Annotated in this window: 53 protein-coding genes and 3 riboswitches (1 of these 56 running past the window's edge); of the genes, 25 read left to right on the top strand and 28 right to left on the bottom strand. The window is 50.6% G+C overall.

Annotation, left to right across the window (positions count from 1 at the left end):
- The 12 genes from RDU59_07745 to RDU59_07690 form a co-directional block, all read right to left on the bottom strand.
- Nucleotides 1-423, bottom strand: the 5' portion of a protein-coding gene (locus tag RDU59_07745; GenBank protein ID MDQ7838371.1) for an alpha/beta hydrolase. The gene continues 261 nt to the left of window position 1, outside the view; the window shows 423 of its 684 coding nt (coding positions 1-423); its start codon is at nt 421-423; its stop codon lies off the left edge, out of view.
- An 18-nt stretch (nt 424-441) separates the two neighbouring features.
- A complete protein-coding gene (bioA, locus tag RDU59_07740) occupies nt 442-1,818 on the bottom strand; it encodes an adenosylmethionine--8-amino-7-oxononanoate transaminase (GenBank protein ID MDQ7838370.1) in 1,377 nt (458 codons plus the stop codon).
- Nucleotides 1,808-2,551: a dethiobiotin synthase gene (gene bioD, locus RDU59_07735; protein MDQ7838369.1), complete on the bottom strand. Its 744-nt coding sequence runs from the start codon at nt 2,549-2,551 to the stop codon at nt 1,808-1,810. Before bioD ends, bioA begins: the two co-directional genes overlap by 11 nt.
- On the bottom strand, nt 2,544-3,722 hold the full coding sequence (gene bioF / locus RDU59_07730; protein MDQ7838368.1) for an 8-amino-7-oxononanoate synthase: 1,179 nt from the start codon (nt 3,720-3,722) through the stop codon (nt 2,544-2,546). The genes bioD and bioF overlap by 8 nt, the downstream gene beginning before the upstream one ends.
- A complete protein-coding gene (bioB, locus tag RDU59_07725; protein MDQ7838367.1) occupies nt 3,709-4,710 on the bottom strand; it encodes a biotin synthase BioB in 1,002 nt (333 codons plus the stop codon). The genes bioF and bioB overlap by 14 nt, the downstream gene beginning before the upstream one ends.
- A 301-nt stretch (nt 4,711-5,011) precedes the next feature.
- Complete coding sequence (locus RDU59_07720) at nt 5,012-5,719, bottom strand: response regulator (protein MDQ7838366.1); 708 nt, start codon at nt 5,717-5,719, stop codon at nt 5,012-5,014.
- Between the two features lie 120 nt (nt 5,720-5,839).
- Nucleotides 5,840-8,509, bottom strand: coding sequence for a sensor histidine kinase KdpD (locus RDU59_07715; protein ID MDQ7838365.1), 2,670 nt, complete (start codon nt 8,507-8,509; stop codon nt 5,840-5,842).
- A gap of 119 nt (nt 8,510-8,628) precedes the next feature.
- The gene (gene kdpC / locus RDU59_07710) at nt 8,629-9,198 is read right to left on the bottom strand and encodes a potassium-transporting ATPase subunit KdpC (protein MDQ7838364.1); all 570 of its coding nucleotides are present in this window, start codon (nt 9,196-9,198) and stop codon (nt 8,629-8,631) included.
- Nucleotides 9,199-9,394: 196 nt separating this feature from the next.
- A complete protein-coding gene (gene kdpB, locus RDU59_07705; GenBank protein MDQ7838363.1) occupies nt 9,395-11,464 on the bottom strand; it encodes a potassium-transporting ATPase subunit KdpB in 2,070 nt (689 codons plus the stop codon).
- 1 nt (nt 11,465) lies between these two features.
- Entirely contained in the window at nt 11,466-13,250 is a 1,785-nt protein-coding gene (kdpA, locus tag RDU59_07700) for a potassium-transporting ATPase subunit KdpA (GenBank protein MDQ7838362.1), read from the bottom strand.
- Nucleotides 13,251-13,632: 382 nt separating this feature from the next.
- Nucleotides 13,633-14,427 (bottom strand): hypothetical protein, encoded by a 795-nt coding sequence (locus RDU59_07695; protein MDQ7838361.1) that lies wholly within the window; start codon nt 14,425-14,427, stop codon nt 13,633-13,635.
- Nucleotides 14,428-14,649: 222 nt separating this feature from the next.
- Nucleotides 14,650-16,224 (bottom strand): ASKHA domain-containing protein, encoded by a 1,575-nt coding sequence (locus tag RDU59_07690; protein ID MDQ7838360.1) that lies wholly within the window; start codon nt 16,222-16,224, stop codon nt 14,650-14,652.
- Between the two features lie 242 nt (nt 16,225-16,466).
- Here RDU59_07690 and RDU59_07685 point away from each other — a divergent pair, with 242 nt between their 5' ends.
- Both RDU59_07685 and RDU59_07680 read left to right on the top strand, forming a co-directional pair.
- A complete protein-coding gene (locus RDU59_07685) occupies nt 16,467-16,925 on the top strand; it encodes a DNA-binding protein (protein ID MDQ7838359.1) in 459 nt (152 codons plus the stop codon).
- A gap of 270 nt (nt 16,926-17,195) precedes the next feature.
- Nucleotides 17,196-18,470: an HDOD domain-containing protein gene (locus RDU59_07680; protein MDQ7838358.1), complete on the top strand. Its 1,275-nt coding sequence runs from the start codon at nt 17,196-17,198 to the stop codon at nt 18,468-18,470.
- 11 nt (nt 18,471-18,481) lie between these two features.
- Here RDU59_07680 and RDU59_07675 read toward each other — a convergent pair whose 3' ends face one another.
- Genes RDU59_07675 through RDU59_07665 form a run of 3 tightly spaced genes read right to left on the bottom strand, consistent with a single transcriptional unit; the run spans nt 18,482 to nt 21,807 of the window.
- Entirely contained in the window at nt 18,482-18,847 is a 366-nt protein-coding gene (locus RDU59_07675; GenBank protein MDQ7838357.1) for a response regulator, read from the bottom strand.
- 3 nt (nt 18,848-18,850) lie between these two features.
- Nucleotides 18,851-20,722 carry an ATP-binding protein gene (locus RDU59_07670; GenBank protein MDQ7838356.1) on the bottom strand — a complete coding sequence of 624 codons (1,872 nt, stop codon included), beginning with the start codon at nt 20,720-20,722 and terminating at the stop codon, nt 18,851-18,853.
- Between the two features lie 5 nt (nt 20,723-20,727).
- On the bottom strand, nt 20,728-21,807 hold the full coding sequence (locus RDU59_07665; protein ID MDQ7838355.1) for a spermidine/putrescine ABC transporter substrate-binding protein: 1,080 nt from the start codon (nt 21,805-21,807) through the stop codon (nt 20,728-20,730).
- Nucleotides 21,808-22,141: 334 nt separating this feature from the next.
- A riboswitch (cobalamin riboswitch) is annotated at nt 22,142-22,317 on the top strand.
- Nucleotides 22,318-22,413: 96 nt separating this feature from the next.
- Between RDU59_07665 and cobD the strand changes: the two genes are divergently transcribed.
- From cobD to RDU59_07625, 8 genes are all read left to right on the top strand, one after another.
- Nucleotides 22,414-23,502, top strand: a complete 1,089-nt coding sequence (gene cobD, locus RDU59_07660; protein MDQ7838354.1) for a threonine-phosphate decarboxylase CobD — start codon at nt 22,414-22,416, stop codon at nt 23,500-23,502.
- A complete protein-coding gene (gene cbiB, locus RDU59_07655; GenBank protein MDQ7838353.1) occupies nt 23,492-24,430 on the top strand; it encodes an adenosylcobinamide-phosphate synthase CbiB in 939 nt (312 codons plus the stop codon). The genes cobD and cbiB overlap by 11 nt, the downstream gene beginning before the upstream one ends.
- A 46-nt stretch (nt 24,431-24,476) precedes the next feature.
- On the top strand, nt 24,477-25,403 hold the full coding sequence (locus RDU59_07650) for a cobalamin-binding protein (GenBank protein ID MDQ7838352.1): 927 nt from the start codon (nt 24,477-24,479) through the stop codon (nt 25,401-25,403).
- A gap of 12 nt (nt 25,404-25,415) precedes the next feature.
- Nucleotides 25,416-25,623, top strand: a riboswitch (cobalamin riboswitch).
- Nucleotides 25,624-25,652: 29 nt separating this feature from the next.
- Entirely contained in the window at nt 25,653-27,521 is a 1,869-nt protein-coding gene (locus tag RDU59_07645; GenBank protein ID MDQ7838351.1) for a TonB-dependent receptor, read from the top strand.
- 46 nt (nt 27,522-27,567) lie between these two features.
- Entirely contained in the window at nt 27,568-28,485 is a 918-nt protein-coding gene (locus tag RDU59_07640) for an ABC transporter substrate-binding protein (protein ID MDQ7838350.1), read from the top strand.
- A gap of 3 nt (nt 28,486-28,488) precedes the next feature.
- Entirely contained in the window at nt 28,489-29,493 is a 1,005-nt protein-coding gene (locus tag RDU59_07635) for an iron ABC transporter permease (protein MDQ7838349.1), read from the top strand.
- A gap of 1 nt (nt 29,494) precedes the next feature.
- A complete protein-coding gene (locus tag RDU59_07630; protein ID MDQ7838348.1) occupies nt 29,495-30,292 on the top strand; it encodes an ABC transporter ATP-binding protein in 798 nt (265 codons plus the stop codon).
- The gene (locus RDU59_07625) at nt 30,289-30,981 is read left to right on the top strand and encodes a diphthine--ammonia ligase (GenBank protein MDQ7838347.1); all 693 of its coding nucleotides are present in this window, start codon (nt 30,289-30,291) and stop codon (nt 30,979-30,981) included. Before RDU59_07630 ends, RDU59_07625 begins: the two co-directional genes overlap by 4 nt.
- A 134-nt stretch (nt 30,982-31,115) precedes the next feature.
- Here RDU59_07625 and RDU59_07620 read toward each other — a convergent pair whose 3' ends face one another.
- From RDU59_07620 to RDU59_07610, 3 genes are all read right to left on the bottom strand, one after another.
- Entirely contained in the window at nt 31,116-32,015 is a 900-nt protein-coding gene (locus RDU59_07620; GenBank protein ID MDQ7838346.1) for a hypothetical protein, read from the bottom strand.
- An 85-nt stretch (nt 32,016-32,100) separates the two neighbouring features.
- Complete coding sequence (locus RDU59_07615) at nt 32,101-32,985, bottom strand: hypothetical protein (GenBank protein MDQ7838345.1); 885 nt, start codon at nt 32,983-32,985, stop codon at nt 32,101-32,103.
- 39 nt (nt 32,986-33,024) lie between these two features.
- Nucleotides 33,025-33,396, bottom strand: coding sequence for a nucleotidyltransferase domain-containing protein (locus RDU59_07610; GenBank protein ID MDQ7838344.1), 372 nt, complete (start codon nt 33,394-33,396; stop codon nt 33,025-33,027).
- A 589-nt stretch (nt 33,397-33,985) separates the two neighbouring features.
- Nucleotides 33,986-34,181, top strand: a riboswitch (cobalamin riboswitch).
- A 212-nt stretch (nt 34,182-34,393) separates the two neighbouring features.
- On the opposite strand from RDU59_07610, the gene thiC reads away from it, so the two are divergent.
- The 3 genes from thiC (at nt 34,394) to RDU59_07595 (ending at nt 38,010) form a co-directional block, all read left to right on the top strand.
- The gene (gene thiC / locus RDU59_07605) at nt 34,394-35,704 is read left to right on the top strand and encodes a phosphomethylpyrimidine synthase ThiC (GenBank protein MDQ7838343.1); all 1,311 of its coding nucleotides are present in this window, start codon (nt 34,394-34,396) and stop codon (nt 35,702-35,704) included.
- Between the two features lie 348 nt (nt 35,705-36,052).
- Nucleotides 36,053-37,279: an isocitrate dehydrogenase (NADP(+)) gene (gene icd / locus RDU59_07600; protein MDQ7838342.1), complete on the top strand. Its 1,227-nt coding sequence runs from the start codon at nt 36,053-36,055 to the stop codon at nt 37,277-37,279.
- Nucleotides 37,237-38,010 carry a ComF family protein gene (locus tag RDU59_07595; protein ID MDQ7838341.1) on the top strand — a complete coding sequence of 258 codons (774 nt, stop codon included), beginning with the start codon at nt 37,237-37,239 and terminating at the stop codon, nt 38,008-38,010. The genes icd and RDU59_07595 overlap by 43 nt, the downstream gene beginning before the upstream one ends.
- Before the next feature lie 23 nt (nt 38,011-38,033).
- Here the strand turns inward: RDU59_07595 and RDU59_07590 are convergent, their stop codons facing one another.
- The gene (locus RDU59_07590; protein ID MDQ7838340.1) at nt 38,034-38,174 is read right to left on the bottom strand and encodes a hypothetical protein; all 141 of its coding nucleotides are present in this window, start codon (nt 38,172-38,174) and stop codon (nt 38,034-38,036) included.
- Nucleotides 38,175-38,260: 86 nt separating this feature from the next.
- Between RDU59_07590 and rfaE2 the strand changes: the two genes are divergently transcribed.
- Both rfaE2 and RDU59_07580 read left to right on the top strand, forming a co-directional pair.
- Complete coding sequence (rfaE2, locus tag RDU59_07585) at nt 38,261-39,526, top strand: D-glycero-beta-D-manno-heptose 1-phosphate adenylyltransferase (protein ID MDQ7838339.1); 1,266 nt, start codon at nt 38,261-38,263, stop codon at nt 39,524-39,526.
- A gap of 326 nt (nt 39,527-39,852) precedes the next feature.
- Nucleotides 39,853-40,509 carry a hypothetical protein gene (locus RDU59_07580; GenBank protein ID MDQ7838338.1) on the top strand — a complete coding sequence of 219 codons (657 nt, stop codon included), beginning with the start codon at nt 39,853-39,855 and terminating at the stop codon, nt 40,507-40,509.
- 271 nt (nt 40,510-40,780) lie between these two features.
- On the opposite strand, the gene RDU59_07575 is transcribed toward RDU59_07580, so the two are convergent.
- A complete protein-coding gene (locus RDU59_07575; protein MDQ7838337.1) occupies nt 40,781-41,695 on the bottom strand; it encodes a YkgJ family cysteine cluster protein in 915 nt (304 codons plus the stop codon).
- A gap of 159 nt (nt 41,696-41,854) precedes the next feature.
- Here RDU59_07575 and murI point away from each other — a divergent pair, with 159 nt between their 5' ends.
- Nucleotides 41,855-42,637, top strand: coding sequence for a glutamate racemase (gene murI / locus RDU59_07570; GenBank protein ID MDQ7838336.1), 783 nt, complete (start codon nt 41,855-41,857; stop codon nt 42,635-42,637).
- A 29-nt stretch (nt 42,638-42,666) separates the two neighbouring features.
- Entirely contained in the window at nt 42,667-42,936 is a 270-nt protein-coding gene (locus RDU59_07565) for a hypothetical protein (GenBank protein MDQ7838335.1), read from the top strand.
- Nucleotides 42,937-43,193: 257 nt separating this feature from the next.
- Here RDU59_07565 and RDU59_07560 read toward each other — a convergent pair whose 3' ends face one another.
- From RDU59_07560 to RDU59_07525, 8 genes are all read right to left on the bottom strand, one after another.
- Nucleotides 43,194-43,472, bottom strand: a complete 279-nt coding sequence (locus RDU59_07560; protein MDQ7838334.1) for an acylphosphatase — start codon at nt 43,470-43,472, stop codon at nt 43,194-43,196.
- A 95-nt stretch (nt 43,473-43,567) separates the two neighbouring features.
- A complete protein-coding gene (ligA, locus tag RDU59_07555) occupies nt 43,568-45,580 on the bottom strand; it encodes an NAD-dependent DNA ligase LigA (protein MDQ7838333.1) in 2,013 nt (670 codons plus the stop codon).
- A gap of 47 nt (nt 45,581-45,627) precedes the next feature.
- Nucleotides 45,628-46,302 carry a 7-cyano-7-deazaguanine synthase QueC gene (gene queC, locus RDU59_07550; GenBank protein ID MDQ7838332.1) on the bottom strand — a complete coding sequence of 225 codons (675 nt, stop codon included), beginning with the start codon at nt 46,300-46,302 and terminating at the stop codon, nt 45,628-45,630.
- Nucleotides 46,302-46,943: a radical SAM protein gene (locus tag RDU59_07545; protein ID MDQ7838331.1), complete on the bottom strand. Its 642-nt coding sequence runs from the start codon at nt 46,941-46,943 to the stop codon at nt 46,302-46,304. The genes queC and RDU59_07545 overlap by 1 nt, the downstream gene beginning before the upstream one ends.
- 1 nt (nt 46,944) lies before the next feature.
- Complete coding sequence (gene queD, locus RDU59_07540) at nt 46,945-47,316, bottom strand: 6-carboxytetrahydropterin synthase QueD (protein ID MDQ7838330.1); 372 nt, start codon at nt 47,314-47,316, stop codon at nt 46,945-46,947.
- Nucleotides 47,317-47,328: 12 nt separating this feature from the next.
- Nucleotides 47,329-47,769: a DUF296 domain-containing protein gene (locus RDU59_07535; GenBank protein MDQ7838329.1), complete on the bottom strand. Its 441-nt coding sequence runs from the start codon at nt 47,767-47,769 to the stop codon at nt 47,329-47,331.
- 91 nt (nt 47,770-47,860) lie between these two features.
- Nucleotides 47,861-48,598, bottom strand: coding sequence for a twin-arginine translocase subunit TatC (gene tatC, locus RDU59_07530; protein MDQ7838328.1), 738 nt, complete (start codon nt 48,596-48,598; stop codon nt 47,861-47,863).
- A 401-nt stretch (nt 48,599-48,999) separates the two neighbouring features.
- Nucleotides 49,000-49,170: a hypothetical protein gene (locus RDU59_07525; protein ID MDQ7838327.1), complete on the bottom strand. Its 171-nt coding sequence runs from the start codon at nt 49,168-49,170 to the stop codon at nt 49,000-49,002.
- Nucleotides 49,171-49,546: 376 nt separating this feature from the next.
- On the opposite strand from RDU59_07525, the gene RDU59_07520 reads away from it, so the two are divergent.
- The 8 genes from RDU59_07520 to RDU59_07485 all read left to right on the top strand — a co-directional run bounded on the left by RDU59_07520 (nt 49,547) and on the right by RDU59_07485 (nt 57,546).
- Nucleotides 49,547-50,545 (top strand): PhoH family protein, encoded by a 999-nt coding sequence (locus RDU59_07520; protein ID MDQ7838326.1) that lies wholly within the window; start codon nt 49,547-49,549, stop codon nt 50,543-50,545.
- The gene (locus tag RDU59_07515) at nt 50,520-52,535 is read left to right on the top strand and encodes an HDIG domain-containing protein (protein ID MDQ7838325.1); all 2,016 of its coding nucleotides are present in this window, start codon (nt 50,520-50,522) and stop codon (nt 52,533-52,535) included. The genes RDU59_07520 and RDU59_07515 overlap by 26 nt, the downstream gene beginning before the upstream one ends.
- Complete coding sequence (gene ybeY, locus RDU59_07510) at nt 52,435-52,872, top strand: rRNA maturation RNase YbeY (GenBank protein MDQ7838324.1); 438 nt, start codon at nt 52,435-52,437, stop codon at nt 52,870-52,872. Before RDU59_07515 ends, ybeY begins: the two co-directional genes overlap by 101 nt.
- A 2-nt stretch (nt 52,873-52,874) precedes the next feature.
- Nucleotides 52,875-53,591, top strand: a complete 717-nt coding sequence (locus tag RDU59_07505; GenBank protein ID MDQ7838323.1) for a pyridoxine 5'-phosphate synthase — start codon at nt 52,875-52,877, stop codon at nt 53,589-53,591.
- Nucleotides 53,592-53,644: 53 nt separating this feature from the next.
- Complete coding sequence (gene acpS / locus RDU59_07500; GenBank protein MDQ7838322.1) at nt 53,645-54,031, top strand: holo-ACP synthase; 387 nt, start codon at nt 53,645-53,647, stop codon at nt 54,029-54,031.
- A gap of 33 nt (nt 54,032-54,064) precedes the next feature.
- Nucleotides 54,065-55,663: an NAD(P)H-hydrate dehydratase gene (locus RDU59_07495; protein MDQ7838321.1), complete on the top strand. Its 1,599-nt coding sequence runs from the start codon at nt 54,065-54,067 to the stop codon at nt 55,661-55,663.
- Nucleotides 55,635-56,117, top strand: coding sequence for a tRNA (adenosine(37)-N6)-threonylcarbamoyltransferase complex ATPase subunit type 1 TsaE (tsaE, locus tag RDU59_07490; GenBank protein ID MDQ7838320.1), 483 nt, complete (start codon nt 55,635-55,637; stop codon nt 56,115-56,117). Before RDU59_07495 ends, tsaE begins: the two co-directional genes overlap by 29 nt.
- A gap of 190 nt (nt 56,118-56,307) precedes the next feature.
- Complete coding sequence (locus RDU59_07485) at nt 56,308-57,546, top strand: aspartate kinase (protein MDQ7838319.1); 1,239 nt, start codon at nt 56,308-56,310, stop codon at nt 57,544-57,546.
- Nucleotides 57,547-57,671 lie beyond the last annotated feature (125 nt).

Raw genomic sequence — 57,671 nt, 5'->3', positions numbered from 1 at the left:
GACCCGCCGGGGTCTCAGAACGCGTATCATCTCTTTTTTTCCGCCTGCAAAACCGGCGGAAAGGGGCGGTGATATGAGTATATTCCGCAAAATATCCAGCGACAAGACCAGGCGGCCGCCGATGCTGTGGCCTATGGCCGCAACAAAATTATTTCTCTTTAGTCCCTGCCAGTAAGTCAGACATCTCATCGCGCTCTCATAATCAAACAGACCGCCGCTCTCCCCATGGCCGGGCAAGTCAGCGGCCAGTACGGAAATTCCCTTACCGGCCAGAAAGATAGACAGCGGAAGCATCTCTTCCTTGCAGCCGCCGTAGCCGTGCAGAACGAATAACCACCCCGGTGACGCATTCTCCGGCTCAACCTCTAAACCGGTAAACTCTCCCTCTCTCACCGGCCTGATACGAATTTCAATGTCCTTCATGTAATCGTTCACCACATCCTATTCACCGCCTACTCCCCAGCAGCCTTCTTCCGTAACCTTCTTTATAGACCTATAGGTGATGGAGAGTATGGCATCCATCTCTTCCAGGCTCACCGAAAGGGGCGGCATAAGCACCACCACATCCCCCAGAGGCCGGATTATGAGTCCATGCCTGCGCGCCTCCAGAATTACCCGCCTCCCCATCCGCATGGATACAGGATATGGTCTCTTGGTCGCCTTGTCTTCGACCAGTTCCATACCCACCATAAACCCTTGCTGACGAATCTCGCCGATATGAGATAGTTCATTAAATTCTTTCAGTTTATCTTTTAAGTATTTGATTTTGGGTTGAAGAGATAAAAGGGTCTGGTTGGTCTCAAACAGGCGCAGGCTGGCCAGAGCGGCCGCGCAGGCCAGGGGGTTCCCGGTATAGGTATGTCCATGGAAGAAGGTCTTCTCTTCCTCGTAATCGCCATAAAAGGCGGCAAATATCTCTTCCGTGGTCAAGGTCGCGGCCAAGGGCAGATAACCTCCGGTGATACCTTTGGCCAGGGCCATCAGGTCCGGGCTGACCCCTTCCTGCTCACAGGCGAAAAGGGTCCCGGTGCGGCCGAATCCCGTGGCCACCTCATCGGCAACAAGCAGTATCCCGTATCGCTCTGTAAGCCGGCGCAGACGTCTGAGATAACCTTCCGGCCAGATCAGCATTCCGGCTGCGCCCTGGACACAGGGCTCGATGATAATGGCGGCTAATTCGTGCGCATGTCCGGCTACCGTACTTTCCAGTTCTTTGAAACAGATCAGCTCACAATCCGGATAATCAAGCCCCAGATGACACCGGTAGCAGTAGGCAGCCGGGACGCGCATGGATTTTACCGCCAGCGGTCCGTAAATACGGTGAAAGAGATCGATCCCCCCTACCCCGACTGCGCCTAGGGTGTCGCCGTGATAGGCATTTATAAAGGAAAGAAACCGGGTCTTTTGTCTGCGCCCGGTCTGCTGTGCGTATTGAAAGGCGATCTTTAAGGCCACCTCTACTGCTGTGGAGCCGTTATCTGAATAAAATACCCGCTTAAGCCCGGACGGCGCACGGGTTATAAGCTCCCGGGCCAGCTCAATCGAAGGTACGTTACCTAATCCCAGGAGCGTAGAGTGTGCTATCTGGCCAAGTTGGGCCATAATAGCCCGGTCGATCTCGGGACAGCTATGTCCGTGCACGTTCACCCATAGGGAAGACACACCATCCAGATAACGTCTCCCCTCGGTGTCAATGAGATAACTGCCCTCTCCCGCAGCGATAATCGGCGCTTCTTCTGCTTCATACTCCTTGGCCTGGGTAAAGGGATGCCAGAGGTAACGCAGGTCATCGGCGCGTAAAGATTTATTATTGGACATGCTCTTCCCTCCAGCGAGAAAGCCGTTCCAGCAGTTTAAACTTTTTATCCACGGCCCGGGCTACCCTTTGCATATCCCCTTCTTCTGCCTCTTCCACGGAAAGGCCGGGGATATGCGGTACAATAGCCAGAACCGGCACTCCGGCAAATCTTTCGATGGCGCCGGGATTATCCGTTTCAGCCAGGCCCGGCCTGGCCGGGAAATTATTTATTATTATACCGGCCACTTCAAGACCCCTGGCCTGCGCACAAGATACAGTTAAAAGGGTGTGGTTAATCGTCCCGATCGAAGGCCGGCTGACGATGACGAGAGGAAGCCTGAGCCGGGCCGCCAGGTCGGCCATAAAGGAGTCATCGTTCAGAGGCGCCAGGAGTCCCCCCGCACCCTCTACCAGGACCGCGTCGTACCTTGAACGCACTGCGGCATGATCGGACTCAATCCTCGCCAGATCTATCGTGACACCCGCCCTTGCCGCGGCCAGGTGCGGGGAAACAGCCGGAGTAAAGGCATAGGAATAGACCGGCCCCTCTCCAGTAGAAAGCGCCTTCTGCAGAAAGGCCAGGTCACCTGCCAAGGCCGCATCCCCACCTGCCTTCACACCGGTTATGACCGGCTTTTCCAGACCGACCCTTACGCCCGCCTCCTGGTAGAGCAAGGCCAGAAGGGCGGTGATAACCGTCTTTCCCACGCCGGTATCCGTGCCGGTAACAAACAATGAAGTAAGCTTAAGCAATAATCCCTTCCTTCCTGCCTAATTCAATCAATGACTCGGCCGCATTTTCCAATTCGGCCTGCTGATGAGCCGCGCTGACCGTAAGCCTCAGTCTGGCCTGCCCGGCCGGAACCGTAGGCGGCCGGATGGCGGGTACATATATACCACCTTTTTCCAGTAGGCTTCGACTAATGGCCACGGCCTTTTCCGGGGCGCCGATAAAGATAGGCATAATGGGTGTCTGACTGCCCATGAGATTGAAACCGGCGGATATCAGGATGTCGCGCATATAACGTACGTTGAACCATAGGCGTTCGATAAGGGAAGATTCTGCCTCTATAAGTTTTAGAGCTGCTGTAGCCGCAGCTATGCTTCCCGGTGGCAAGGCCGTCGTATAAATAAAGGAACGGGCCTTGTTTACAAGATAGGCTATCAAATCGCCAGGCCCGGCGACAAATCCCCCTATGGATCCGATAGCCTTACTAAGCGTACCCACATGGATGTCGATGCCCTTACTCACCCCAAGGTAAGCAGCAGCGCCCTGCCCTTTTTCTCCCATAACGCCTGTACCATGGGCATCATCGACTAAAAGGAGACATCCATGTTGAGAAGAGATGTCTGCGAGCTGTTTAAGTGGCGCTATGTCGCCATCCATGGAAAAGACGCCTTCGGTTACGATTAATATTTGGCCTTTCGTCTCCCGGGCATGGAGCAAATCTCCCAGGGAGTTCACATCATTGTGACGAAAGCGATAGGGTTTTGCCCGGCTCAGGATGCAGGCATCGATGAGGCTGGCATGGGCCAGCCGGTCACAGAATATAAGATCATCTCTGCCCATAAGGGCGCTTATGACGCCCATATTAGCGGCATAACCGGAGGAAAAAACCAGGGCCTTTTCCGTGCCCTTATGCCGGGCCAAGGCGTCCTCCAGTTCTTCATAGAGATGGGAATGGCCGCTTATCAGCCTGGAGGCCCCGGCGCCCGTCCCATAACGCTCCGTGGCCTTTATAGAGGCCTCAATTACTTGCGGATGATGTGTCAGGCCGAGATAGTTATTGGTGCAAAACAGCGTTACTTCTCTGCCCTTAAGATAGCCGCGCGTCGGGCTGACCGGAGTAATGGAGACAAGCTCCCGATAGAGCGAGATGTTCTTCAGATCGGTTAGCTCTTGTCTGAGATTAGTTACAGGCACGGACACCCTGCTTAATTATAGATGGTTTCAGATTTAACGAAGCGATCATCTCATGGTCAGCCTGTATTTCGGCTCCCTTTGTCGTCAGGTAGTCACCGATCATGAGTCCATTCACCCCTGCTTTTATGGCTGCCGTCTGTTGATCGCCAAGTACTTTTGCCCTTCCTCCGGCCAGTCTTATAGGAACATCAGGGATTATAATACGGAAAAGGGCGATGGTCATTATGACCTCATCCGGTGTAAGGAGAGGCTGAGTCTCCAATGGAGTCCCGGGGCGGGGATCAAGAAAATTAAGCGGGATGGAATCGGGGTTGAGGTGTTTTATCTCCAACGCGAATTTAATTCGATCCTGAACGGACTCTCCTAGTCCCAGTATTCCCCCAACACAGATGTCCAGACCAGCCTCCCTGGCTATATGAATCGTAGATAAGCGATCTTCATAACTCTGAGTGGTACAGACCCTGGGATAAAAATCGCGGTTCGTTTCCAGATTATGATGGTAGCGCACCAACCCGGCCTCCTTTAATAAAAGGGCTTCATCGAGAGTGATTTTCCCCAGCGAAGCGCAAGGCAAAAGTGTTGTTTTCTGCTTAATCAGGCGAATTGCCTCACAGACTACAAGGAGTTCTCCTTTAGATACCTTGGCTCCGCTCGTCACTATGGAAAAGCGATGCGCCCCGGATTTTTGCGCTGCCTGAGCTGCTTCTAAGAGACCCTTGGGTTGGCGAAGAGGATAGGCCTTAATAGGGCTTCGGTGATGACTCGATTGGGCGCAAAAGGAACAATTATGCGGACAGGCGCCGGATTTGGCATTGACGATGGCACAAAGTTCGATAGCCGGGCCGTGAAATTGTCTTTGTATATCCCTGGCCAGGGAAAGCAGACTTGCGCCCTTACCGCCGACCATAAAATATGCAAGCCGAAGGCCGTCGTCAGGGGTGAGGGGGGTGTTCTCTTCAATCTTTTTCTTAATATCCTTTAGTGCCATCCATCTATCCGGTTGTCTTTATAAAAACATAGATGAGAAACATAGGTAAAAAATTTAAGGTTGTCAATAAAGGGACTGTTAAATTTTAGTACGACGTAAATACGAAATGAAGTGGTAGAGTATTTGTGGATACTTTCGTAAGGATGATTATACTAAGAGCATTATATATTTCAGCGCGACAAAAAAACTCATCTCATCAAAGGAAGTGAGATCCCTCTGACGATTAAACACCAGCTTAAGGTAATCATGGCCATTCTAAAGGGTGCTAATCAGGCAGCCATCCCAAAGATCAAGTAGGCTCTCAAGAATCCACCCGCAGCCGATATCCTACTCCTGGTTCGGTCAGGATATATCGGGGGCGAGACGGGTCCTTTTCAATCTTGTGACGCAGGTTGCTGATATTAACCCTCAGTACGTGAGGTTGCTCAATGTAGGTAACACCCCAGATCTGCCTGAGGATTTGGCGGTGGGTCAGGACCTTCCCCGCATGTACCACCAGCAGGCGCAGCAGTTCGTATTCAGTTGGGGTTAATTGTATTTCCTCACCATATACCAACACCCGCCGGCGTGTCAGGTCAACCTCGAGATCATCAATTCTGAAGACAGGTTCTGGGGCCTGCTGCAAGGAACGTCGCAGAGCAACCCGAATCCGAGCCAGAAGTTCGGCAACTCCAAACGGCTTGGTCAGGTAATCATCCGCGCCGGCATCCAGTGCTTCTACTTTGTCATCCTCCCGTTCCCGCACCGAAAGTACGATGATCGGGACGGGTGACCACTCCCGTATCCGCCTTATCACTTCGACGCCATTGATGTCCGGCAACCCTAAATCAAGGAGAATGATATCCGGCCTGACCGCAGCGACTGCTACCAGCGCAGCATGACCGTTCTCCGCCTGATGCAGGGAGAACTCCCCGGTGTCCAAAACGGTACGCAAAAAACGTTGGATGGCCACCTCGTCATCAACTACAAGGATGCGAGGCAGGTTGGTATTTTGCTTTTCGTTCGGCATAACGTATGTTCACAGTTGTCAGTTCACCGTTGACCGTGTAATCCGTTCACGTTTATCCGTTATCCGCTCCACCGATGACGCGTGGGGCATGACAACCGATTCTTTCCTGTCGGATAACGATCAATGGTTAACGGTTAACGTTATTATTACCCGTAGTCCGCCTTCAGCTCGGTTTTCGGCTCGGATAGTCCCTCCATGCACTTCGACAATTGCTCTGCAAATCGACAGGCCCAGCCCGGTCCCGCGGGCGCCTTCGGGGACGGGAATACGATAGAACTTGTCGAAAATCCTTTTCAGGTCGGAATCCGGAACACCAGGGCCGCGATCGGAGACCTCTATCTTAAGCAGGGGACCATCTACCCTGGCAGCGATCTCAATGCTACTTTCAGGAGGCGAATATTTCAATGCATTATCGAGCAGGTTCACCAGCACCTGTGTCATCAGGGCCATGTCCATTTTGACCAGTGGCAGTCCGGACTGCAGACGCACATCGATTCTTCTACTGCCGAGTTGTTTTTCGAGGGCTGCAAGGGCGCAACCGACAACATCCTGTACGTCGCAGGGTTCCTCCTTCAGCTTGATCGCGCCTGCTTCCAGGCGGGTCATGTCCAGCAGGTTTCCCACAAAGCGATTCAGTCTGGCTGCCTCTTCCCAGGCGGCGTCAAGGAGTTCCTTCCGGGCTTCAGCATTGAGCTGCTCCCCCTTATCCCGGATCGTACCCAGGGCCCCGGTTATGGACACAAGCGGAGTACGCAAATCGTGGGAAACGGAATTGAGAAGCGCCCGCTCCAGACTTTCCCGGGCCTGGAGGATTTCGGACTGTTCGGCCTGCTTGACAAGCCGGACCCGTTCAATGGCAAGGGTGGTCTGGGCGGCAAAGGCCTCCAGAAGCCTTCGACTCTGTGGGGATGCATAGTCTCGGTCATCCTTAAATTCCACCCCTAAAACTCCCAGCATACTGGCTGAGGTCTGTAAGGGCAAACAGAGTAAGCCTGCTGATCTAAGGGTTTCAGTCCCGCGCCCCGCAGCTTGACGGTTCCGAAAAACCCATTCGGCTACTGCCAGCTCTTTCATATCAAGGTGTATGTCCTGATTTGCGGCCCTTATTTTTAACCGCTCGCCCTCTGAGAGAAGGATGGCCACACGGGCATTAAGACTCTCCCCGATATTCTTGATAGCGGCGTCCAGGATAGAGTCGATATCCGCGGCAGCGGCCAGGTCACGGCTCAGGTAGTAGAGACTTGCCGTCTGAGCTTCCCGTTCCCGGATAGTCTCGGCGCGTTCGCGGGCCTTTGCCACAAGGGTACTGATGACCACGCCTACCGCAAAAAGCCCCAAGAAGGTGATCAGATACTCCGTATCGGCAACGCTGAAGGTAAACTTGGGCGGCACGAAAAAGAAATCAAATGCTAAAACGCTCAGAAACGCCGCCATGATCGCCGGTCTAAGCCCAAGGCGAATAGCCGCCAGGACCACTGCAAGTAGGTAGATCATAACCAAATTAGTCGGAGCAAGAAAGCGGCGAACCAGCTCGCATACCAGCGAGGCTGCCGCAACCAGAGCCAAGCTGTTCAGGTATCCGGACCAGAAAACCGGTCTTTTCATCCCTACAATGCCCGCATCGGGACTCTTTTCGGCAGGGGTTATACTGACGACATAGACGTCAATCGTCCCGCTGAGGCGAATAATCTGGTCCACGAGAGGTGGGTGGAGGAATTCCCGCCAGCGTGGTTTGCGCGGTTTGCCGATGACAATTCTTGTAATGTTGTGTCTGACGGCGTAGTCAACGACTGCTTCGGCTACGGTAGTCGCCGTAACTTGCGCCACTTGCGCGCCGAGGCTTTCGGCCAGCCGGAGGTCGTGCCAGACCTGTTCGCGGTTTTCTGTGACTTGTTTGCCGATGCCGGGGGTTTCGATGTAGAGCGCGTGCCAGGGGGCCTTCATTTCGTCCGCCAGACGGCGGGTCGTGCGGATCAGCCGTTCGCTGAAGGGACTCCCGCTGACGCAGACAAGAAGCCGCTCCGCTGCCGGCCAGGGGCCGTGAATGGAGCGTGACTCCATATAGGCCCGCATCTGATCGTCTACGCGGGCGGCCGCACGGCGCAATGAGAGTTCGCGCAGCGCCATGAGGTTGCCCGGCTTGAAAAACTCCTCTGCGGCCAGGGCAGCCTGCTCGGGAATGTAAACCTTTCCTTCTCGCAAGCGCTGGAGTAGATCTTCGGGGGGAATATCAACGAGTCGAATCTCAACCGCCTCATCAAGGAGGCGGTCTGGGACGGTCTCCCGCACCTTTACCCCGGTAATTTGCGCTACGACATCGTTCAGGCTCTCGAAATGCTGGATATTGACCGTGGTATAGACATCGATCCCGGCTACAAGAAGCTCCTCCACGTCCTGCCAGCGCTTTTCGTGACGAGATCCGGGGGCATTAGTATGGGCCAGCTCATCCACAAGTGCGATCTGGGGATGTCTGGCCAGTACTGCGTCAGTATCCATCTCCGGGAGGAGCACCCCCATGTACTCAATCCGAGCCTTGGGAATGACCTCCAGTCCTTCCAGAAGCGCATCAGTTTCGGGACGGCCGTGCGTCTCAAGATATGCCGCCACTACGTCCCGCCCTTCGCGTTTCCGCCTTTGAGCGGCCTCCAGCATGGCATAGGTCTTTCCCACCCCGGCGGCATAGCCGAGAAAGATACTGAGCTTGCCCCGTCCCTTCTCGGCCTCTTCAGCCTGGGCAAGCTTCAGCAGTGCCTCAGGAGAGGGGCGTTTGTCATCATCATTGTTCGTCATGAATGCATGCCGTATCAAAAAAATCTTTTAAATTTATATTATGGCTCCCCAAGGATGCTTTTGCAACGACTATAAGGAGCATATGCCAGGGAAAAGCAACCAAAAGACTCGGTGGCTCGTCATTTCGCCAGCTTATCCAATGCCAGATTCAGCATAACCACATTCACTCGCGGCGCTCCCAGAAAGCCCAACTGGCGGCCTTCGGTATGGGCGGCGACGAGGTTGTTCAGCTCTTCTTCGGTCATCTTGCGCATCCGGGCGACACGGGGAATCTGCATCGTCGCGGACTCCGGCGTGATATGCGGATCGATCCCGCTCGCCGAGGCCATTACCAAGTCCGAAGGGACATCGCCGGAGATTCCCGCCTCACGAAGGGCTCTGACACGATCACCTACCTTCTTGATCAAGTCAGGATTAGTGGGACCGAGATTGGAGCCGCCGGAAGCGGCGGGATTGTAACCGAAGTCACTCGTGGCCGAGGGGCGGGGCCAGAAATATTTCGGGTCGGAAAAAGGTTGCCCGATCAGAGCGGAGCCGACGGCCTGTCCGTTTTGGGCCGTAATAAAACTGCCTCCGGCCTGTTTTGGAAAGACCGCCGAGGCAATGCCGGTGACAACAGCAGGATAGATGCCTCCCAGGAGTATGGTAAGGGCAATTAACAGCAGGATAGCGGATTTAATGTCCTTCATAGTAGTCTACCTCCAAAAAGGGTTTGAAATTCATTATATTCGCTGCTCGCGCCCTTTGGTTGCTAAGGCACAGAATGCACGGGGGTAAGATGTTTTTATATTCATACCACTCTCAGGTGAAAGCGGGAGTTTTCCCTCTCGGTATCCTCTCCGCAAAAAGGAGAAAAGTCTTCTCTGTGCTCTCTGTGGTAAGAAATCATGCAAATAGTCCGATCACAAGATCAAGCGCTTTTATCCCCATGAACGGTGCAATCATCCCGCCGAGGCCGTAGATGAGCAGATTGTAAATCAGGAGCTTTTCGGCCGGCATGGGACGATACCTGGTCCCCTTCAGTGCCAGCGGGATCAGGAGCGGAATGATAACGGCGTTGAAGATGACCGCTGATAAAATGGCGCTGAAGGGGCTGGCCAGCCGCATGATATTCAGCACTCCCAATTGCGGGTAGATCGAGACGAGCGAGGCAGGAATGATGGCAAAATATTTTGCCACATCGTTTGAAATGCTGAAGGTAGTCAAATTGCCGCGCGTCATCAGGATCTGCTTGCCGATCTCCACGATGTCCAAGAGCTTGGTCGGATTGCTGTCGAGATCAATAATATTGGCAGCCTCACGGGCCGGTTGCGTGCCGGTATTCATGGCCACTGCCACATCCGCCTGGGCCAGAGCCGGGGCGTCGTTGGTGCCGTCGCCGGTCATGGCCACCATATAGCCGGCCTGCTGGTTCTCCTGGATCAGGCGCAACTTGTCCTCCGGCTTGGCCTGGGCCAGAAAGTCGTCCACCTGGGCCTCGGCGGCGATGGCGGCAGCAGTCAAAGGATTGTCGCCGGTGATCATCACAGTCTTGATCCCCATGCTGCGCAATCGCTGGAAACGCTCCTGGATGCCTCCCTTCAGGATGTCCTTGAGATTGATGACCCCGAGGATCTCGGTGTTGCAGCAAACCACGAGCGGTGTGGCCCCGGCATGGGCGATCCTGTCGACCGCGGTCTTCAAGTCATTCGGGATCGCCTTTCCACCCAAATTCCGCACAAAGGCGATGACGGAATCGGCCGCCCCCTTGCGATACACCTTGTCCCCGATGTTCACTCCGCTTAAGCGGGTATCGGCGCTGAAAGGAACGGCCTGGCTGCCTGCGGGAAGCGCCTCCAGTCTAAGGCCGTACTTCTGTTTTGCCAATACCACGACGCTGCGTCCTTCCGGGGTTTCGTCGGCCAAAGACGCCATCAGGGCCGCCTCAGCCAGTTTCTGTCCGCTTTGTCCCCCTAACGGCACGAACTCCACCGCTTCCCGGTTTCCGAGCGTGATGGTGCCGGTCTTATCGAGGAGAAGCACATTGACGTCGCCGGCTGCTTCAATGGCACGTCCGGACGTCGCAATGACGTTCTTCTGAAAGAGGCGGTCCATGCCGGCAATGCCGATGGCGGGCAGGAGCGCGGCAATGGTGGTCGGCGCCAGGCAGACAAAGAGAGCCACCAGTACGGTCAGCGAGACCGGGGACCCGTGTCCAGACGCCCTGGCACTATAGATCGAGAGCGGACTCATGTTCGCCACCACCAGCAGAAAGACGAAAGTCAAGGCCACTAGGAGCACCTCGAGGGCTATCTCGTTAGGGGTCTTGCGGCGCTTGGCCCCTTCAATCAGGGAGATCATGCGGTCGAGAAAAGTCTCCCCGGGGTTGGCGGTCACGCGGACGATAATGGAATTGGCGATGACCTTGGTGCCGCCGGTCACGGCGCTCCGGTCTCCTCCGGATTCCCGCACTACCGGAGCCGATTCGCCGGTCACGGCAGCCTCGTTCACCAGTGCGGCGCCGAGGACGACTTCGCCGTCACCGGCAACCAGATCGCCTGCCTCCACGAGAATACAGTCACCTTTCCGCAACTGATTTGCGGGCAGTGTCTCGTACTCGCCGCCGAATTCCGGTTTTTTCAGACGCTTGGCCATGATCTCGGTGCGGGTTTTCCTTAGCGATGCGGCGCGGGCCTTCCCCCGCCCTTCGGCCAGGGCCTCGGCAAAGGTGGCGAAGAGAACCGTCATCCAGAGCCAGAGGGAGACCATGCCGGTGAACCAGACCGGCTCCCTGGTCGCTCCCGTCAACGACATAATAAAGGTAATCAGCGTAATTATGCTGCTCACCTCTACAGCGAACATGACCGGATTGCGCCAAAGGGCACGCGGATCGAGTTTCTTCAAAGAGTCGACCAGGGCCGAGCGCATCAGTGCAGGGTCAAAAACCGAAGTCGGTTGCGTAGTGCGTTTGGTCATCTTACTTACCTCCCAGCATGGTCAGTTGTTCGGCAATCGGTCCCATAGCCAGGGCCGGGAAAAAGGTCAGGGCGCCGACGATCATGATAACCAGCACGAGCCAGAGGACGAACGGGGCCTGATCGGTAGGGAGGGTGCCAAGACTGGGGGGAACATACTTCTTTTCCGCAAGCGAGCCGGCCATGGCCAGGACCGCGACGGCCGGAACAAAACGGCCGAGACACATGGCGACAGCGGTTGTCACATTGTAGAAGACCGTGTTGGCATTCAGTCCGGCAAAGGCGCTGCCGTTGTTATTCGAAGCGGAGGCAAAGGCATAAAGCACCTCTGAAAGCCCGTGGGCGCCGGGGTTGGCCATGGAAGCGACTGCTGAAGGGACGAGGAAAGCCAGGGCCGAGAAGAAAAGCACTGCCAGCCCGGAGGTGAGGACCGTCAGGATCGACATCCACATCTCGCGCACCTCGATCTTTTTACCCAGGTACTCGGGTGTCCGCCCGATCATGAGCCCGGCCACAAAGACCGCGATGACCACGAAGGCAAGCATAGTATAGAGCCCTGAGCCCACTCCGCCAAAGACCACTTCGCTTAGGAGGATGAGCATCATCGGGACCATCCCGCCGACTGGGGTGAGGGAATCGTGCATGGTATTGACCGCGCCGCAGGAAGTACCGGTAGTAGCTGTGGCCCAGAGAACGGAGCCTCCGAGCCCGAACCGGACCTCCTTCCCTTCCATGTTCCCTCCCCGGACCCCTAGCCCGGCCACAAGGGGATTACCGCTATTTTCCGCCCAGTACAGGACGCCGGTAGCCAGAACCAGCATGATCAGCATGGCCGCAAAAAGCGCCCATCCCTGTCTGGGACTTCCGACCATGCTGCCGAAGGTGTAGGTCAGGCCTGCCGGGATAAGGAGGATCAAGAAAATCTCCACGATGTTGGAGAGCGGCGTCGGGTTTTCATACGGGTGGGATGAGTTGGCGTTAAAGAATCCACCGCCGTTGGTCCCAAGCTCCTTTATCGCCTCCTGCGAGGCGACCGGGCCCATGGGGACCGTAACCTCTTTCACCATCACTTTCTCGATGACAGGCTGGCCGGAAACATTCTCCAGAGGATTCCCCTTATCATCCGGCTTCGACTTTTCATAACTAGTCGGCTGTAAAAGCGACACTTTTTTATAAGGGCTGAAGTTCTGGATTACCCCCTGAGATACCAGAAAGACCGCGGCGATAAGGGACAGCGGCAGGAGGATATACAGGGTACCCCGGGTCAGGTCCACCCAGAAATTGCCGAGAGAGGTGGCCTGCCGCCGCGCCAAGCCGCGAATAAGGACGATCACAATCGCCATGCCGGCAGCAGCGGACGCGAAGTTTTGCACCGCGAGTCCCGCCATCTGGGTAAAATAGCTGGCAACCAATTCACCGCTGTATGCCTGCCAGTTGGTATTGGTTACAAAGCTCATCGCGGTATTGAGCGCCAGATGCCAGGAGAATGCCGGGAATTTCTGCGGATTGAGAGGCAAAAATCCATGGAACATCAGTATGCCAAAGAGTGCCGCGAATGAAACAAAGCTAAAAATCAGCATGGCGAAGGCATATTCCTTCCAGTCCATCTCCGCGTCCCTGTTCACTCCGCAGATACGGTACAGGAGGTTTTCAACCGGTCGCAAGACATGAGTGAGAACGGTCCGCTCCCCCTTGTAAACCCTGGCCATGAAAGCGCCAAACGGCTTTGTTAAGGTCAGTAGAACGACAAAAAGAAGTATCGCTTGCAGCCATTCGTATATATTCATAACGAGTCTCCTATCGCACAAAAAGGCGGAGTGTCTACGAAAGAGCCCGGTTCGCTGTGACCCGTATCTCCCCTCAGATAGATGGGGTTTTGGAATAGAATTGATAGGTCTTCATAGTTATGCCTCTAGCGATATCAGGAACCATTCTAACTCATTGGGCATAAAGAAGGTCTCAAAATAGTAGGGAAAAGCGTCAAAAATTCATCAAGATTAGAATCTAGATCTGCCGGAAGTAAACAACCTTGCAGATTTATCCAGATGATAAACATAGTGAAAATCTGCGTATTATCAATAACCGCCTGTTCTAAGATTGGAAATGGTTTCTGAGAGACAAGGTTAACTTATTGAAAGAACTTCTATATAGTTAGGTTTGCAAGGTGGGTTAGAACAGTGTAAAGGTAGCGATCATGTTTATTAAATCCTGGATAGCCGCCGGACTGGACATGGCCTGATTATAGTTGGCCGAAGCCACAAATACCCGGCTTCTGGCCCGATCAATGATGACCTTCTGATAAGACTGTCCCATAGTCATCGGGTTCGTAAAGACAGCAAAGGCAGTCTGTGAAGGAAAATCATAACTTACCGTGGGCATCTGTTGGATAACACCAGACTGAATCATCTGCTGGATGTTTTGTGTGACAAACATCTGGATATCCATTCCCGGCATAATAGGCCCGACACCAATATTAAGGTGTGATCCTTCTTGATTATAGATGCTATTGACCGGGATAGTGGGGTTTTGCAGGCCGGCCGGGTTATGTATTACCTGCCAGTTCTCCGGATGCAGTACGGTCAGAAAAAAACCGAGATTCTGATTTATAAAATTTTTCCCGGAAAATTGGGTCGGCTGGGATGGGCTCAGGCCCCGAAGTTGATTACTAACAGTCGGGTCTGTAATCTTACCTTCCGTAAACTGGATATCATTACCCTGGGCTGAGGCTGTCGAGGTGCCGATATTAATCTGATCTACTATGGGCTTTTCCAGGCTCAGGCTGATTTTCCCCTTACCCGGCTCCACAGTAAGCGTCCCCTTTCCGCCACCCATAGTCCCTTGATAGACAACATATATCCCGGCGGAACCCAACAACAGGGTGGCAAAAACGATTATGACCAGACGGATCGTTTTTTGTTTCTCTATGCCGAGGGATTCAGAATCCTTGGTGGCGTTTTCATTCATAGGTCACCGATATCGGGTTTTTTAATGAGGTGAGTATAGAGTAAAGAGCGTTTGGGCGTCAAGTGAGAAATATCCGGAAACTGTCGTTTCCGGATTCAAGCTCTCAGCGATCAGCATTCAGCCGTCAGCAAAAATATAAGACAAACAACACATTAAGCTGAACGCTGATTGCTGAGTGCTGATAGCTCATCCGAAATCCTTGGGTTTCCGGATGGGAACTAATCAAGGGACAGAAACTGAGGGGAACAGGCTGCGGTCGGTATGGGGGATAAAGCGGGCGGCGCTGAATCTCTGCATGAATTCAGCATTGACGTTCATCTCGATATAGGTGATACGGTCGCAAAGGCGCCGGGCCTCCTCCCGCAATGAAAAATTGCAGAGGGCCTGTAAGGCCCCGGTCAGAGAGCTATTCCCTAAAGGGATATACCGTTCGAGGGGCAAATCCGGAAGCATCCCCAGGGTAATGGCCTTTACCGGATCGATGTAGTTCCCGAAGGTTCCAGCTACATAGAAATGGGCCAGATCCTGGAAGCGGAGGCCCACGGAATCAATAATAGTGGCCAGTATGGTGTACATGGCGGCCTTGGAGCGTAAAAGGATATCCACATCCACCTGAGTTAAAACCAGCTCCTCCCCTGTGGCCGTCTCCAGCCCCGGAACCAGGATGTAGGCCAGTCCGGATGTGGTCTCCTTGAAGCGGGAAGGGTCTCGCTCCGGGACAAACTTTCCCCGCCGATCCAATAGTCCCACGGAGAAGAGATCAGCCGCCAGGTCAATGAGCCCGGATCCACATATCCCCAAGGGAGCCACCCTGCCGATCACCGAGTAAACGGGTCTTAAGGTGTTACGGTCCAAACTTACCCGGTCGATGGCCCCGTCGCCGGCGGTCATGCCCATCTGAGCCACCCCTCCCTCGAGAGCCGGACCGGCTGCACCGGCGCAGGCCATGAGCCAGTCGCTATTTCCCAGAACCACCTCGGCATTGGTGCCCACATCCACCAGGATAGAGACCTCGTTCCGGCGGGCCAGACCTGATGCCAGGATTCCGGCGATGAGGTCGCCGCCAAAATAGCTTCCCACATTAGGGAAAATGAAAACTCGGGCATTAGGATGGATGGGGATATCCAGTTCTCTGGCCGGCGCCGGATCGGGGCGGTTCACCAGAGGGATATAAGGTTCCCGGGGCATAGAGCTTGGGTCCAAACCCATAAAAAGGTGGGTCATGGCCGTGTTCCCGGCCACAGTCATAGAATAGATACTCCCGGTCTGCACCCCTGCTTTAGCGGCCAGTTGGGCGACCATTTTGCCGATCCCTTCCCGCACCACGGCGGTCAACTCCTTGAGGCCGTTCGGGTCGTGGGCATAATGGATACGGGTAAGAATGTCGGCTCCATATCGAATCTGGGGGTTGTCCATGGAGTGTTCGGAAAGGACCTTTCCTGTCCTCAAGTCCACCAGCGCGCCCACCATCCGGGTTGTCCCCAGATCCAGGGCCAGGCCGAAAAAATCCTTTGTAGTATCACCGGGGCTGATATCCAGAAGCTCCCATTCTTCTCCTTCTCTGACCACCGTGGCCGTCACCCGGAAAGAGGCCTCTCGCATGACACGAGAAGAAAACCCTATCAGGCCGTAGGGTATCCGGACGGACTTAAGGCCCTGCCCGGCTTGCAGCGCTCGCCGCAGCCGGTCAATATCCCCGGTATTATCCTTTAAACTGGGGAGAGGAAGGTTCAGGTATAGCTTCTTGACCCCGGGATCCAAATCTTTGTTTGATATTTTATTCTGACCGGGCAGCATCTACCTATAACCTCTAAAGTTTATGGTTTGCGTCGCTGTTGAACTATGAACAAAATCTGAGACAAAGGTCAATTAAAATTTAAGAAAATATCATTAAAAACTTTCACTTTACAGAGATATGCATTTGTGATGAGATAATAAGGTAGTAAGCAATTTTCGAAAGGCCGGAAATTGATGAACCATTATTGGAAATTGGGGTGGGCTTGGAACAGTCACAAAAAAGAAAAGAAAGGAGAACAAATATGAGACGGGCAGTAACCTTATTAGTAATACTTTCGGTCGTCAGTCTTTTAGTTGCAACAGAGACCTTTGCCCAGCGCGGTATGCGGTGGAGGGGCAGCGGCGGCTGGGCAGCAGAAGGCAGATATGGCCGCATGTACGACCCCAAAACGGTGGAGACCATCAGCGGAGAGGTGGTCAGCGTGGATAAAATCACACCGATGAAGGGTATGTCTTATGGCGTACATCTGATGATAAAAACAGACAAGGAAACCGTTTCTGTCCATCTGGGGCCGGGGTGGTACATAGGAAAACAGGACGTAAAGATTGAGCCAAAGGACAAGGTTGAGGTTACAGGCTCCAGGATTACCTTTGGAGGAAAACCGGCCATCATTGCGGCCGAGGTTAAAAAAGGAGAAGAAGTCCTGAAGCTTCGGGATGAAAATGGCCTTCCGGCCTGGTGTGGATGGAGGCGCCGATAGCCTGACTGAAGCCCACCCAATTTCAGTTGTGGCTTTTGGTTGGAGCCCTGCGGGGACAATTTTTGGACATAACTCGCTCCAGATTATCTATAGCATTTCTCACTGGTTCTGCAAAATTACAAGGTTTAGCTGTGCCTCCGCCATCTGTCCTGCATCCCAATATGGTCGAGGGCAACCGGAACTATTTGTCTAAAGTTATCTCTTAAAGTAGTCGATATACACATTACTGTAGAAAAGTCCTTTGACGGAGGAACAGATAACTTCATAAAGATGAACAGTATCTCGCCTAATGTTAAGGTCTTGGTAGTAGATGATGATGCCGGTATCAGGTTGGCGGTGAAAACCGTGGTACAAAAGATGGGTGTCGAAGATGTGGCAGAGGCAACCAACGGACATAGCGCCCTGAAAATGATCAAGGAAAACCATTATGATCTGATTGTTTCCGACTGGAATATGCCTGAGATGGGCGGTGACGAACTTTTAAGGGTCGTAAAGGGTAACGAAAAAACCAAAGATACTCCCTTTATTATGCTTACCTGCCGGAGACATCACGATGACGTAGTTAGCACCCTCAGGGCCGGCGCCAGTAGTTATGTGGTAAAGCCGTTCAGCATTCAGGATCTGGCTCAAAAAATCTCAAAGATAATTTGCCCGCATCCGGAAAAAAGCATAACCGGCAATGCCGATGATACCGGAGATAAGTGGGCAGCGTCCCTTGTTGAGCAATTAATAAAAAAACTGGACAGGGGCCAGGTCAATTTACCAGTCCTGCCGACCGTAGGCATCAAAATCCATCAGTTGCTGCGTGACCCCAAATTGTCCCTTAATGATATTGCGAAGCTTGTGGAAAAGGAACCCGTTATTTCTTCAAAACTCCTGGCCATATCAAATTCACCCTTTTATGCCGGTATAGGCAAAAATGATAATCTGGAACGGGCCATATTGAGGATAGGCCTTAAGAGTGTACTCAATACAGTATTTGTACTGATCAACAGGGGTCTGTATGTCATAAAAAATGAAAAGCACGAGGCGATAGTTAAGTCCCTATGGGAACATTCCCTGGCCTGTGCCTACGGCGCCCAGCAGACGGCCTATATGCTAAGACTGGTGGACCCGGATAAATATTTTATGCTGGGCCTCCTTCACGATATCGGCAAGGTGGTATCGCTACAATTATTGCTACATCCGGACACACAGAAGTGGACGCCCGATAGCGACCATTTGATTTCCATCCTAAACCAGATACACAACGAGATAGGGGCGTTTGTATTAAAGAGATGGAACTTTGACCAGGATTATATTGACATTGCTTCTTGCCACAACCAAGAGGACATCTCATCGGATACCCCAAAAGAACTATTAGTAATCTACTTTGCCAACCTCCTGGCCCGAGAAATGGGCTATGGTCTAAAAAAATACGAGGGCCCAGCGATTGTTGAACACAAGTCTGTACCATTATTAGGTTTAGAACCTCCAGGAATTGAAGCCATCCGGGGAGACATCCATAGATTTATGGAAGGCGTTAGCAGTCAATTCTTTCTATAGCTCGCGTGCAATCAGCCCAATATCTCCCGGAGCCTGTCTTTCAGGTCGCGGGGGCTAAATGGTTTTTTGATATATTCGTTTGCCCCTGCCTCCATCCCTTGCTGTTCATCCATGCGTTGTCCTTTGGCAGTCAGCATCACGATATAAATGTCCATGGTCTCTGTATCTTTCTTCAATAATTCACAGACCTCATAGCCGGTCAACTTAGGCAGCATAACATCCAAAAGTATCAAATCCGGCCCTTGCTCCTTAGCTATCTTAAGGGCCGCCTCGCCATCCGTCGCGGTTAACAACTCAAAACCCGCCTTCCGAACCACAAAACTGAGGGACTCCAGGATATGTGGTTCATCATCACACACCAGGATTCGTTTGGCCATTTCCTATATCTCCTTGTACTGAGGAACTGTAAAATAAAATGTGCTGCCCTCGCCCAATTGGCTCTCTACCCATATCTTGCCCCCATGATGTTCTATTATTTCCTTGCAGATGGCCAGCCCTAACCCCGTGCCCCCTTTTTTTCGGGTAGCAGATGAATCCACCTGGTGAAATTTCATAAAAATTTTATCAAGCTCATCTTCTGGTATTCCGATGCCGTTATCTGCTACCGCTACCTGAATCCGGTCTTCGCTAACAGCAGCAGAGACAGTAATAAGGCCGTCATTATCCGTAAATTTTATGGCATTGCCCAATAAATTTGTAATCACCTGGGTCAATTTGTCCCGGTCCACGTAAATCTCGGGAAGTCCTTCCTGCACTTTCTTATCTATCACAAGACCTTTTTTTTCAGCAAGGGACGACACGGCAGCCACAGATTCATCTATCACTCCTTCAATATGGTGATAGCCCATCCTCCATACCTGCCTGCCAGATTCGATCCTGGACAGATCCAAAAGGCCATCTATCAATCGTGCCAACCGGTCGCTTTCTTCGTTAATTATATTCAGGAATTTTGTCTGTGTCTCCATATCCTCTCCTGCGTTGTCAAGCAGTATCTCGGAAAACGCCTTGATGGAGGTCAATGGCGTCCTTAATTCGTGGGAGACCGTGGACAAAAAGTTGGTTTTTATCTGGTCTAATTCCCTGAGCCTTGCGTTGGCCGCTTCCAGTTCTGTAGTCCTTTCCCTGACTTTGCCCTCCAGAGTCTTACTATGTCCCTCAATCTCTTCTCTCGACCTCTTAAGGTCCTGGATCATCCGGTTAAAGGATTGTCCTAATTGGCCAATCTCATCATCACCTTTTACCTCAGCTAAATAGCTCAAATTCCCTCTTGCGACCTCTTCTGTCCCTATCACCAGGGCCTTGATCGGCTTAGTAATACTCCAGGTCAATAAGATGCTGGTCAGAATAATCGCCAGCAGGCCCGCCAGGGTGGCTATCTGTAACTGCCGGTGCGTCCTCTTTATGATGTCATAGGCCTCATCCGTCCTCTGACAAATGCCGACACTCCACTCCTTTCCCGGAAAATCCAAATAGCCTTTCAGCCTGGAGTATGCACAGATCCATCCCACTTCCTGTGCACCGGTAACATCAAGCGTTCCCTCTGGATTGTGCGATATGTGCTGTCTGAGTATATCTGGAGAAAGTTTATCGAAAATCTTTTCCTTATCAGGATAAGCAATAATCACGCCCTCTTTATTGGTCATGAACATGAATCCGGTCCTTCCGAGCCGAACCCGGTCTGTAATATCCCATATCTTTCCCATGTTCACCTGACCAGCCACTACCGCCTGCACCCGGCCGGCCTTATTCAGGACCGGAGCCGTGGTCACAAAGATAAATTTTCTCGGATTCAGGATAATATGGACATTAGATACGACAGATCTGCCTTCACGGGCTTCCCTATACCAACTCTTGCTGTTCCAGCTGCCGCGATAGTTATATGTAGTCGAGGTAATAACATTTCCCGTAAGATCGATCAGGGTAATGTCTTCAAAGACCTTGTAAAAATCCTGGACCCGTCTCATCTCGGCTAATTTCTCATCTACATTCGTAAAGCTTGAACGAATGCCGGGACTGGCTGCCAGAGTCTTAATGTTCATGTAGGCATTAAAAATGGAGCGGTCGATCTCGGTGCCTACCTGCCTGGTCAATACCAGGAGATTTTCGCTTACCATATTATTCAGGGATTGCTTCACATAGGTCAGGAAGGATAGGCCCAAAATCAATAATGGCAGGAGCCCAATAATCAGAAAGAATAAGCTGATCTTTCTGCCCAGTCTTTTCCTGAAAATAATTTTTTCTCCAAGGCCCATTTTTCTTATTTGTTCATAAGTTCAGACCATATCTTATTTCTTATGGCGTGTCCCTTTCCTATTTCCTGATCTGTTCCTGCTTCCTTAAAGAACTCACATCGCCGGAGGATTTGCGCCGGCGGGTAAATAGCAGGGTCTTCCAATATCTCCTTCAGTGTATACCTCGCAGCGGCCCTATTGCAGTTGGCATACCAGAGGTAATTGGCTATCTTAGCACTTGCCTCCGGGGCGAGAATGTAATTGATAAACACCTCGGCCGTATACTTATTTCGTGAATCCCTCGGGATACAGATGTTGTCAACCCATATGGATGCTCCTTCTTTGGGAATCACATATTCGATATCTTTATTTTTATCTGCGGCATAACAGGCCTCGCCACTGAACTGGTGAGACAGCCAGATTCTCCCAGATATGAGATCGCCCCTGGTTTTTATACAGTCATGATAGCCAGCAATAAGGGGCCTCTGCTTCAAAAGTAATAACCGGGCCTCCTCAAGTGACCGGGGATCATTAGTATTAATGGAATAGCCTTTTGTCTTCAAGGCCATCGCTATTACCTCATCCATGTCATTTAATAAACTTATCTTTCCCCTGTACTTAAAGTCCCACAGTATCTTCCAGCTATTTACCTTTTCCTTAACGAACCTTCGGTTTACGGCAATACCCGTGGTACCCCACAAATAGGGAACCGAATACCTGTTGCCCGGGTCATAAAAGGGATTTTTAAACATAGGGTCTATGTTTCCAATGTTTGGGATATTTCGGCAGTTGACTGGTGCCAGAAGTTTCAATGCCCTCATCTCCTGCACCAAAAGTCCGCTAATTATGATGATATCGTACTTCGCCGGGTCTGATTGGACGGCAGATAACATTTCCTCTTCATTTTTATAGGTTTCGAGATGGACTTTGACTCCAAATCTCCTTTCAAAATCCCGGATGGTGGTCTCACCCAGATAGTCTTCCCAGTTATAGACATTTAACACCCGGGAAAGGGACCTTTCGTTGCCAGCAAAGGCTACTGGGGCCAATAATGACAATAACAAAAAAATACTTATCGTCATCAGTATCCTTAAAAGCTTAGGCATCTGTTCTCCTTTTAACGGCGCTGTGAACATGCATAGCGAGCGCATTCCCCGCTGCTTGCGGCGGGGTTAGCGAGCGAATACTATGCTTTTTACCTTACATACGGAGATTCCCCGTCCGCCGTAGGTCCGCCTGCGGCGGACGGGGAGCTTCAATGGCTCAGTCCTACTAACCGTTCTATTCCACCCCCAGAAGTTTTCCGGGATACAATATATCCAACAACTTACGAATTACATCGAATAATTCGACCCTGGACTTAAATCCAGCCGCAAGAAAGGTTTTTTTGCAGATTTTCAAGGCCATATATATCGCTTGACAGTCCACCGGCCGTGCAGTATAAAAACCCTATCCATGGGTTAAAGGGAACCCTGTGCAAATCAGGGACGGTCCCGCCGCTGTATTCGGGGACGAAACCCACCTTTAAAGCCACTGTCCGCCTGAGGCGGACGGGAAGGCGTGGGGAGTAGGCAGATCCGTGAGTCAGAAGACCTGCCCAGGACGTAAATAGAGGCCTTTTTCTTCGCGGAAAAGAAGGGTGAAGTCAAGCGGGTGCAGCCCTTAAGTCCAACTAGTGGGATTTAAGGGCTTTTTGTTTTTATGGAGGAGATGTGACCAGGCCAGTTCACGGTGGCAACATACGAAAAGTCCAGGATAACTATGGTCTGGATAAATCCACAATCCTTGACTTTAGCGCCAGTATCAGTCCCTTTGGCCCGCCCCGGGGCGTAAAAGAGGTCATCAAAAAATCCATAGATGCCCTGCCCAACTATCCAGACTCCGACTGTCTTGAACTGCGCCAGGCCATCGCCGAATACTGGGAGATTGACCCGGACAACTTACTCGTCGGTAACGGCTCTACCGAGCTTATCCATCTTATCACCCGCGTCTTGACGCCAAAACAGGCACTCATCCCCATACCAACTTTTACCGAATACGAGGACGCCGTTCGTCTCGCAGGCGGCAGATGTCTGTTCATCAAGGCCCGCCCGGATAAAGACTTCTCCTGGCCCATGGAAACAATCCTGGGCCGATTAGACCAGGCGGACATACTCTTTCTCTGTACACCCAATAGCCCTACGGGTTATCTCATGCCCGAGGCTGACATCTACAACATAATCCATGCCTGCAAAAAATATAAAATTGTTCTGGTCATTGATGAGACATTTCTCGATTTCGTAGATGGCAGCGGACAGCGTTCTTTTGTAAACCTTGCCGCCAGGCCGTCTAATATCATCGTCCTTCGCTCGTTTACCAAGCTCTACGCCCTACCCGGCCTTCGCCTGGGTTATCTGGTCGGCGGCAAGACCCTGGTCAGAAAGCTCAGTCGGATGCAGCCTCCCTGGATGGTGAATATCCTGGCACAAGCAGCCGGCCTCGAGGCCCTTAAGGACCGCCCCTACGCAACACAAACTGTTGTTCAACTTAATCTGGAAAAAGAATGGCTTATAGCTGAACTTTCTAAAACTCCGGGGTTACTCCCCTACCCTTCTGCCGCCAATTTTATACTCTGCCGCATAGCCACCAAGAAAATCGCCCCGGCAGCCCTTACCGACGAGATGGCCCGTAAGGGCATATTAATCCGGAATTGCAGCACATACCAGGGGCTAGATAAGCATTTTATCCGTGTTGCCGTGCGTACCAGAGAAGAAAATGCCCGACTCATCTCGTCCCTTCGAGAGGTTCTAAATGGCCTTTGAGCTGATGATCGCCTACGGCCTGGATATTCTGATTGGTGACCCTGTCTGGTTCCCGCATCCGGTACGGGCCATTGGCCGGGGCATAACGGCCCTGGAGAGATACTTGCGGCAGACTACCATTCCCCTGCGACTGGCAGGAGCTATTCTTACTATAACCATTGTGGGTTTGACCTACGGCCTTGTCTGGCTTGTTTGCCATTTGGCAGGCATTTTTCATCCTTACCTCGGAAAGGCCATAGCCATCCTTCTTATCTTTATGTCCCTTTCCGTGCGCAGCCTGGCTCAGGCCGCTAAAAAAGTCTATTCCCCCCTTAAAGCAGGCAACATTAATCAGGCCCGCAGACAACTCGGCCAGATCGTCAGCCGCGAGACAGCCACACTCGACAAAGACAATATCATTCGAGGAACGGTAGAGACTGTAGCTGAAAATACGGTAGATGGCGTCATCTCCCCCCTCTTTTATGCCATTATCGGTGGCGCCCCGCTGGCTTGGGCCTATAAGGCCATAAACACCCTGGACTCAATGGTCGGTTACAAGGACGAAAGATATCTAAAGTTCGGCTGGTTTTCGGCCCGGCTGGACGATATGGCAAACTCTATTCCCGCCCGCCTGAGCGAACTTATTATCCCCTTGGCGGCCTTTTTGACCGGCAAAGATAGTATTCAATCTATAAAAACCGCATTGGTCGATGGCCGGAAGGCGGAAAGTCCGAACGCCGGATTCCCGGAGGCCGCCTTTGCCGGGGCCCTGAATATTCAACTGGGAGGAAGGAATAGCTACCAGGGCAAGATTACCAATCGTCCATTGATCGGCCAGCCTCTCCGGCCGAGACAAATAGAAAACATAAAACAGGCCATACACCTGCTGTATGCCACGTCTTTGGTGGCCCTGATGGGAGGAATGATTATTGTCTGGTTGTTGACATGACAGCGAATCAAACATCAAATTTTAACTTATAGGAGGTAATTAGAAAATGAAGAATCTGTTAAGATGTATAGTTATATTATTGGGTTGTATGTTTATAGTCTTGCCTGTGCCCATCTCTGCCCAGGAAAATGCCCTGGGGAGAAAAGCAGAAGTCCTAAAATCCCCTCAAAGGATAGTCTCTTTAGCTCCCACCCACACGGAGATTCTCTTCGCCCTTGGGCTTGGAGAAAAGATCGTTGGAGTGACTGACCGCTGTAATTATCCGGAGGAGGCCAGCAAAAAACCAAGGGTGGGAGGTTTTGCCAATCCGGATATAAACAAGATTCTTGCCTTGAAACCCGACCTCGTTTTGGCTTTTGGAACGATTCAAAAATCAGAGGCGGAAGAACTCGAGAAAAGGAACCAAAAGGTACTTTGGATTTATCCGCACACTGTTGACCAGGTTTTGGAGTCTTTTGAAAGGATCGGAAGAATTACAGGGAAAGAATTAATTGCGGAACAACTAAGGCAGAGCGTAAAAGAAAGAATCCAACGTGTCCAGGAAAAGATTAGTGATATCCCGGAGGATAGAAGGCCAACCATCTTCAGGGTGATGGGCCTGGATCCACCGGGAACAATCGGAGGTGATTCTTTCCAGACGGACGTCTATCGTCTTGCCGGCGGGAAAAATGTCTTTGGCGATATCAATAAGGACTTCTTTCAAATTGATATTGAGACTCTTATTAAACGGGATCCGGATGTCATTATTATTGCTGGTAAAAACCCGGAAAAATTGAGGAAAAAGATAAAGGATCAGGAAGGATGGGAAAAATTAACCGCAGTAAAGAATGGCAAGGTCTTCGTTATTTCTTGTGATCTTATCTGTCGCCCAGGCCCACGGATAGCCGAGACTATAGAGAAAATTGCAGCCTACCTTTATCCGGAGCGGTTTTCCCATGAGGCAACTACCGAATCGAAAAACAAGGGGAATTAAACTGATGCATTGATAGTAATACGCATACCGGATTGCTGAAAACAAGCTTATAGGCATTAAGTCTGTCAGATCAAGGAAGCCGGTCAAAGTCCGGCGCTGCCCCGCAACTGTAGGCAGAACGAAAGCCGCATTTAACGCCACTGTCCGTCTGGGCGGACGGGAAGACGCGGCCGGTAGGGAGCTGCAAGCCAGGAGACTTATCTGACAGACTAAAAAACATCCTGACCGAGGGAGGAAGGAGAATTGGAAATGAAGAGGTTGTTAAACTGTGTTATTGTATCATTTGCATGTTTATTTACGGTATTATCCACTCCGGTGGCTGCACAGGAGGATACCGGGGCAATAAGAATGGAGGCGGTGGTAGTAACTGCCAGTAGATTGGAAGAACCCTTAAGATATTCTCCCGATTCGGTGACTGTAATCACAGAGAAGGAGATTCAGAAAAAGGATAAGAAGACGGTTATCGATGTCTTAAGAGATGTTCCCGGTGTCTTCATCCGACAGAATGGTTCATTCGGCGGGGACTCTTCTATATATCTGCGCGGCACCAACAATGCACATACGTTAATTATGATCGACGGCGTAAAGGTAGGCGATCCAATGGCCGGCGATGGAAAGATGAGTATCTCTCACCTCTCTACGGATAATATCGAGCGCATAGAGATTATCCGTGGCGCCCAAAGCGTGTTGTATGGATCAGATGCCATCGGAGGCGTCATCAATATCATTACCAAAAAAGGCAAAGAAAAGCCCAGATTTTACCTTTCAACCGAGGGAGGTTCGTTTGAGACCTTCAGGGAAAAACTCGGGGTCAGTGGGGCAAATGATAAGGTGAGCTATTCTGCTTTTATATCCCGTCTGGATACTAAAGGTATCTCCAAGGCGAATGAAGACCTGGGAAATACGGAACAGGACTACTACCACGATACCAATATCTCGGGCCGGCTTGACGCTCAACTTAGCGAAACGGTGCGGGCAGGTTTTTCTGTTCGTCATGCTCAGTCAAATATGGACTATGATGACACGGGGGTTGATGCGGATAAGGCTCAGGATTCAGACATTACCAGTTTATCTACAAACCTTGATCAGGATATCTTTACATGGTGGCAGCATAGCATTAAGCTGGGGACTACGGAGACAAAAAGAGAATATACTGAAAACGGGAGCTTTGACAGCTCCTATAAAGGAACCACCAAGTTGGCCTCCTGGCAGCATAATTTCTTTATTCAAGATAAGGATACCATCACAGCCGGTTTCGATTATCAGGAAGAGAGCGGCGACGTCCAGAGCACCGGGGGGGATATTACGGAAAAGAAAGTGGATACCAACAGCCTATTCATCCAGAACAAGTGGACTCCATTTCAAGGCCTGTCTTTTACCCTTGGCCTGCGCCATGACGATCATCAGACCTTTGGCGGTGAAGACACCTACAAGGGCGCACTGGCCTATCTCTATGAAAAAACCGGGACTAAGATAAGGACGAGTTACGGAACCGGCTTTCGCGCCCCCTCCCTCTATCAACTCTACTCATCCTATGGCGATCCCAACCTGAAGCCGGAGGAGAGCAAGGGCTATGACGTGGGCATAGACCAGGAACTGTTCGGGAGAAAGGTGTTGGTGTCTGTGACCTACTTCCAAACTGAGATTGACCAGTTGATTGACTGGAATTGGACGACCTGGAAGTATTATAACGTCGGTAAGGTCAAGACAAAGGGCTGGGAGACGTCGGCCTCTTTTAAGCCGCTGGCCTGGTTGAGTCTCGATGCCCATTACACCTACACCGGGGCGAAAGATGAGACCCCCGGAAGCACATACCAGGGCAAGTATTTAATATACCGGCCGAAGCATACGGCGGGGGCCTCTTTAAATGTCAAGCCGCTGGAAAAGCTGAACGTGAATCTCAATACTCAATATGTGGGTAAACGGTATAGAAATACGGGCAACACCGCCGAGATGCATTCTTATACACTTGTAAATCTGGCGGTATCCTACGAAGTTAATCAGTGGCTTGAGGTCTTCGGAAGGGTGGATAACCTGACCGATAAAAACTATCAATCCATATACCAGTACGGGGAACCCGGTATCGGTATTTATGGCGGAATTAAGGCGACTTTTTAAGCCTGAGATTTTGCTGATTAGTTCTTAACCGACGTGGAGGAAGTTGTTGTACCATATTAAAATTCGAAATCCGAAATCCGAAATCCGAAATTCAGGCACTCTCCTGTGTCTCCTCTGCGTGATCTTTTGCGCCATGTTCCTGGCCATCTCTCCGGCAGTTGCCCGGGGAGGCGGCCTGCCGCAGCGCATCGTCTCCCTATCCCCCTCTATCACCGAGGGTCTCTTTCAACTCGGCCTTGCCGATAAAGTTGTGGGCGTTACCACCTTCTGTCTGTATCCTCCTCGCGCCGTACAGAAACCCAAGATCGGCACCATCATCAAGCCGAATGTTGAAAAAATCGTCTCCCTTCAGCCTGATATAGTCCTGGCCACAGAGACCAACCCGCGTCCGGATATTGATAAACTCTCTTCCCTGGGCATACGGGTATTGATCCTACCCCCGGAGAAGAGCTTTGCCGATATCTGCCGCAATTTAAGCCTCCTGGGCAAGGCCCTGGGGGCGGAAAAGACCGCCGAATCCGTCATAAAGAAGGCAAACGAACGTATCATGGCTATAAAAATCCGGCTCAAGAAGGCCCGGCCGGTAAAGGTCTTCTGGGAGGTGGGCGCCTCTCCGCTGGTCACCGTGGGGAAAGGCACTTTCGCCGATGAACTCCTCTCCATGGCTGGAGGAATCAATATAGCGCATAATGCCCCGGCCCGCTATGTCCGCTACAGCCGGGAAGAAGTGCTCCGGCAAAATCCGGAGGCGATCGTGCTGGTCACTATGGGTGACGTCACGGCCCGGGAAGTCGCCTCCTGGCAAAAATATAAAGAATTAAAGGCCGTAAAAGACAGACGAATATATGTAATCGAGGCCCATCCGGTCTGCTCACCCACTCCTCTTACCTTTGTCCAGGGGCTGGAAAAGGTAGCTTCTTTTCTTCATCCTGCCTGCGTTAGGCCAGGCGCCGGGGTCTTTTAAGAAATGACTTATCGCCATACAAAAGTCTTTATAGCCCTCTTTCTTCTTTTTATAGGGACATTCTTACTAGGCTTGGCCTTCGGCGGGAGTAACCTCTCGTTATCCTCAGTAGTAACTGCTATCTTCCAGCCGGAAAAGGATAGTATCGCCTCTACCATTGTCTGGCAACTCCGCGTGCCCAGATTTTTCCTCGGCGTCCTGGTCGGCGCCGGACTCTCCGTGGCCGGGTGTGTATTTCAAGGACTTCTGCGCAATCCCCTGGCTGAACCCTACACCCTGGGCATATCCGGCGGGGCCGCCCTGGGTGCCACGCTGGCCATTGTCTTTGGACTGCCGGGTGTCTTTGGCCGGATAGCCTTACCTTTAGCCGCCTTCCTGGGCGCCTTTCTTTCTCTTTCACTAACTTATGCGGTGGCGGCGCGGCGGCGTTTCTCCGTTCCCACCCTGATATTGGGTGGCGTAATCTTAAGCTTCCTTTTTTCCGCCCTCGTCCTCCTGATACTCTCTGTAGCCGATACCGATAAAGTTCACGGAACCATAATCTGGCTTATGGGCGATCTATCCACCACAGAGACCGGTATGGTCAGGGTTGCCGCCTTCCCCATAATCTGCGGCATGGGAATCGTGCTCCTTATGTCCCAACAATTAAATATCCTCACCCTCGGTGAGGAAAAGGCCACCTATCTCGGTCTAAACACCGAGTCTCTGCGCAAGATATTCTTCCTGGCCGCCTCTCTCATTACCGGCGCCTGCGTGGCTGTCTCCGGCCTGATCGGGTTTGTCGGCCTTATCGTGCCCCATTTCCTGCGCCGCCTGGTCGGACCAAATCATAAAACACTTATCCCGGCCTCGGCCCTGGGCGGGGCCATCTTTTTGCCTCTCTGTGATATTATCGCCCGGACAATTATAGCCCCGCTTGAATTACCGGTAGGAGTAATTACCGGCATTGCCGGCGGACTAGTATTTATCTCTTTTATTCTGAAAACCAAGAGCTGGGAAATATTTTAATATGGATGCCTTTCCCTTGCTTAAGGTCGCCGGTCTGGTCGCCGGATACCAGGATCGAAAGGTTATTGACGGGATATCTTTTGGCGTCCCGCCGGGCTGTTTCCTGGGCATCATCGGCCCCAACGGCTCGGGGAAGACTACGCTCTTTCGGGTCATAACCGGATTTCTTAAACCATGGGAAGGTGAAGTCCTGTACCAAGGCAAAAACACGGCCAGGATACCTGCCTCGGATATCGCCAAAGAAATAGCCGTCATGCCGCAGGGTATGGAAAGTACTTTCTCTTTCAGTGTGGAAGAGCTGGTCGCTATGGGTAGATTCCCTCATCTCGGGCGCCTCCAGAAATTAGGCAAAAGAGATCGGGATGTGATCCGTCAGGTTCTGGAACTGACGGATACGGAAGATTTCAAAGACAAGAAACTTTTTGAGCTTTCCGGCGGAGAAAGACAGCGCGTATTTCTCGCTCAGTCCCTGGCCCAGGAACCCAAACTTCTTCTTTTAGACGAGCCGACCGCTCACTTAGACATTGGTCATCAAATAAGAATTCTGGATGTCATAAAGAGGCTAAATCGCACGGAAGGTATGACCGTGATCGTCGTCCTCCACGACCTGAACCTGGCCAGCCTGTATTGCGACCGGCTGATCCTGCTTAAAGACGGCTTCATCTTCGAGGAAGGATCACCCTCCGAGGTTATGACCTATGAGACCATCGAAGCAGTCTATAAAACCGTGGTTCTCGTTAACGAAAATCCGGTTACCAAAAGGCCCCACGTACTTTTGGTATCCAGGGAGCAACAATGAACGTCTGCCGCATTACATCCGGACAACCCCATAAGAAGGCTGCTGCGCTCTGGAGCGGCGGGAAGGACAGTTGTCTGGCCTGGCGGCTAGCTACGGAACAGGGTTATGAGGTGGCTACACTCGTCAATTTTTATAGCGGCAACCGCTCCCGCTCCCACGGTCTGCCCACCGCCCTCATCTGTGATCAGGCCCAGGCTGCCGGAATGTCTATCATCCAGAAAGAGGTCAGGGGAAATGCCTATGAGGAGGCGTTCTTAGAGATTCTGGCTCAGTTTAAAAAACAGGGCATCGAAAATCTGATATGCGGGGACATCTATCTTATGGAGCACAGGACGTGGCTGGAGCGCGTAGTGGAAGAAGAAGGACTTTCCCCGGTCTTTCCTCTCTGGGACAGGGATACCGGGGAACTTATGGCCGAGTTTATAAGACGGGGATTTGAGGCTATTATTGTCGCCGCCCGCAGCGATATCCTGGGCAAGGAATGGCTGGGCTGTCCGATTGATGCCCATTTTCTGCAGAAACTAAAAGAGTTGCCGCATAAGGTCGATCCCTGCGGTGAATCCGGTGAATTTCATACCTTGGTTGTCACCGGGCCGGCCTGGCCAGGCCGGCTGAAGGTTTTGGAAACGGCGATAATCGAGGAGGATAGACACTGCTTTTTAAATATCAAGAAATGGGAAGTTACTTAGTTCATAACATTGACTGAATGCGCCCCGACTGCCCTTGCGCGAAACTACGCGGCGGAAAGCGGCATAACGGGTTTGTCAGCGGCGAGGGAACCGAGTCCGCTGAACAAAAATGTTGTGCTGTTTTAATTACTGATTTACGAACTACCTTTATCTACGATTTCAGCAATCTCCCTGACGATTTCAATCTCCTTTGAGTGTATATCGCAACAATTTGTAAAATCAATTAAATGTGAGTGAGCAACTATTCCTTCTTCCTCAATTGATACTGGGGTACTAAAATATACTATCATACCAATAGTTCTCTGATCGCCAGGATTTAAGTATTTTTTCTTATGATCATTATGAAAGTTATCCAATATTTTTTCGATGTATGAATGCATCAAAAATGAATTTGACGAAACCAAAATGTCTAAATCAGGATTTAATATTTTACTTACCGATAGGGCGATAAGCCCCAAAACATTTTTTTGACCGTCATATTCATTGTATCGTTTTTTCAATTGTCTAAAAGCACCCTTTATGTTGCTATTAATTTGGTGCTTATATTGGGGGCGCTTACATTCAATAAATATTTTAATGTTGTTGTGAATAATTGAAAGATCAGCTTCTGTACCTAAATCAATTTCAAATCCAGAAGAAGAAAGCTTTGAAGCTATCAATAATTCGAATGCGATATTTCTTCCAAGATTTGTTGATTTATCAGAGTTCTCTGCTGTATTTATAACTGGACCTTTAATGAATTTTTTTAGTCTTTCGTCAAGATCGCTGTTAATTAACTTAGAGAGGCCATTAGATATATAGACAAGTTCCTGTGTTTCATAGACGAGATTAACATAAGTACTGAAAAATTCTTTTTGTTCTTCGACCGTGAAATTGCCAGAATTATATTTGTCTAAAAATTTCTTAAAGACCCTTTTGTATTCTCCAATTCTTGTCCGGTCGATATTTAGCCCATGAGCAGATAACCATAGTGTGGCATCATCGATGCTTTTGTAAACCAATTCGTATTTTGTTCTTATTAACGGTTTTCTCATTCGGTATCTTTATGTTTGAAGCACAACGTTGCAAATCACCGGTGGCTGTAAGCCGTCCGGTGGATTTGCGGGTTATACCTGTTTATCAATAGGGTTCAGATGTCCGTAAAATAAATTCGTGTCTGTCTATCCGCTTTTCCAAATCCGCCCAAAACTCCATGCTGGGAGAAGTATGTCTGTCATCTCCCTCAAATGCGCCTGTTATATTCCAATCGCGAAGTGTGTCCATGTAGTCTGAAAGATAGCTATCCCAAAATCTTCCAAAATTGCTATCAAACACCATTTCAAAAAAGGAAAATATATTCCAACTCTCTTTTTTACCCTGATCATCAACCTTCATTTTTGGAAGAACCTCAACAATGTCCTGCCAGATCTCGTCATTTTGATATAGAAATTGTTTCATCTTGTCGTCTTGAAGTTTGTGCTTATCCGCCATTTCTTTTCCAACAGTATATTGATAAAGAATACTATCATAGCCTTCAGGGCCAGCTCCCATAAGTTTTCTCGCCGCAGTGGGGAAATATGTTTCGAAACGTGCAAAAGAATACGACATAATTCCTTCTAGATTCCCTTCTGAAGCACCTCTTTCTTTAGGCCAATTAAGGTATCTTCCGTGAAAGACGAGGACTGGAAGCCGTGTAAAGTAGTATCTAAAAAAAGAACCGATGATCAACTCATGACTATCCGAATAAATAATATTCCTGAACTTGTCTGAGACGTAAGGTTTCAAGTAAGGTGAAAACTCAAGCGGAAAGGATAGATGTTCTGGGATTTGGTCTAAGAATTCAGCAATGCTATGTTTATAAAAGCCTTCCGCTGCAATGTCGTAACTTCCCAAAGCAACGTATGAAGAATTTATCGAAATTCTTAAGAGGAAGTCGGCCATTGCCTTTTCAACAATTGGTATTATTTGCTCCCGGTAACCCAACTGCCGAAACTTTAGTCTCCGTTTTCTCAGCCGGAATTTCATGGCAGTAATCCTTTTCGTCTTGGTATAACAATTAATAGCTCAATCTTTTTTCAATAAAGCAGCGAGGTCTCTTTCAAAGTCTTCGTCATCGGTTTCAGGTACTTCCGGAGATTCAAATAGGATAATAGATTTATCTTTGACATATTTCCGAACATGAACATTTTCATTGTCATATAGCTCTAAGTGCATTCTAGAATTTGTTATTTTATAGAGTCTTGATTCCCATTTGTCATGATAATCCATCCATGTCAGGGTGCGATTAATCCAGGGATCAAGAAATTCAATAGCTAGATCAAAGTCGCTATCCTGCTTAGCAGTACCTTTGAGGCGAGAACCATAGAAATATATCCTTATTCTAAAATGTACGGATGAAGCCCATTGACGAATTGATTGTTTCAAATTTTCATCCATATGGTTCCCTTACCTACATTACATTTTAGCTGGCGACTGTCTTTTTCCATAGTCATAGAGAAAAAAGGTAGTGGCGTCAAGCAAAAAAGGGGGTTTTGTGGGGTTTGAGGGGCAAAGTAGCTGTCTTATATTGAACAATTTTATGCAGCCGCTGCATAAAAATAAAAAGTCGCTTCCATGAATTCTGTAATAGTCAGAATATTGACGGCAAGTCTCCTCTTCAACCCAGAGCCAGGCCTTCAACGCGATGCTCTTTCTTTTCCGCCATGTACTGGATAAAAATATCAAAGGCCTCGACAGCACCAGTGGCTACAAAAAACAAACTGGGTGTGAAGAGTCCGTTGGATTGATCTCCAACAGCCCTGGAGAGGAGTATAATTTAAATGGATTTGGGAAGTCTTGACCATTGAGCATGATCATGTTACATGATACTGAGCAAGCATTCAGCCTTAAGCGTTCTGTTGACGACTGAACATGCATAGCGAGCGCATTCCCTGCTGCTTGCAGCGGGGTTAGCGAGCGAATACGATGCATTTTACCTTACATACGGAGATTCCCCGCAGCTTGCTGCGGGGAGCTTTAATGTTTAAAAAGAATAGACCCTGTCGGTGATCCGCCTCCGGCGGATAGAATAGGGAATCCCGTGAGAACCGGGAACGGACCCACCGCTGTAACCAGGGACGAAAGCCGCATTTAAGGCCACTGCCCGCCGCAGGCGGATGGGAAGGCGCGGTAAGTAGGACGATCTGGGAGTCAGAAGACCTGCCGACAGGGATTAGTTTCGCGGGAGATGGTAAATCCCCAGGCTCTTATTTAGAGAGTTTGGGGATTTTTTTATTTCAATAAAGATGGGCTCGTAAAAAGTCAGCTTTCCCCTCTTTTGTCATTCCGGACTTGATCCGGAATCCAGTAATTTTAAATAGTTCTGGACTCCGGCTTTCGCCGGAGTGACGAGATTAAGACTTTTTACAAGTTCATCAATAAAGGAGGAAGTTTAATGGCAACGCAGGTTGAACAGGCAAAAAAGAAGATCATTACCAGGGAGATGAAGGAAGTAGCCAGCGAGGAAGGCGTCTCTCCAGAGTACGTCTGTGAGATGGTGGCCGCCGGAAAGATTGTTATCCCGGCCAATCAAAATCACCCCTGTAAGGTAGTAGGTATTGGAAAGGGCCTTCGTACCAAGATAAATGCCAGCATAGGAACTTCCACGGATATTATTGATATTGCCTCAGAGGTGGAAAAGGCCCGCGCCGCTGAAGAAGCCGGCGCCGATACCCTGATGGAACTCAGCGTGGGCGGGGATCTGGACAAGATCAGGGGGGAGATTTTGCGGGCCGTGCGCCTGCCGGTAGGAAACGTGCCCCTCTATCAGGCCTTTTGTATGGCCGCCGAGAAATATGGAGACCCGAACAAACTGGATGAGGAGATGCTCTTTGATTTAATCGAAAGACAGTGTGCCGATGGAATCTCCTTTATGGCCATCCACTGCGGCATCAACTTATACACCCTGGAACGGCTGGAAAAACAGGGCTATCGCTATGGCGGCCTGGTCTCCAAGGGCGGCACCTCCATGGTGGCCTGGATGGTAGCCAATAAACGGGAGAACCCGCTTTATGCCCAATTTGACCGCCTGGTAAATATCCTTAAAAAATACGACGTGGTCTTATCCCTTGGCAATGGTCTGCGGGCCGGGGCCATCCATGATTCATGTGACCGGGCCATGATTACGGAACTGGTCATTAATTGTGAGCTGGCCGAGCTTGGACGAAAGATGGGCTGCCAGACTATGGTGGAAGGTCCGGGACATGTGCCGCTGGATGAGATAGAGGCAAACATAATTCTGCAAAAGAAGATGAGCAATGAAGCCCCCTATTATATGCTGGGTCCTCTCCCCTGTGACGTGGCTGCCGGCTATGATCACATAGTGGCGGCTATCGGAGCCGCCCAGTCTGCCCGCTATGGCGCTGACCTCATCTGTTACATCACCCCGGCCGAACACCTGGCCTTACCCAACAAGGCTGATGTAATTGAAGGAGTACGGGCGGCCAGGGTAGCTGCCTACATTGGTGACACCATTAAACATGGCGCGCGAGCAACAAAACGGGATATGGAGGTCAGCAAGGCCAGGCGCGATATGGACTGGGAAGGCCAATTTCGCTCCATGCTGTTTCCGGAGATCGCCCGAACGATCCGGAAAGACCGTCTGCCCCGTGACAACGCTACATGTACCATGTGCGGAGAATTTTGTGCCAATAAAGGGGCAAGCCGGATATTTGCCGGGACGTTGGAAAAAAGTGACAAGTTATAGATTGACGCCTTCGTAAAAGTCCTTCTATTGCGAAGCAGCGATCGGCCATCAGCTATCAGCGGTCAGCAGTCAGAATCTAGAATTCAGAAGTCGGAAGTCAGAATGGTTTTATTCTGGATTCTTCTGGATTCTGAGTTCCCACGTCTAATGTCTCACTTCTCACGTCTTACGCTGATGGCTGATGGCTGAATGCTGACAGCTAAATTAGCAGGAGCCCGTCGCAGGCGGACTGTGATACAGCAACAGATTATTTTAGGCGGTCGTTTTTGGACTTATTTGCTGTTGACGAATGTCCGTTTTTATAATAGATTTTGAGGCCAGTTTTTAAAGATTAAGGAGTTACGTTTCATGACCAACCAACCGGCAAAGATCACTCTATCTGCTGACGGTAAAATCCAGGCGCCGGATTATCCCATAATCCCTTATGTCGAAGGGGACGGCATCGGCCCTGATATATGGGCGGCCGCCGTCCGCGTTTGGGATGCGGCTATAGGCAAGGCCTACGGCGGAAAGCGCAAGGTTTTCTGGCAGGAGGTGTTAGCCGGAGAAAAGGCGTTCGCGCAAAAAAACGCATGGCTGCCAATGGAGACCCTCAACACCATTCGCGACTGCCGGATAGCCATAAAAGGCCCGCTTTCCACGCCCGTGGGAAAAGGCATCCGCAGCCTGAACGTGGCCCTGCGGCATGAACTTCAATTGTATGCCTGCATCCGGCCCTCCCGATATTTCCACGGACTGCCCAGCCCGGTGAAAGAGCCGGAAAAGGTGGACATGATCATCTTCCGGGAGAATATGGAAGACCTCTATACAGGCATAGAATGGGAGGAAGGAACGCCGGAGGCGTCCAAGGTAATCTCATTTATCAGGGAGACCAAGGGTAAACATATTCCGCCGGATTCAGGGATCGGCATAAAGCATATCAGCCGGAGCGGGACCAAACGCCTGGTTCGAAAGGCCATAGAATACGCCCTGGAAAATAAAAAAAACAGCGTTACCCTGGTACACAAGGGAAACATCATGAAATTTACCGACGGGGCCTTTCGCCTCTGGGGATATGAACTGGCCAGGGAAGAATTCCCGGAGGCCACTATCACCGAGAAAGAGGTCTCTGACCAATATGGCGGTAAGCCCCCCCAGGATAAGGTCATTATAAAAGACCGCATAGCGGATGCCATGTTCCAGCAGGTCTTGCTGCGGCCTGAGGAATACAGCGTTATCGCCACACCAAATTTGATCGGCGATTACCTATCGGATGCCCTGGCCGCGCAGGTCGGAGGTCTGGGGCTGGCCCCCAGCGCCAACATCGGCGATGGTTACGCCCTCTTTGAACCCATACACGGCACAGCGCCGAAATATTCAGGCCAGGACAAGGTCAACCCCAGCGCCCTCATTCTGGCCGGTGGAATGATGTTTGAACACCTGGGCTGGAAAGAAGTCACCGAACTGCTCTACAAGGGCATCCAGAAAACCATCTCGCAAAAAAGGGTAACTTACGATCTGGCCAGGCAGATACCCGGGGCCGTTGAACTTAAATGCTCAGAGTTTGGCAATGCAGTCATAGAAAACCTGGCTTAGCAGGCATAAGGCTGCTCCTTTCGGCTATAGGACAGCTTTTCTTCCCCGCGTCCTGCCTGCTTTGCAGCGCCCCCTTACCCGGCCGGCCGGAGGTACTTTTTTGCCCCAAGTGCATGAGTGGCATCAAGTTCATTCACAGCCCGACATGCCCTGTATGCGGAAGGCCTTTTGCGGCGAAAGGGCAGCCGGAACACCTTTGCCATACCTGTCTCAACGAGCCCTATCACTTTGATAAGGCCCGGGCTGTCACCTTTTATGACGGGCCTATACTTGAGGCCGTCCACCGATTCAAATTCGGGAAAAAGATTATCCATGCCCGAACCCTCGCCGGATTAAAAAGTGGGGATGGGCCTTTTAACCTGGATCAGTTTGACCTCTTCGTACCCGTGCCCCTTCACGTAAGGAGACTTCGGCAACGGGGTTTTAATCAGACACTGCTCCTTCTAAGAGAATGGGCCGGGAAAGAAAAAGAGAAAAAAATAGACTTTACGACCCTGGTTCGCCACAGGCACACAGAGCCCCAGACAAATTTCAAACACCGCGAGCGCCGGAAAAACATAAAAGGGGCCTTTGCCGTGAAACGGCCGGATAAGGTTCGGGGCAAAAATATCCTTCTCTGCGACGATGTCTTTACCACCGGCGCCACGGTAAATGAATGCGCCCGGGTACTTAAAGAAGCCGGGGCAGGGAAAGTTTCGGTCCTGACCCTGGCCCGCGCCATAGCACAATAAGGTAACCGTTCACCGTTGTCCGTTCACCGTTCACCGAAAAAGACGTTTTCGTGTTTTTCACGGACAACGGCGGCCGAATAACGGAAAATACCTTCACCGTTTACCAGGCGGAGTTTTTCACGTTTTTTTGAGGGGCGACGGTTGCCGGAAAATACGATTACCATTGACTGTTCACCGAAAAAAACTTTTCAGGTTCTTACGGACAACGGTGAACTGATAACGGTGAACGGATACACAATAAGAGGATAAAATGAAGGCAGGCATAGTCCAGTTATCCATAGAAATAGGTAATACGCAACAAAACCTTGAGCGGGCTGTTACCGGCCTGGAAAACCTGGGCAAACAGGGTGTCCGTTTAGCGGTCCTGCCGGAGATGTGGGCCACAGGCTTTGCCTACGATAAGCTCCCGGCCCTGACCCGGGAAACGCCCCAACTGCTTAGCGCCCTCCAGTCTACGGCCGGCAACTACAACATGGCCATTGCCGGCAGCCTGCCTGAGGAAGAAAACGGCCGCTATTACAATACGGCATTTCTCCTCGATGGGAAACAAGGTCTAATCGGCAAGTACCGCAAGACGCATCCCTTTCCACCCACCGGAGAGGATCGTTATTTTACCAAAGGCCATGCACTCCCGGTATTTGAAACAGATTTTGGCAAGGTCGGGATAATCATCTGCTATGACCTGCGGTTTCCCGAGATCTGCCGCCACCTGGCCGGTAATAGGGCGACGTTTATCATTGTATGCGCGGAGTGGCCCCTGGTGCGCCTCGGACACTGGCAGACCCTCACCACGGCCCGGGCTATCGAGAATCAGTGTTTTGTAGTGGCCGCCAACTGCCGCGGAACAGATGGGAAGACCGTATTTGCCGGGCATTCCCGCATCATAGGGCCGGACGGCTTTATCCTCTTTGAGGCAGACGAAAAAGAATGTCTTGCGTCTATAGAAATTGACTCCTCACAGGTAGAAACAACGAGGAACTTCTTCAATACCGTCCCCTCCCCCGCTTTTGCGCCCTCATCCTATCAGGACAAGATCATGTCCCGGGATGCGGCCAGAGAGCTCATCACGCGCCTTAAAAAGGAAGGGAAAAGAATCGTTTTTACCAATGGCTGCTTTGATATACTCCACGTCGGCCATGCCCGTTATCTGGCAGAAGCCAGGACACAGGGCGATTTCCTTATAATCGCCGTAAACAGTGATGAATCCGTGCGGGCCATAAAAGGGCCGGATCGGCCCATAAACAATGAGGAGAACCGGGCAGGGCTTCTGGCTGCCCTGGCCACAGTAGACGCGGTTATTTTATTTTCTGAAGAAACGCCATATAATCTGATCGAGGCGCTTAAACCGGATGTGCTCGTAAAGGGGAGCGACTGGGAAGAAGAGGATATCGTAGGCGCCGATATGGTTAAATCCTGCGGCGGCCGTGTGGTCCGGATACCCCTGATCGAAGGGGCATCGACCACGGAAACCATCGAGCGCATCCTCACGGCGAAGGAAGTATTGTCAAAAACTTAACCACAGAGGACACAGAGAAAATAAAAATATCAACAAGTTCAAGCAGATTTTAGCTCCTCCCCTCTGTGATCTCCTAATATTCTCGTTGGTGGTCTCGAAATACCACCGGAACTGCTTTGGAGAGCACAGAGGTTCAATGAGCACTCAAAGGACTGCTTTTTCTTCAATTGTTCTTTCGCTTTCTTCTTATTTCTTGAAAAATTTTCTCTTTCCTCAGTGTACTCTGTGGTTTGTTTTTCATAGAACTTTTGACATTACCACCAAGGATTGGGTGAGTAAGTAGGAATATGTTAATCATTACCGGGACGGGACGGTCGGGGACCGGCATGTTCGCCAGGCTGTTCGGCGGATACCATGAGTTCCGGGTCGCCTATCTCCTCGATAAATATCTTTCTCTTAAAGACCCCCGTGCAAATCCTTTCGACCGCCTTGAAAAAAGGATTATGGCCATAAAAGATCTCCACCAGGGCATTGACCCGGAAAGGTTTATTGATTCTTCCAACCTGTACATTCACTTTCTTGATGCCATCTATTACCTTAACCCGTCAGCCAAATTTATCCTCGGAGTAAGGAACGGCAAGGACTTTGCCCGGTCAGGGATCACGCGCAAATGGCATGAACAGGGTATGTTTGGCACAGTGCCCCTCCGCAATGATCCTTATTTTGACAGGTGGGATGAGATGACCCCGCTCCAGAAAAACGCCTGGATATGGATGCACAGAAACAGGATTGCCCTGAAAGTATTAAAGGTCATTCCTGACAGCCAAAGGCTCATCGTAAAGATCGAGGACTGTACAAGCGATGCTACCCTAGATCAGCTTGAACAATTCGCCGGAGTGCCTATAATTGATCGATCCTGGGCCAGGCGGCGTTACAACGCCAATCCCACCTACACCTTCCCGCCCAAAGAGGAATGGTCAGATGCCATACATAAAGAGTTTGACGAGATCGCCGGAGAGATGATGGCCTTTCTGGGATATTAATTTCCATCCATTTATTGAAGCGGCCAGACTTAAACCACATCCTGGCAAAAAGACCAGTATGCCGGACAACAAAATGAGGCCTATCTAAATATCTTACTTCGTATCAGTTTGGCCTTTTGAAAAACTGGCTAAACTTCAATTCAAAATGCAAGATTCAAAGTGCAAAATTCAAAATGTTGATGGTTTTTGTCCGAAATTTTACATTTTCCATGTTGCTTTTTCCATTTTGCAATGAGATTTAGCGCATTTTTAAAAGCGCTAAATTGTTACCTTACTTCTTGTTCCTGCGGAAAACCGGCTCAAGGCTGCTCAGTTCAGCAAACCGGATAATATCATCCTTGTATTCCTGCACATACGGACAATCCCACACGGCCAGGATCTTTTCCTGACTTACATAGTAGTGATCCTTGTCTGTCAAATCGTTGAGACTCACACCGTTTGCCGATGCAATCCCCTGGACGCCTTCCGGGTCAAACACCTTTTCCAGCACCATCGGGAAAATCTGTGGCCAGCGACAGACCCCTGGCCGCTTCTCATATATCAGGCAGCGGCCGTTATCTCTGTTCAAATTCGGACAAAAAGAACCGCGCGTAAGAATAAGCCCCCATCCCTGACGCCAGCGATAAAGAGCGGGCTCCGTCTTGTAGAAGGGCTGGTCATTCCGCATTAACGGAGGTTCGGCGTAGGCGTTTGTGGACCGCGTCAGGGTTGTATCTATGCCGGGCAACGAGAAGAACAGTGCCTCTTCTTCAGTCAACGGCAGCTCAAAAAAAGAATTTTCTTCCTCTTCCAGCGGTCCCTGACAGCAAATGGTGCAATGATACTGTCCGCAAAGGGCAGAATTTATGTGCCCCAATTCCCGCCTCAGCAGCTCCTGCTTTATCTCCAAAATGGTACCGGCCAGGATATCCAGGGGTTTGTGGTCTAAATCAACGATCAGCCGCCCCCTGGTTTTTAATTCTCCTCTTTTAAATCTTTCGTAGGGTTCGAACACATCCAGATAGTCCTTTAATATGACCTGAGGATTATCATAAAACACACCGTCCAGCGTTATATTTTCTTTTAGTTTAGCGACGGTTGCGGCAATGTCCGGCAAACCGGTAGTCAGAAACAGCCCGCTGACCAGAAAGGTAAGGGGTACCAACGGCCTTTTAAGCAGCTCTATACCGGAATACTGACCATCCATTGATCGCTCCTTACTAAAGAATTTGGGCACTCTACATGATTTCTCCCTTAAAGTCCAAACCATTATTTTGACAACAGCGGCGCTATCTCTTATAATAACAACCTGTTTAAAAGTTTCAGGCAGTTTCGGGCTGTACAATCACTTTAAAAAGAGAGACCTATGATCGGCATATTTGATTCAGGCATTGGCGGCCTTACCGTAGTCAAGGCCGTTTTCCAGCAACTCCCGGACCATGAAATCATATATTTTGGAGATACGGCCCGAACACCCTATGGGACTAAAAGTCCGGCCACCATTATCGACTATGCCATCCAGGATACTGAATTTTTGCTTTCCAAGGGGGCCAAAATTATTGTCGTTGCCTGTAACACCGCCTCCAGTGTAGCCACAGAGGCGCTGAGGGACGGGTTCCCTGATGTACCCATATTCGAGGTGGTAACCCCGGCCGTCGTCAAAGTCACACAGGTCACAAAAAATCACAACGTGGGTATCATTGGTACCAGAGCGACCGTCAATAGCAACATCTACGACAAAAAGATAAAAGACCTATATCCGGACATTAAGGTGTTCTCTAATGCCTGCCCGCTCCTCGTGCCTTTAGTGGAAGAAGGATGGCTTAAGCGCCGTGAGACCAAGATGATCTTAAAAAAATACCTTTACCCGCTGAAAAGAAAACAGATCGACACCCTGGTACTGGGCTGCACCCATTACCCCCTGCTTAAAGATATTATTCAGGTGAAAATGGGTAAACGGGTTAAGATTGTGGACTCATCAGCAGAGCTGGCCGGTTATATTAAAAACTACCTGGCCGGGCACCCGGAAATTGACGTTATACTCAAACGAGGCAACGATAACCAATTTTATGTCTCAGACCTTACGCCTACCTTTGCAGAGATCGCAAAAAAAATCCTGGGTAGGCCTATACACCTTTTGCTGGCATAGACCCAGCCGGCAAAAAGGAGGAAAGCATAATGAATATCTGCAAAAAAGTTTTTTTGATTGTAACCATGGCCCTATTACTTACTTCGTGCGCCTGGCTGACCCAAAAGGCGTCAATACCAAGGCCCGAGCCGCTCCCTGCACTCCCTAAAAGGCCTCCGGTTAATTTTCGTATTGAAGGAACTACCGCCTATGTCAGCGTAGATGAGATGAAGGCCCTAATGAAATATGTGCTGGACTTAGAAGAGAGAAACAAGGCTGCAGACCGGGAATTAAGAAAAATCCGCGAGGCGTTGCAATAACAATGTCTCTACAAAAAGATACCGCGAAAAAAAATAGTAACGCACGCCGGGGGAAAAGACATTATATCTGTCATGCCTGCGGGAAAGAACTCCCCTTCTGCTGGACATGCCGGTGTGGGTTCCAGATTTGTCCGGCTTGTATGGAAGAAAACATGTGGGGACTGTCCTGTAATGCGGTTACCTGGATATGTCCGGATTGCGGAGATATGTGTGTATTCTAGAGGGAGTACGGACCGATCTGTTTTGACACGAGAGAGTTAATAACGTATATCGAATCTGTCAGATTCCCCCTTATAATCCTCCCAGTTTACATCGACCTTATTCACTACTGCATGTGGCGGTCCCTGATGACACCATTTCAGCATCTTTTCTACGGTGGCCTCATCTCCCTCGAAGACCGCCTCCACCTGCCCGTCACGCCTGTTTTTTACCCAACCCTTGAGTCCGAGGCGGGTGGCCTCCTCTTGCGTGGCGTACCGGAAAAAGACCCCCTGCACACGACCATTAATTATAACATGCGCTCTTACCATGGGCATAACCTCCCAAAGATAAATTCGAATATGACAGGCTCGTAAAAAAGTCTTTTCACCGCTGAGCACGTATTGTCCGTTGACAAATAACCCCTGACTAGTTACGCTCCAATCAGCCTCTTAAATTCTTCCTCAGTCAGTATGGTCACTCCTAATTCCCTGGCCCTGGCCAGTTTTGATCCCGGGTCCTTACCGGCTACCACATAATTCGTCTTGCGGCTCGCAGAGGAAGATACTATCCCGCCTAGTTCCTTGACCTTGTTCTTGGCCTCGTCCCTGGAAAAGGATTCCAGGCCGCCTGTAAAGACAAAACTCTGCCCGGCAAGCGGGCGGGGCCCAATGGGAACAGGCGGGGCAGGACTTACCCCGGCGGCAAGGAGGCGATGGATCACATCCTGATTCTTCTTTTCAGCAAAGAATGTAGTGACGCTGGCCGCTACCTGAGGACCGATCTCATCTATCTCCATGAGTTGCTCCATAGCGGCCGTTGCAAGGGCCGCCAGGCTGCCAAATTTTTCGGCCAGAATCTGGGCCGTTTTTTCACCCACGTAACGGATACCCAGGGCATACAGGAACCTCAACAATGAGGTTTGCTTGCTTTTGTCAATCGCGACCAGGATGTTCTCTGTGGACCTTGCGGCAAAGCGTTCCAAGGCCAGGATCTGCTCCCGGCTCAGATAATAAAGATCGGCCGCATCCTTAATAATGCCGGAGTCCACCAGTTGCGCCACTATCTTTTCACCCAGCCCCTCAATATCCATACCGCCCTTGGATGCAAAGTGGGCTATGGATTCCTTCACCTGGGCCGGACAGGAGGCATTGGGGCAGCGAACGGCCACTTCGTCCGGCAGTCGGACGACCATGGCTCCGCACATCGGACAGCTCTCCGGCATGACAAATTTTTTTTCTTTACCGGTCCTCTTTTCCGGAATCGATTTAACTACTTCCGGTATGACCTCACCCGCCCGCTGAATCAGAACGGTATCACCGATACGGATATCCTTGCGGGCGATCTCATCCTGATTGTGCAAAGTGGCCCGGCTGACCTCAACTCCGCCTATGTTCACCGGCTCCATAATAGCCACCGGCGTCAGGGTCCCGGTTCTCCCCACCTGAACCTGGATATCAAGAATACGCGTACTGGCCTGGTTTGCCGGAAACTTATAGGCCACGGCCCACCTGGGGCTGCGGGTCTTGACACCAAGGCGATCCTGGAGGCTGAAAGAATCAACCTTGATCACCATGCCATCGATCTCGTAGGCAAGGCGGCGACGTCTCCCTTCGAGTTCCTGAAAATAATCGATACACCCCTCAATCCCTTTGCAACGGCGAATAAGGGGATTCACCTTTATCCCCAACTTCGGCAGTGCCGTGAGTATCTCCCATTGGCTGGTAAATGACCTGCCCTCCACCACCCCTACCCCATAAGCAAAGAAATCAAGGGGGCGTCTGGCCGTAACTCTGGGGTCTAACTGCCTCAGGGAACCGGCCGCGGCATTGCGCGGATTGGCAAAAGGCGGCTCGCCGTCTCTAATGCGCTGCTGATTAATCTCTTTGAAGGCCTTGAGGCTTAAAAATACCTCCCCGCGTGCCTCGATGCGTCTCGGTATGGACTCGCCACGTTGCAGCCTGAGCGGGATAGACTTTATGGTGCGCACATTCTGGGTTACATCCTCTCCGGTTACCCCGTCACCCCTTGTCGATGCCGTACTAAGCAAACCGTCTTCATAGACAATTTCTATAGCCAGGCCGTCCATCTTGGGCTCAGCCACGTAGTCAATAAGCCCGTCCATGCGCAGAAACCTTTTTATGCGCTGTTCAAACTCCCGCGCCTCGGCCTCATCAAAGGCATTCTCCAGGCTGAGCATAGGAAGAGCATGCCTCACCGTGCCGAATTTTTCCAGGGGTGCTGCTCCGACCCGCTGTGTAGGTGAATCCGGGGTAATAAGATGAGGGTATTTATCTTCCAGTTCAATAAGCTCGCGCATTAACCGGTCATATTCCGCATCGGAAATGACCGGGCTATCCAAAACATAGTAACAATAGTTATGGTAATGGATATCCTCACGCAGCTTCTTTATCCTCTGCTCGATCTCTTTAGTTGTTTTCTCCATCCCCTGCTACCTAATGAGAACATTCTCGTCAATCTGGTTAAAACAAATCAGGAGGCGTAAGAAATCGGGTCCGGCACACCGGCCAATCTGAACCCTTTGAGGCGCAAGATACAGGAATCGCATCGTCCGCAGGCCACATCTTCATTCTTATAACAGGACCAGGTCAGATGCAACGGGGCCTCAAGCTCCAAGCCGCGGCGCACCACTTCTTCTTTCGAAAGGTCGATCAGCGGGGTCTCAATGCTTATATCCGTCTCAGGCCGCGTCCCCAGCCTTATCAGCTTATTATAGACGTCGAAATAGCCCTTTCGGCAATCCGGGTAACCGGAACTGTCCACCTCAGTGGCCCCGATGAAAATCTTCTTAGCGCCTATTACTTCAGCCCAGGATACGGCAATGGCGACGAGATGCGTATTTCGGAAGGGGACATACGTGGTTGGAATCTCTCCGCTTTGGATACGGCCGGCCTCAGGCACGGGAATGTTCCGGTCAGTAAGGCTTGAACCGCCTATCTGGAGGAGATAGCCGATATCGACGATCAGCCGCCTCGCAACGCCATAATTATCAGCAATAGCGGAAAAGGCAGTAAGCTCCCGCCCTTCCGTGCGCTGGCCGTAATTCACATGTAAAAAGGCCGGGGCATACTGCCGGCAGGCAATAGCCGCGGTCACGCAACTATCCAGACCGCCGCTTACAAGAACAATAGCCGGATCCCTTTTCATCACACCCTTCTCTCCTGATCCGGCCAGAGATACTTATGCAATTGTATCTGCATCCTGGCCGCCAGCCGATCGGCCAACATCCACTCGGCCAGTGTCTTTGCATCCATCTTTTGCCAGACCAGCGACAGGACAACCTGGGTATAGACCGGGATATGATGCTTAGCCATCTTTTCCCTTGCCCATTCGTAGTCACTGCGATCCTGAATAACGAACTTGACCTGATCCTTTAGGTCGAGGTAACGCAGATTATTAAAATCCATGTAAGCGGACATCCCGCTTGACGGGCATTTAAGATCCATGATTTTCACTACCCCTTGCGGCACATCTCTTAAAGAGCGGCTTCCGTTGGTCTCCAGAAGAACGACATAATTCCTATCTGCGAGGGCGTTGAGAAGCAGCACGGTCTCCGTTTGTAAAAGCGGCTCACCGCCTGTGACCTCAACTATTTTAGACCCGCAAGCCTCCACCTGGCGCAGTATATCTTCCTTACTCAAAATGCGGCCTTCAGTGTAGGCATAAGTGGTATCACAATAACTGCATCTCAGATTGCAACCACTAAGGCGTATAAAAAAACACGGCCAGCCGGCAAAGGTAGATTCTCCCTGGATGCTGTAAAACGTCTCGCAGACGGTCAGGGGCAATTTAATCCTCCAGATAGCTGACGCCCGTCTCCGGTGTTTCACCGACGGTCACCCGATGGAGACGGCACTGCTTATTGTCAAAGTACGGCTTCAATATCTCATAGATATAGGCGGCAATATTCTCCGATGATGGATTCTTTTCCTTAAAGTAAGGCAGTTCGTTCAGGTCGGTATGGTCTAGATCTGAGAGGACCTCGGAGAGGGCCTTCTTAATAATCCTGAAATCCACGCCCATACCCATATTATCCAGGGAGGCGCACCTCACGGCAACCTCTATTGACCAATTATGCCCGTGGTGTTTCTCGCAGTTCCCCGGATAATTCCGCAGGTGGTGGGCGGCTGAAAAGTGTGAACGGACGAATACTTCATACATAAGCAAACCCTCCTAATCAAAACCCGCTAAAAACATGCCGCTTTTATCATCAAGTTTTCTTCTGGCCTCAAGCCCTTCTATTTCCATAATCAGCGCCTCAATGACCAAAAAGGTGCGGGCATCGCGCCTGACACAACCGACAACCGCTTCATCCCCTCTGCCTATGGCAGTATGCACATGGATCAAGGGTTCCCGGTCATTCCAGAGTATGCTCCCCAGTCCGACGATCTCTCTGGCATCACCGGTAAACTCCTTCCATACGGGCGTAGGCGGAATGGCCGGCCTTTCCGGGCCGGTTACCACCCCGGCCTGCCTCAGCCCTCCGAGCAGGAAAAACCAGGCCACCCTGATCCCCTTCTCTGTAGCCACCCTTTTGATCCCCTCCAGCGGGTCGTCTCCATCACTAAAGTATAAAACAAAGGTGCGCGCGATCCTGCCTTCTCTGTATTCCATTGTAACCCCCTTATCAGCCGCCAGTGTTCAGCAACTCATAACTCCTTGCCCTTCTCCTGTCTCCTGACTTCTGACTCCTGTATTCTCTTCCTTATTCCTTTGCAGAACCCGACCGCCGTTCCATAAGCCATATCAAGAAAATACTTAATTCATAGAGCACAAGAAGAGGGCCGGCCATAAGCAACTGATTTACAACGTCCGGCGTAGGAGTAATCAGAGCGGCCAGGATAAAGATACCTAAAATAGCATACTTCCGGTTTCGTCTCAAAAATGAGACGGTTACCACGTGCATTCTGGCCAGGAAGCACATCACCACCGGAAACTCAAAAACCAGACCAAAGGCCAAAAGAAGACGCATAGCAAAGGAAAAATATTCGCCTATGGCAGGCACAGCGCTCAGGTGCTCAGAATTGTAGCCCAAGAAAAACTTAAAAGCCACCGGAAACACGACAAAGTAGGCAAAAAGTAGTCCACAGACAAAAAAGAAGGTGGAGGCCAAAACGAATGGTACGGCCATTTTTTTCTCATGCTCATAAAGCCCGGGTTCAATGAACCTCCAGACTTGATAAAGAATAACCGGGCTGGCCTCAACCACACCGGCAAAAAAAGCCAGTTTGAGATAAAGAAAAAATGCCTCCGGATAACCGGTAAATATAAGCGCATCACCCGGCGGAAGCAACTTGTAAAGGGGGCGGGCCAATAGGTCAAAAATCTCCTCTGAAAAGGCATAGGAAAAGAGAAAACCAATGCCTATAGCCATGAATGATATGACCAGACACCTGCGCAATTCTTCCAGATGGCCAGTGAGGGGGAGTTTTTCTGTCTTCATTAGCTATTGGGATGTGATGAGCTAATCACAAATGTGGCAGGGAGACACCTGAAACCCAGAATAACAAAAAGTGGCACTTACCTTTTTGCGCAGGTAAGTACCGCAAGAAAACAAGCAGATAGAGAAGATATTATATTCCTATCCATATCTCAAACTATCTATTAAACCCTGATCCACCATCAAGGCATCATCTGCGGCGTTGCCTTCGATCGCTCCTCCTTGCGGCGTATTGCTCCATACGCCTCAGTCGTCGCTCCTCGGCGCCTTGCATCTAATATCTTGCTGGTGATCAGGAATACTCCATAACCTGCTGATTTTAATCTCGACAGCTAAATTAGACGGTGGATTTGGGTAAACTTATTAAAGTGTTAGGATTTAACGATCCGGGCCTTTAATTACTACTAGTGATGCGAGCCGCCGCCCTTTTTGAGGTCTTCGACCGTCTTCAGCACTACGTACGTCAGGGCAACCCCCAGGACCACGATAACGGTATAAGTAATGCCGAAAAACACCCCGTGGCCGGCATCCCAAGGAATCCCCCAGGGCAGAAAATTATGCACCGTATGAATCATAATCACACCTCACTACATACTTGGTTATATTTTTTTGTAGCAAAACTCGCCGACAAAGTCAATAATAAAGTGGTTTGGAATTTCCCTATACGATAGTTGGCATTTCTTAAGGGAACCTCTTGGTCTCTTCGCTTCACGGCTTGCGCAGTGACCCTTTCGGGACTCGCAGGCGGGGAAGGCTTGCCCCTTCCTGCTCGCCCTCGAAGGGTGCCCCACTGCTTCGGCAAGTTTCGCTCAGAAACATAGGGGTTCCCTAAAACGTAGGGAAACTCCAGTGACTATTTTTCTTGCAGTAAAAACAACGTTATGTTAATAAAATAGAGATGTTAGCCTGGTTTTCTGTTCCAGAAAGGACTTACCAAGAGGCAAATATTACTTGAAAGCCCATCCTTCATCGCCGGTAGATACATCTACCCTTAAACTAGATTTTGAAGATAATGCCCTGGCCAGAGCGCTGTTTGGCGAACAAAACCAGAATCTCAAACTGCTGGAGCAGCACCTGGGCGTTAATGCCGGAGTCAAGGGCAACAGACTGACATTAACCGGTCCGTTACCGGACGTCCAATTAGCCGCTGAGATATGCCGGCAGTTATATGACCTTCTGCGCTCCGGCTATCCCATATACCCGCATGACGCGGAATATGCCATCCGGATTCTGAGCAGCGAACCTTCCGTAAAGTTAAAAGATATATTCCTCGATACGGTATATATTACTTCCGGCAAGCGGGTGGTTACCCCCAAAAGCCTTGCCCAGAAAGAATATATCGACGCCATGCGCAAGCATGATATTGTCTTCGGCATCGGGCCGGCGGGTACCGGCAAGACCTATCTGGCCATGGCTATGGCCGTCTCCGCATTGGTGAAAGAAGAGGTCTTAAGGATTATACTGGCCCGGCCCGCGGTCGAGGCCGGAGAAAGACTCGGCTTTCTTCCCGGTGACCTCTATGAAAAGGTCAATCCCTACCTCAGGCCCCTTTACGATGCCCTGTACGACATGCTAAATTTTGAGAAGGCCACCAAACTTATTCAGCGGGGGGTGATAGAAGTAGCCCCTCTGGCCTTCATGCGCGGAAGGACACTAAACGACTCTTTCGTTATATTGGATGAGGCCCAGAACAGCACCTCCGAACAGATGAAGATGTTTCTGACCCGGCTCGGGTTTGGGTCCAAGGCCGTAATCACCGGGGATATAACCCAGATTGACCTTCCGGAAGGCAAACCATCGGGACTGATCGAGGCGCGTAGGATACTGGAGGGCATTCCAGGCATACGTTTTGTGTATTTCTCCAAAAGAGATGTCATCAGGCACAGACTGGTCCAGGAAATTATTCACGCCTACGAAAAAGTAGATGCCGAAAAAGGGCGCGCACATTAGTCAACTAACCCCCATGCCAGGCAAAGAAGAAAAACCGGCCAAACCTATATCCATCACCGGCGCGTTGTCAGGGCTAGGCGAAAAAACGCCGCAACTCCTTAAGGATGCGTCCTTTCAGCGCTGGTTACTGCTTATCACGCTCAGCTTTTTCATAGCCTTTCTTCTATCTCCAAACTTGTCACAAAAAAATGTCCGGTACAAACCCGGCGATGTGGCCGAAGAAGATATAAAGGCCTCCCGCGATTTTTCAGTTGAATACTATCCGCCCCCGGGGAAAAGCGGGGCTGAAGCGGCTAACCCCGGTCTATCTCAAAGTCCGGCGCAAATCGAAGATCCGCCGGGGCAGACAACCACCGCCACCAACTACAAAGAAACCGGTCGAATATCTGCCGGGGCGGAAGCGCCCCAGGAGCAGGAACAATCCATAGCAGCGCCGGTTTATCTCCAGATCAAAAAAGGAGAAATAATCGTTCGCGAAGGAGAGCGCATACAGGACATACATCTTACCAAATTAAAGGCCCAGCAAAGCGCCACCCGGCAGGTGGATGCGATCTCTATATTTCTGGGTTCAGCGCTGCTTACCGCCATTATCCTCAAAACGCTTTATAATGCCTCACTCAAACGGGTTAAATCCTTCATCGCCAGCAATAAAAATCTACTCTTCTTTTGTGTGCTCTTGGCTCTCGTGCTTATTGCCGCAAAGATGTCTCTGTTTGTTGTCCGGGCAGTCACTGTCAATATGCCGCATCTGGATCCGGATGTCCTTTTATATGCCCTTCCCGTCGCTTCCGCTGCTATGTTGGTAAGTGTGTTTTTCACGGCAGACATGGCCATTATATTTTCTCTGCCCGCCTCTATTCTGGCCGCCCTGCTCCTTGCAAACACCCTGGAATTTTTTATCTACTTCCTGGTAGGCAGCATAATCGCCTCCCGCAACGTCTCCCAGTTCAAGGAACGGGGAAATGTATTGAAGGCCGGCGCCGTAGTCGGACTGGTCCAGGTGCTCATGATTATTGCTTTTAACCTCTCTACCGGTTCTTTTTTTGCCTTTAAAACCATTGAAGGCATGTTTACGGCGTTTGCGGGAGGCTGCCTTCTGGGGATCATAGTCATCGGTCTCATCCCCATTGTAGAGATTATCTTTGGATATACCACAAATTTCAAACTGCTTGAACTGGCCAGCATGGACCATCCGCTTCTGCAAGAACTGATGGTGCAGGCCCCAGGGACATACCATCACAGTGTAATCGTAGGAAGTATGGTAGAGTCAGCCGCCCGGGCCGTTGGCGCGAACTCATTGCTGGCCAAGGTCAGCGCCTATTACCACGATATCGGCAAAACAAAAAAACCCGCTTATTTTATCGAGAATCAAATAGGGATGGACAATAAACATGAAAGGCTCGCCCCTTCCATGAGCAGCCTTATCCTTATCTCCCATGTCAAAGATGGCGTGGAATTGGCCAGAAAACATAAATTAGGCACAGAGCTGATCGACATCATCCGGCAACACCACGGTACAAGTCTTATTTCTTATTTTTATGAAAAGGCCAGGAGCGCGCAGGATCCAGACCAGTCTGCAGTCCGTATAGAGGATTTTCGCTATCCCGGCCCCACACCCCAGACCAAGGAGGCCGGGCTGATAATGCTGGCCGACGCAGCTGAGGCCGTCTCCCGGACCCTCAATGATCCTACGCCGGCCAGAATCCAGGGGATGGTTCAAAAGATCATAAATAATATCTTCGCCGACGGCCAGCTTAATGACTGTGAGCTTACACTCAAGGATATGCATCAGATAGCAAAAAGCTTTACGCGCGTCCTGACCGGTATCTTCCACCAGCGCATTGAATATCCGGAAACGACTGCCAGGGGTAACGGAGTGAAAAAAACCGATGCCGATTCTGATCAGCAACAAACAAAAGACGATAAGGATCGACCGCCGAAAGATAAGGAAAAAAGCGGAGATACTTTTAAGAGACTTGGCGCAGCCTGACGCCGAGTTGAGTATTCTTTTCGTAACTGACGAAGAAATAACCCGCTTGAATGAACTCTATCTGAAACGGAGCGGACCGACCAACGTCATATCATTTCCCATGCGGTCTCCGGATATTCCCGGCATACACCCTGAAATCCTGGGAGATGTGGTTATTTCCATGGAGACCGCAGGTCGGGAGGCCGGGCAGGAAGGCATCAGCCTCGAAGCAAAAACAGACTGGCTTCTTGTCCACGGTATATTACACCTGTTAGGTTACGATCACGAAAAGGCAAAAGACGCCCGCGGGATGTTTAAAAAAGAAAAAGAACTTTTAGATCTTTTAAGGAGGAAATAGAAGTGGCAAAACTGGCGGTAAATGTCGATCACATAGCCACAGTGCGGCAGGCCCGGCGCACTATAGAACCGGATCCGGTGACAGCCGCGGCTATAGCTGAACTGGCCGGGGCCGAAGGGATAATCATCCATCTGCGTGAAGACCGGAGACATATCCAGGATAGAGACCTCCATATCCTGAAACAGACCGTAAAGACCAAACTAAACCTGGAAATGGCCGCCACGGAAGAGATGATCAGCATTGCCGGCCAAACCAAACCGGATATGGTTACCCTCGTTCCGGAAAAAAGGGAAGAATTAACCACAGAAGGCGGCCTGGACGTAAGCCGGAAACCTTTATTGAAAAAGGCGATAACCACACTTAAAAAAGACGGCATACTAGTAAGCCTTTTCATCAATCCGGAACCGGCTGATGTCAAGGTCTCGCGAGGATTAGGGGCTGACTTTGTAGAGATACATACCGGACGCTACGCCGATGCCCAAAATGAGGCTGAAAAGGAGAGGGAATTATCCCGCATCAGAAAGGCCGTGGAAACCGCCCATAGGCTAAAGCTCAGGATCAATGCCGGTCACGGCCTTAATTATATAAACATCAAGCCGCTGGTGGCCTGGCCGGAGATAGAGGAATTCAGCATCGGCCACAGCATCATAGCGCGGGCAGTCCTGGTGGGTATGGAAAAGGCGGTAAGGGAGATGCTGGCCTTGATCAGACAGGGGTGATAAGCGATGAGTCAAGCTGATCGCTGACCGCTGAATGCTGATGGCTATTTATTATGATTTATGGCATGGGCACAGATATCGTTAAGATCGCCCGTATCCGCGAGGCGCTAACAAAGTTCGGAACCCGTTTTCAGGAAAGGATTTTTACGCCGGTCGAAAATGCCTATTGTCTTAGAAAAAAGGAGTCGCACCTGCATTATGCCCTTCGCTTCGCGGCCAAGGAGGCCTTTGCCAAGGCGATTGGCCTGGGGATGCAGTCCGGTATAACCTGGAGAGACATCGAGATATCCAATGAGGCATCCGGAAAGCCGACATTGAACCTATATGGGCCAAGCGCTGAACTCTGTGCAAGGCTGGCCATACAACGAAAATTTGTCAGTCTTTCCCATGAAAGAGATTATGGCATAGCCGTGGTTATCCTCGAAACGGATAGCTCGTAGTTATCCTGTTATACGTTATCCTGGAGGTTTTACATGAAGCTCGTTACTGCGTCTGAGATGAGAGAGATAGATAGAACCGCCATCGAGAGATACGGCATCCCCGGACCGGTACTTATGGAAAACGCGGGGCGGGGTGCGGCCGAGGCCATCCTCAAGGCCAGGCCTGAACTGAAATATGGACAGAAGGTAGCTATCTTCTCCGGCCCGGGCAATAATGGCGGTGACGGTTTCGTCATCGCCCGCTGGCTCGCCGAACGAGGCGTATTGGTTACCGTCTATCTCCTCACCTCCCCGGAGAAGCTCAAAGGGGATGCCTTAACCAATTATAAGGTCATCACGCATCTCGATATCCCGGTCATCGCCGTCCCCGGCGATCAGGAATGGGCAAGATACCAGAATCAGGCAGCGAGCGAAAATATCTTTTTTATTGATGCCATCTTTGGCACCGGCCTTAAAGGAGAAGTCCGGGGGGTAATGGCCACGGTCATAAACTGGCTGAATGAGCTAAAGAAGCCGGTCTGGTCTGTTGATATCCCATCCGGCCTGGATGCCGATACAGGCCGGCCTTTGGGCACGGCGGTGAGGGCGGATTGCACCATAACCTTCGGCCTGCCCAAGATCGGCCAGATAGTCTCTTCAGGGCCGGAATTTACCGGCCCCCTCAAGATAATAGACATAGGAATACCGGCAAGGGCCATAGAAGAAAATAGAATCCGCCGCGAACTTCTCGACCGGAATATATGCTATGACTGGATTTTGCCCCGCCCGCCGGACAGCCACAAGGGCACCTATGGCCATGTCCTGATTATTGCCGGTTCACCCGGGAAGAGCGGCGCGGCCATCCTCACCTGCCTGGGAGCCCTACGTTCCGGAGCCGGATTAATCACGTGCGGCCTGCCGAAGAGCCTCAACCCTGTATTTGAAACTAAAGTGACCGAGGCTATGAGTGAGCCGCTTCCCGAGACTATTGACGGCACCCTTTCTACCGCCGCCTATGATCGTATTATGGAACTCATAGAAAACAAAAAGGTCCTGGTCATCGGGCCCGGCCTCTCCCTTCATCCTGAGACCCAGGCCCTCATACGCCGTTTGGTGGCCGAAGCAGATATCCCTATGGTTATTGATGCCGACGCCATAAGGGCCATAAAAGGATATTTGCATATATTAAAAGAAAACATTAATATACGTATTTTAACACCACATCCAGGTGAAATGGGCTGGCTAGTGGGCAAAAAGACCTGGGAGATACAGGAAAACCGCCTGTCTATGGCCGAAGAACTGTCAAAAGAATATGGTATCTATACCGTGCTCAAGGGAGCAGCTACGCTAATTGCGGCCCCTAACGGAGAAACGGCCGTAAACTCTACCGGCGGCCCCGCCCTGGCCAGCGGGGGCATGGGGGATGTATTGACCGGAACGATCGCGGGATTTATGGCTCAGGGGTATAACCCTTTCCGGGCGGCCTGCCTGGGGGTGTTCTGCCATGGGCTGGCCGGTGACAGATTATCCGGTCAGAAGAAAATCTCCGGAATCCTGGCCACGGAAGTAGCTCAGGCCATACCTGAGATCCTGGCTGCACTTCGTACCCCCGGAGACAACGCACATGGCCAAAGCGATAACCATCACCTGTAAAAATCCCGTTGAGACCTTTAACCTGGGTATCGGCCTGGGGGAAATTTTAGCGGGCGGCGACGTGGTGACTTTACAAGGCGAACTTGGGGCCGGTAAAACCTGGTTCACCAAAGGAATCGCCCACGGATTGGGGATAACTAATACCAATGCCGTAACCAGCCCCTCTTTTACCATAATTAACGAATACCAGGGGCGTTTGCCGCTATTTCACATGGACTTTTACCGGCTGGAAAACGAAGAGGCGGCATCTGATCTGGGGCTGGAAGAATATTTCTATGGGCAAGGAGTGACCGTAATAGAATGGCCGGAACGTCTGGCCGGGATTATACCTGCCGGCCGGCTGGAAGTCCGCTTTATCTTTTCGGCGGAAGATAAAAGAGAGATTGTACTTATACCCCATGGTAAAGACTGGGAAGAAAGAATTGCAAAAATTGCCGAAAATTTAGTACATTGATTAGCCTCCGTCCGGAAACCAAAAAATTCCGGACGAGCAGTCAGCATTCAGCTATCAGCATGAAGCCGGTTCACCGTTTACCGAAAGAAAATATCGGACAACGGTTAACGGATAACGGATAACAACATGCTGACGGCTGATCGTTGAAAGCTTGAAGCTCAAATAAGGCATTGGAGGAGAATTCTGAAGCATGGCTTTAATCGTACAAAAATACGGCGGGACATCGGTCGGCGATACAGAGAGGATCAGACGGGTAGTCCGGAGGGTCATCGAAACCAAAAAACAGGGAAACGACGTGGTGGTCGTGCTTTCCGCCATGGCTGGCGAAACAAATAAGCTTATCTCACTGGCCCATCAGATAACTGAAGACCCTGATCCGCGCGAACTGGATGTACTTGTTTCTACGGGTGAGCAAATAACCATCGCCCTCTTTGCCATAGCCGCCAAAACCATGGGCTGCGATGCCCGTTCTTTTCTCGGCCACCAGGTCCGTATTCTAACCGATAACGCCTATGGCAAGGCCCGTATTACAGATATTGATACATCTCTGATTAGAGAAAACCTGAGACAGGGACGTATTATAGTTATTGCCGGGTTCCAGGGCATAGATGCCGATGGGAATATTACCACCCTGGGACGGGGCGGATCAGACACTACAGCGGTTGCGGTAGCGTCCGCACTGGGCGCCGATTTATGCGAGATATTTACAGACGTAGAAGGGGTCTTTACCACCGATCCCAATGTCTGTTCCAATGCCCGCAAGATAGATCGCATCTCTTATGATGAGCTGCTGGAAATGGCCAGCCTGGGGGCAAAGGTCATGGAGATCCGGTCGGTAGAATTTGCAAAACGATATAATGTTCCCATGCATATACGTTCATCTTTCAACAACAATCCAGGGACAATGGTTGTACAGGAGGAAGAAGAAATGGAAGATAGAGTGGTGACGGGCGTAACCTATAACAAAAGCGAGGCCCGCATTACCCTGACCAAGGTGCCGGACAAGCCGGGCATTGCTGCCAGGATATTCACACCTATTTCAGATGCCAACATTGCTGTGGATATGATTATTCAGAACACCCGGGCCTCAGACCTGACCGATCTCACCTTTACCGTACCCAGGGCCGATTTCAGAAAGGCCATGGAGATAGTGCAACGGCTCGGAAAAGAGATCGGCTGTGAACGCGTTATGGGTGATGAGAATATCGCCAAGGTCTCCCTGATCGGTCTGGGTATGCGTAACCACGTAGGTATCGCCGGCAAGATGTTTGGCACCCTGGCCACGCACAACATAAACATCATGATGATAAGCACCTCTGAAATAAAGATTTCAGCAATTATAGACGAGAAATATACCGAACTGGCCGTTCGTGTCCTGCATGATGCATTCGAATTGGGAGGCACAAAAGACATGCCGGAAACCACGTAGTAAATTCGAAATTCAAATTTAACACGTTAGGTTTTTGAAAAATATGCCTAGGCAAGGCACTATAAGAACTAAAATCCCCCTCAATCCCCCTTTTCCAAAGGGGGAAGTGTTTCTCCTCCCTTTGA

It is taken from the genome of Thermodesulfobacteriota bacterium, from assembly GCA_031082315.1.
Lineage (GTDB): Bacteria > Desulfobacterota > QYQD01 > QYQD01 > QYQD01 > QYQD01.
Note: the sequence above shows the minus strand (reverse complement) of the source record. Positions and strands in the feature narration are given on the sequence as shown.

What these genes read in the sequence shown, in the direction of transcription:
- bioA (MDQ7838370.1), bottom strand. Translation starts at nt 1,818, where the DNA reads ATGTCCAATAATAAATCTTTACGCGCCGATGACCTGCGTTACCTCTGG.
- bioB (MDQ7838367.1), bottom strand. Translation starts at nt 4,710, where the DNA reads ATGGCACTAAAGGATATTAAGAAAAAGATTGAAGAGAACACCCCCCTC.
- RDU59_07720 (MDQ7838366.1), bottom strand. Translation starts at nt 5,719, where the DNA reads ATGCCGAACGAAAAGCAAAATACCAACCTGCCTCGCATCCTTGTAGTT.
- RDU59_07715 (MDQ7838365.1), bottom strand. Translation starts at nt 8,509, where the DNA reads ATGACGAACAATGATGATGACAAACGCCCCTCTCCTGAGGCACTGCTG.
- kdpC (MDQ7838364.1), bottom strand. Translation starts at nt 9,198, where the DNA reads ATGAAGGACATTAAATCCGCTATCCTGCTGTTAATTGCCCTTACCATA.
- kdpB (MDQ7838363.1), bottom strand. Translation starts at nt 11,464, where the DNA reads ATGACCAAACGCACTACGCAACCGACTTCGGTTTTTGACCCTGCACTG.
- kdpA (MDQ7838362.1), bottom strand. Translation starts at nt 13,250, where the DNA reads ATGAATATATACGAATGGCTGCAAGCGATACTTCTTTTTGTCGTTCTA.
- RDU59_07695 (MDQ7838361.1), bottom strand. Translation starts at nt 14,427, where the DNA reads ATGAATGAAAACGCCACCAAGGATTCTGAATCCCTCGGCATAGAGAAA.
- RDU59_07690 (MDQ7838360.1), bottom strand. Translation starts at nt 16,224, where the DNA reads ATGCTGCCCGGTCAGAATAAAATATCAAACAAAGATTTGGATCCCGGG.
- RDU59_07685 (MDQ7838359.1), top strand. Translation starts at nt 16,467, where the DNA reads ATGAGACGGGCAGTAACCTTATTAGTAATACTTTCGGTCGTCAGTCTT.
- RDU59_07680 (MDQ7838358.1), top strand. Translation starts at nt 17,196, where the DNA reads ATGAACAGTATCTCGCCTAATGTTAAGGTCTTGGTAGTAGATGATGAT.
- RDU59_07675 (MDQ7838357.1), bottom strand. Translation starts at nt 18,847, where the DNA reads ATGGCCAAACGAATCCTGGTGTGTGATGATGAACCACATATCCTGGAG.
- RDU59_07670 (MDQ7838356.1), bottom strand. Translation starts at nt 20,722, where the DNA reads ATGGGCCTTGGAGAAAAAATTATTTTCAGGAAAAGACTGGGCAGAAAG.
- RDU59_07665 (MDQ7838355.1), bottom strand. Translation starts at nt 21,807, where the DNA reads ATGCCTAAGCTTTTAAGGATACTGATGACGATAAGTATTTTTTTGTTA.
- cbiB (MDQ7838353.1), top strand. Translation starts at nt 23,492, where the DNA reads ATGGCCTTTGAGCTGATGATCGCCTACGGCCTGGATATTCTGATTGGT.
- RDU59_07650 (MDQ7838352.1), top strand. Translation starts at nt 24,477, where the DNA reads ATGAAGAATCTGTTAAGATGTATAGTTATATTATTGGGTTGTATGTTT.
- RDU59_07645 (MDQ7838351.1), top strand. Translation starts at nt 25,653, where the DNA reads ATGAAGAGGTTGTTAAACTGTGTTATTGTATCATTTGCATGTTTATTT.
- RDU59_07635 (MDQ7838349.1), top strand. Translation starts at nt 28,489, where the DNA reads ATGACTTATCGCCATACAAAAGTCTTTATAGCCCTCTTTCTTCTTTTT.
- RDU59_07630 (MDQ7838348.1), top strand. Translation starts at nt 29,495, where the DNA reads ATGGATGCCTTTCCCTTGCTTAAGGTCGCCGGTCTGGTCGCCGGATAC.
- RDU59_07625 (MDQ7838347.1), top strand. Translation starts at nt 30,289, where the DNA reads ATGAACGTCTGCCGCATTACATCCGGACAACCCCATAAGAAGGCTGCT.
- RDU59_07620 (MDQ7838346.1), bottom strand. Translation starts at nt 32,015, where the DNA reads ATGAGAAAACCGTTAATAAGAACAAAATACGAATTGGTTTACAAAAGC.
- RDU59_07615 (MDQ7838345.1), bottom strand. Translation starts at nt 32,985, where the DNA reads ATGAAATTCCGGCTGAGAAAACGGAGACTAAAGTTTCGGCAGTTGGGT.
- RDU59_07610 (MDQ7838344.1), bottom strand. Translation starts at nt 33,396, where the DNA reads ATGGATGAAAATTTGAAACAATCAATTCGTCAATGGGCTTCATCCGTA.
- thiC (MDQ7838343.1), top strand. Translation starts at nt 34,394, where the DNA reads ATGGCAACGCAGGTTGAACAGGCAAAAAAGAAGATCATTACCAGGGAG.
- icd (MDQ7838342.1), top strand. Translation starts at nt 36,053, where the DNA reads ATGACCAACCAACCGGCAAAGATCACTCTATCTGCTGACGGTAAAATC.
- RDU59_07595 (MDQ7838341.1), top strand. Translation starts at nt 37,237, where the DNA reads ATGCTCAGAGTTTGGCAATGCAGTCATAGAAAACCTGGCTTAGCAGGC.
- RDU59_07590 (MDQ7838340.1), bottom strand. Translation starts at nt 38,174, where the DNA reads ATGGTAATCGTATTTTCCGGCAACCGTCGCCCCTCAAAAAAACGTGAA.
- rfaE2 (MDQ7838339.1), top strand. Translation starts at nt 38,261, where the DNA reads ATGAAGGCAGGCATAGTCCAGTTATCCATAGAAATAGGTAATACGCAA.
- RDU59_07580 (MDQ7838338.1), top strand. Translation starts at nt 39,853, where the DNA reads ATGTTCGCCAGGCTGTTCGGCGGATACCATGAGTTCCGGGTCGCCTAT.
- RDU59_07575 (MDQ7838337.1), bottom strand. Translation starts at nt 41,695, where the DNA reads ATGGATGGTCAGTATTCCGGTATAGAGCTGCTTAAAAGGCCGTTGGTA.
- murI (MDQ7838336.1), top strand. Translation starts at nt 41,855, where the DNA reads ATGATCGGCATATTTGATTCAGGCATTGGCGGCCTTACCGTAGTCAAG.
- RDU59_07565 (MDQ7838335.1), top strand. Translation starts at nt 42,667, where the DNA reads ATGAATATCTGCAAAAAAGTTTTTTTGATTGTAACCATGGCCCTATTA.
- RDU59_07560 (MDQ7838334.1), bottom strand. Translation starts at nt 43,472, where the DNA reads ATGCCCATGGTAAGAGCGCATGTTATAATTAATGGTCGTGTGCAGGGG.
- ligA (MDQ7838333.1), bottom strand. Translation starts at nt 45,580, where the DNA reads ATGGAGAAAACAACTAAAGAGATCGAGCAGAGGATAAAGAAGCTGCGT.
- queC (MDQ7838332.1), bottom strand. Translation starts at nt 46,302, where the DNA reads ATGAAAAGGGATCCGGCTATTGTTCTTGTAAGCGGCGGTCTGGATAGT.
- queD (MDQ7838330.1), bottom strand. Translation starts at nt 47,316, where the DNA reads ATGTATGAAGTATTCGTCCGTTCACACTTTTCAGCCGCCCACCACCTG.
- RDU59_07535 (MDQ7838329.1), bottom strand. Translation starts at nt 47,769, where the DNA reads ATGGAATACAGAGAAGGCAGGATCGCGCGCACCTTTGTTTTATACTTT.
- tatC (MDQ7838328.1), bottom strand. Translation starts at nt 48,598, where the DNA reads ATGAAGACAGAAAAACTCCCCCTCACTGGCCATCTGGAAGAATTGCGC.
- RDU59_07525 (MDQ7838327.1), bottom strand. Translation starts at nt 49,170, where the DNA reads ATGATTCATACGGTGCATAATTTTCTGCCCTGGGGGATTCCTTGGGAT.
- RDU59_07515 (MDQ7838325.1), top strand. Translation starts at nt 50,520, where the DNA reads ATGCCGAAAAAGGGCGCGCACATTAGTCAACTAACCCCCATGCCAGGC.
- ybeY (MDQ7838324.1), top strand. Translation starts at nt 52,435, where the DNA reads ATGCCGATTCTGATCAGCAACAAACAAAAGACGATAAGGATCGACCGC.
- acpS (MDQ7838322.1), top strand. Translation starts at nt 53,645, where the DNA reads ATGATTTATGGCATGGGCACAGATATCGTTAAGATCGCCCGTATCCGC.
- RDU59_07495 (MDQ7838321.1), top strand. Translation starts at nt 54,065, where the DNA reads ATGAAGCTCGTTACTGCGTCTGAGATGAGAGAGATAGATAGAACCGCC.
- tsaE (MDQ7838320.1), top strand. Translation starts at nt 55,635, where the DNA reads ATGGCCAAAGCGATAACCATCACCTGTAAAAATCCCGTTGAGACCTTT.
- RDU59_07485 (MDQ7838319.1), top strand. Translation starts at nt 56,308, where the DNA reads ATGGCTTTAATCGTACAAAAATACGGCGGGACATCGGTCGGCGATACA.